The sequence below is a fragment of the Streptomyces sp. NPDC001985 genome, from assembly GCF_040296845.1.
GTDB lineage: Bacteria > Actinomycetota > Actinomycetes > Streptomycetales > Streptomycetaceae > Streptomyces.
On sequence record NZ_JBEOYB010000004.1, the window covers coordinates 1 to 57,671 of the forward strand.

The following is a 57,671-nucleotide window of genomic DNA, read 5'->3' on the forward strand; positions in this document are numbered from 1 at the left end:
GTTCCGGGGCGGTGGCGCGGGGGCCGCGCTGCGCAGCACGAGTGCCGCGTTGGAGTGCTTCTGTCAGCCCGGCGCCGGAGTGGTGGCCAGAGGGAGGACGTACTGGGCCGCCAGGCGGGCCAGGTGGAGAGGGAGGGGGCGGGAGAGGGGCGGGTAGTCGTCGTGGAAGCGGAGTTGGTGGGTGAGGGTGGCCCATTCGGCGGGGCGGTCGGGTGGGGTGGATGTGCGGGCGGCGGCGGTCAGGGCCTCTTCCGACAGACAGCCCAGGACGGTGAGTTCCAGGTGCACGGGGTTCCAGGCGCTCTTGCCGGGGGCCGTGCGACCGGCGGTGGTGGGGAGGAGCTTCATCAGGCCCTTGGGGAGGGTCGCCGTGTGCGGGACGTCGGCCGTGCTGGCGAAGACCCGGTTCTCCGGCTCGGGCGGGCCCCAGACCCCTTGGGAGAAGCCCACCCTGCCGTTGCCGTCGTGGGCGTACCACTCCGGGACCTCGTCCCGGCCGCCACCGTCGCGGGTGAGGACAACACGCAGGTCGGAGCCGTAGACCGCGAGCCGCTGGGCGGGTGAGGCGCCGAAGCCGAGCATGTCCCTGACGAGAGCGCCGTTGCGGAGGCCGGGCCAGCACTGGCGGAGGTTCTCCGTGTTCAGCAGGAGCAGGGTCGGCCGGTCGCGGAGCTGGAAGAGCAGGGTCCTGATCCGGCGCTCGGCCTCCTGCTGCCACCGGGCCTCCGTCGTGGGTCCGGTCTCCGGGGTCGCGGTGGCGGCCAGAGAGAGCAGCAGCTCCGGGTAGGGCACCCAGGCGGACCGGTCGGGGTCCCAGCCGCAGAGGGAACCCGGGCCGTCCTCGGGGCGGAGACGCACCGCGACCAGGCGGCGCACGGGACAGCGTGTGGGTCCCCTCCGTGTGTGGCGGACCATCCAGAGGGCCGCGTACTGGAGGTCCCCCGGGATTCCCGCGCCGACCCGGTGCGGGGGCGGATCGACGGCCCCGAGCTGGCGGAAGGCGTCCAGCCAGGTCCAGCGGGCCCGGTGCGAAAGGGTGTCATCGGCGTCCTGGGGGAGGTTGAGGAACTGGCTGAGCCGTCCCCGGCGGGCGCAGGCGATGCGCAGGGCGTGCTTGGGGTCGGAGTCCGGGACGGCCTTGAAGCGGTCCCTGCCGCCGATCTCGACGATCGCGAGCGCCCGGGACGCCGCCCCCGGCGGCTCCAGTGCCTCACCGGCCAGCGCGCAGCGGCCGGCGACGGCCTCGGCGAGCCGGACGGCCCGGGTGCGGGCCCGGTCGCCCGGGATCTCCAGCGGGGCGGCGAGGGCTCCCGCGGGGCGGGTGCGGACGCGGAGGTCGATGCCGTCGGCCGCCCACCGCCAGGAGTCCCCGGCCGCTCCGGCGGTCCTGCGGCCCGGCGGCAGCCCGGTCAGGACGGGCAGCGCGGCGAGCAGTTCGTCGCGGGTCTCCGGCGTCTGCCAGAGGAGGTCGATCTCCAGGGGCCGGCCGGCGAGGGCACCGGCCAGCGCCTCGCGCCGGGTGTCCGCCCGGCGGGCCTCCCGGACGGTGCCGTCCTCGGCGCCGGTGGTCCGGGGCAGCAGCGAGGGGGTGTTGCGCCGGGTGACCCGGGTCAGGTCGGGGACGCGGCGCAGCATCGGCCGCAGCCCCTCCTCGACCCAGTCGTCCAGCTCGGCCCGCTCCTTGGGCATCAGTCCGGGGCCGACGCCGTGCGGTCCGAGGGCCGTGCTGTGGACGATTCCGGCGGAGATCCCCTGGAGACCGTGGATCCACTTCTCCGGCGCCGTGAGCAGTTCCTCCGGTTCCGGGTAGTGCCGGACGATGTCCAGGTCGGGCAGGAGAAGGGCGGGGCTGTGGCGCCGCCAGGCGACCCGTCCCCGGCTCCGGTCGAAGCCGATGGTGTTCCCGATCAGCCGGTGGCCGCGGTCGGGGCCGTCCGGCCAGGGCAGCGGCGCGTCCAGCAGCACGGTGGCCCCGCGCAGGTCCCGGTGGCGGGTCTCCAGGCGGGTGGCCCAGCGGCGGACGCTGGTCGAGACATGGACGTGGAAGCGGTCGGCGAACGGCACCGTGTGGACCGTGACGGTCACGAGGGCCGAGTAGTACCAGGTGCGCTTCCGGTGCTCGTACCGCTGGGGCGGCCAGGAGACCAGCTCGGCTCCCTGGTCGCCGGACACGACCCGGAAGGCGAGTTCGCCGCCCCGGGCGCGGAAGGGGCGAGCGGCGAGCCGGAAGGCGATCCACTCGGGCAGCAGGCTGAAGAGCCGGCGCGCCGGCTCGGCCGTGCCGCCGGCCGAGATCAGGGTCTCGGTGATGTCGACGGGCTCGGCCTCCCAGCGCGGCAGCCGCCCCAGGGCCGGGTCGAGGCCGTCGAGCAGACGGCCCTCCGCGCCCAGCGTCCCCTCCCCGGCCTCCCCGGCGACCACCGGCGCCGCCACGGCCTGCTCCGCCGTCCCGGTCCAGGCGGTGTCGCCGTCCTCGTCGTCGCGCGACAGACCGGCCGCCCAGACCCCGATCAGGGGCGCGACCACCTCTCGCGGCACCGGTTCACGCCCGTACAGCCAGGGCAGCCGGGGGTCGGTGCCGAGGTCGCGGGCGGTGGCGATCACCCCGGGGGCCATGGCCCGCAGCAGGGAGTTGAGCCGGCGGACCGGCAGTCGCGTGGGGTGGCCGCCCCGGCCCGCGCGGGTGCGGGCGCGGAGTTCGGCCAGTTCGCCCTGGAGTTCCTCGCCGAGCCGCATCACATACGGGGACTCGATCCAGGGACCGTGCGCGGGGTCGGTCTCATAGGCTGCCGTACGGATCATTCGGTACACGGGTTTCCTTCCGTCGCCGGGGTGGGGAGGGAGGTGGGGGTGGGGGCCGCCGGGTGCAGACAGCGGTGGAGCATCCGCCAGAGCGGCTCGTAGAGGGCGCGGGTGATGAACCGGTCGTGGCCCGACACGGTGGACTCGTCGCCGAAGTACGGTCCGAGCACGTCGAGCACGCTGTGCAGAAGACTGGACTCGGGGGTGTCGGGCCGGGGCGGTACGGCGGTCGCGTGGGGCGCGAAGGCGGAGTCCACGAAGACCACCCGGGCCGGCACGCCGCCGCGCACCAGGCGGCCGATGACCTGCCACATCAGGACCAGCATGTCCCAGGTGACCTGCTCGCGATCCTCCCCGAGACGGCTCCACGCCATGCTCCGCTGGAGCACCTGGTACCAGCGGGTGCGGGCCCTTCGGCGGACCTCCTCGGCACCGTCGTCCACGGTGGCGCCGGCGCGGACCCAGGCCGCGAACTCGCCGCTGTCGACGGCCCGCACGATCCAGTCGTTGATGGCGTTGACGGCGAGCGAGAGGTCGTCCGGGTGCGGGTTGGGCCGGGCGAGGAAGTAGACCGTGCCGATGGCCGCCCGGGCGTCGTCGTTGAGGATGTTGTGGCCGCGTTCAACGGCGAGCAGCGGCGCCACCAGGATGTCGGCCCGGCAGTCCTTGAGGTGCTCCACATCTCCTCGGCGCAGGGTGCGGGCCCGGTGCCCGTCGCCGTCCTCGTCCTCCCCCGCGCCGCCGGCGGCCTCGTCGGTGTACTCGGCGGACTCGATGGACTCGTCGTCCGAGATCAGCCGCAGAACCCTGCCCCGCCAGCGCTGGTTGAGGTTGTGCAGGGTGTCCGCCACCACCCGTGCCTCCTGGTAGCTGCCGACGAGCAGCAGGATCTGGTCGCGGCCCTCGGGGAGGGCGAGCAGCTCCCGCTCCAGGGGGCCGCCGCCCGGCGCATCGTCCTCGCTCGCCCCCAGCCGGGCCGCGATGCGCCGCAGCTTCTCGGGCCGGTCGTCGGGGTCGGTGCCGGAAAGCCGGAGCGCCGTACCGTCCTCGGTGAGGAACTCGAAGCGCATCTCGCTCTCCCGGGCGATGCGCTCGGTCACCTCCGGCGGCGGTTCGATGATCGCCCCCACCGGTACCGGGATGTGGTACTTGCTGGACCGGCCGGCCCAGCTGCTTCCGGACATCAGCAGGAGATGGGCGCCGGGCCGGCCGTCCACGGTCACCAGGTCGGGCAGCGCCCGCAGCAGCTCCCGGCCGACGCCGCTGCACCGGAAGAACGTCAGCTCCCCGCTGCGGACACCGCCCTCGTCCGGGCCGCCCCGGACGTGGAACTGGAAGCCGAGGACATTGCCCATCGGCGCCTCGGGCACCATCGGCCCGTAGTCGAGCGCACGGCGGTACATGGTGTTGTAGCCGAGGTTGAGGGCCGCCTCGACCCTCGGCCACATCGCGTTGATCAGCGCGAGCTTCGGTTCGAGGGCGGAGAGCAGCAGGGTGAACTCGAAGTGCTTGACGATTTCCGTGTGCCAGTCACCGGGTTTCTGCGGGGGTGAGGGCTCCCGCTTCGGCCGCCCGCCCTTCCGCTGCCGGAGCGCCCGCCGCTGTTCCCATGCGGCGCGTTCACGCGCGTACGCCTCCTCCTTGGCGGCCAGCAGCGGCCCGAGGTCGAAGACCTCGTCCAGCACCGAGGCCAGGCGTACGCGGGTGTTCGCCGGGGTGCCGGTGTGGAGCACCTCGTTGAGCAGTCCGGTCAGCTCGGTGAAGTCCTCCCCGCTCGCTCGGGAGCGGTCGCCGAAGGGGTTGTCCCGGAAGGCGTCGAGCCTGTTCCCGAGGGCTTCGCGCGGGGCCCTGTGCGGGTGGTCGGCGGGGGCGTCGTCGGGGAGCGGATAGCGCTCGTCGAGCAGTCCGAGCTGGAGCGTCCAGGCGCTGAAGCAGCCGGTCCTGACCCAGGTGCGCAGGGGGTGGTCGGCGACCAGCATGGCGTACAGCCGGTCGGTGGCCGCCCCGGCGGTGTTCAGCGCGGCGGTGAAGGTCTCGACATCCCGGTCGGAGAGCTGAATCCGGCCACCCACGGACAGCTCGCGGGTCTTGTGTCCGCTCAGGGTGTCGATGAAGCCGTCCTTGTCGTCACCGCCGGCGAGCAGAACGGCGGGGGCGAAGGTCTGGTCGAGCTGCATCTGGACGCGGTCCGCCTCGTCGACGATGACCAGGTCGCTGCGGCGGCAAGCGAGTTCCAGACAGCGGATGCTCTCGCCGTTCTGCGGGCGCGGCGGCCGGGCGTCGATGAGGGCGGGGAAGGTGGCGACCCAGATGTCCGCGGCCACCAGCGCGCGGGCGGTGTGGTGGCGCGGGCAGACGGACCAGTACGGGCAGCTCATCCGCTCCCGTTGCCACTCGGGCGCGCCGGGCCCTCGGCCGGGGCCGGACGGGGGCCGCAGCCGGGTGCAGGGTGCCTCGCCGAAGGAGAGTGGTTCCTGACCGGGCCCGCCGCGGCTCAGGGTGTTCAGTACGCAGGAGGTGCCCAGATGGGCGAAGGCGGGGTCGTCGTGGGCGAGCAGCCGGTGCTCGCCCCGGCCGGCCAGCCGGCGGTGGAGCCGCTGGGCGTGCCGTTCCCGGCCGGAGGCGCCGATGACCGGTGCCGCCGCGCCGTCGGTGTAGACGTTGTACAGCTCCACCAGCCTGAGGACATCGACGACGTCGGCCACCACGACGGTGACGCGTTTCGCGCGGACGGTGGCGAGATGGACGGTGATGATGTCGCGCAGGGTGCTCTTGCCCGCGCCGACGATGCCGAGCAGATGCTGGATGCGGTCGACGGTGAGGGTGTCGGAGGGCTCGAAGCCGTCCGCCGTCCTGGTCGTGAGGGTGAGTTCGGCGAGCCTCGCGGCCCAGTGGCGGCATCGCCGCGAGTCCCCGGCGTCCCGGGCGTCCATCCGCTCCGCCGTCCGCCGCAGTTCGGTGAGGCTGAAGGTCAGGGGCTCTCCCTTGCCGGGCGGCAGCGCGTCCAGGTCGTGCGCGATCAGCGGTACGGCGGGGACCGGCGGCAGTTCGACGGTGGCCAGGGTGCGGCTGACCGGGAAGGCGTGCGGTCCCGGCCCGGCCACCCGCGGCCGTGCTCCGGCGAGCGGCGGGGCCAGCCGGAGCAGGTCGTCGTAGTCGTCCAGGCGTCCGGGGGCGACGGACACGGCGCACCGCTCGGCCGGTCTGCTCTGGTCGGGTACGTCGAAGGCGCGGAGCGAGCGGTCGAAGCGCTGGTACCGCTCCAGGGCCTCGTGCCAGGCCCGCCGGCGGCGCAGGGTCCACAGGGAGTGGCGGGCGACGCGGAGCACGGTGTCGGTGTCCGGGGGCAGTGGGACTCCCCGGGCGGCGGCGAACGGGTATCCGCTGAAGAGCACCCACGCGTGGGCCGCCGGGCTCCCGGGCATCAGGCGGTGCTGGAGGTGGAGGCCGATCTCGACCTGGCAGAGGGGTTCGAACGCGGATCGTCGCGCGGCCGGCCCGGTGGCCGGCGGTGCGTATGACGACAGTTCGGTCAGGACGTCGTGCAGCCGACGGGTGAGGCTACGCATGGTCCGTCTCCGTTCCGCTCGGAGGGTTCGGGGCATCGGGGCAGTCAGGGGCGTCCGGGGTGACGCGGAGGGTGCGGGCCCGGCGCACCAGGTCCTCGGGGGTGGTCAGCACCGCCCGGACGGGGGTGTCGCGCAGTGCCGCGGTGAAGGCGGCGCGGTAGCCGTCCCGCTCGGCCCTCGGGCCGGGGGTGACGACCAGCACGGGGCCGTCGAGGGCCTCCGGGGAGGCGGCGACCCGGGCGGCCAGCAGCGCGGGCTCGCGCCGGTCGTCGGCCCGCAGAAAGCAGACGCGGGGCCCGGCGCCGGTGACGCGGTACATGCCCAGTCCGGCCGGGATCAGCTCGTGCCCGGCTCCGGCGCGGTCGAGTGCGGCCAGCGCGGCGTGTTCGGTGGGGCCGGGCAGGGCGAGGAAGACGCGCAGGGAGCGCCGGAGCAGAAGGGTGTGGCCGGGGTCCCGGACCAGCCGGAAGGGGACATCGGGCGGGCAGTCCTCGCTCTCGCACCAGCGGCCAGGGCGGTGGCCGGTGGAGGGGTCCGGCGCACCCCGGACGGCCGAGGGGTCCGGCCCGCCCCGGGCGGCCGAGGCTCTCGGCTTCTCCCGAGCGGCCAGGGCCGGGAGTCCGCAGGTGCCGCACAGGGCGAGTGTCCGGCGGTGGAGCAGTGCCTCCGGGACGGCCTCGTACAGGTGTCTGACCCGGTTCCATACGGCGGTGCTCCAGGGCTCGCGTCCGGCGAACCGGTCGCGCTGTCCGATCGCGGGCCGGTTCGCCAGGAACCGGCGGCACCGCTCGTACGCGTCGACAGAGCCGCAGGCCGCCGCCAGCTCCGCCAGCAGACGGACCGCTTCCTGCTCCACCCGGCCCTCCGGTCCGGAGGAGGCGACTTCCAGGCAGGTTCTGGTGGGCATGTGCCCCACCGGGTCGATCAGGGTGGCCCCGGGAGAGACCAGGGCGGCCGGTACCCGGAACAGCGGGCCGCCCGCCGGGTGTTCCCGGCACCAGGACAGCAGCTCCGGCAGGCTGCGCGGCGGGGTCCGGCCCCGGTCCAGACAGTGGAGCACCGCCCGGTCCAGGGCGCGCTGGGCTTCGCGCGGGTAGGGCAGGGAGAAGGAGCGGAGCCCGTCCTGTGCCGCCAGGGCGGCGACGACGCGCGCCAGTTCGGCGAAGAGAGCGGTGCCGTCCCCGTGGCTCTTCGGGTCCGGTGTCACGGCCCGGTCCACCGGGTCACCGGCCGTCCGGGCCGTCCCGGGCCTCCCGGCGCTCCGGGCGCTCCGGGCGCTCACGCGGCGTCCCGCTCGGCCCGGCCCGCCGAGCACCAGCGCGCCACCTCGCACCGCGTGCAGGCGGGCCCGGGCGCGGCGGGAAAGACATCGTCCCGGTGCCACTCGGCGACCAGGGTGCCGAGCACGTCCTCGGCGGCGGCCCGGACAGCGGGCGCGAACGGGTCGACGGTCTCCAGATCGGCACCGCCGGGGCGGAGGACCTCCAGTTCGATCCGGGCGCGCGCGGGCGAGCCGCCCAGGTCTCCCCGGGCCATCAGCAGCACGGCCAGGGCCAGTTGCGGATACTCGTACAGCGCCTCGCGCCACCTGGGGTGGTCGCTCGTCGACGTCTTGGTCTCGCGCCACACCCATGAGTCGCCGTCCCGGTAGAGGAGGTCGGGTGCGGCGATCACCACCACGTCGGCGGTGGTGTCGTGACGCACCACGCGCGGTTCGGCGCGGACATCGCTTCTGCTCCGTACGCACCGCAGGGGGCACACCGCCGCGTGACGGCGGAGCAGCAGGGCGCCGAGTGCGCGTTCCTCGTCCGGCAGGGTGAACGGCTCGGGCACCCAGCGCGCGGGCACCTCCGCCGTACAGGGCCGGAGGGGCCCCCGGGCGTGGCGTTCCGCGAGGTACGCGTGCAGGGCCCGGCCGCGCTCGACGGCCGGGCCGCGCTCGACCGCGTCCTCGGTCGGCAGCCGCAGCCGCCGCAGATGGTCGCGGGCCGGGCAGACGCGGTAGTTGCGCCCGTTGGTGACCGACCAGGTGCGCCGGGTCCTTCCGGGTGTGCCGACGCCCAGCAGGCCGGGCGCCTCGCGCAGGGCGGGGCAGACGGAGAGGTACGCGCAGCCCGCGCAGGCGGGTCCCGGCCGGTACTCCCGCTGGTCCAGCAGGGTGGCCAGCGCCGGGGCCCCGTGGGCCCGGTACCGTTCGACGGCTTCCGTCCGCGTGCCGTCGAAGAGGGTGCGGACGCGCCCGTCGAGCAGCGCGAACTCGACGACGCGCACCCGCTCGGGCCTCGGCCCCGGGGCGCCTTCGGCGAGCACCAGCGCCGCCGCGGCGATCTGCCCCGGGGGCGGTTCGCCGCCGCTGAGCCGGTGCACCGGGAGGCGCAGCTCCCGCAGCGTCCCGTCCGCCGACCGCAGACAGCGCCCCCAGACGGTGATGCGGTACTCGCGCGCTCCCCGGCGGTCGGCGGCCGGCCGCTGGTGCCGGTAGACCCAGCGCGCGGGGACCTCGGTCATCGGCTCGGCGGGGTCGGGCGGGAACGCCGAGCGGTACGCGGCCAGGGCGTGCGCGGTCCACTGCCGCAGACCGTCGTGGGCCGGTGCCGGCCGCCGCCGGGCGCCGGATGGCGTGTCACCGTCGTCGAGGGTGGTCATGAAGGGGCCGAGGGCGAAGTGCTCCAGCACTTCCCGGCCCCGGGTAACGGGCCGCTCGGGGCGGTAGGCCCTGGCCTTCAGCGCGTCGGCCGCGGGGCAGCGGTACTCGCCGCCCTTGAACATTCCCGAAGGCACGGTGATGACATCGGATGTGCGGTACAAACCGTCCGGGGGAACCCAGGTTTCTGCCGTGCTCATCTTGCGCACACCCTTTCTCGTATCGGGGAGTTGGTCATGGGACGGATCAGGGAGATCGTTCTGAATCGCTATGAGGTGCTGGAGGAGGTGGGCAGCGGAGGGCAGGGGGATCTGTACGCGGGGTTCGACCGGGAGACCGGGGAGAAGGTCGCCATCAAATTCCAGAAGCCGAGGGCTTTTGAATCGGAAAGCTGGTACCGGGAGATCGGCAAGGATTTCGTCCAGGAGGCGACGTGGGGGGACCGGCTGTCAGGAGTCCGGGGCATTCCGCGGATTCTCGATCACGGCCACCACGGGAATCGGTACTGCATCGTCATGGAATTCGCTGAGGGAAGGCTGCTGGACGATGTCATCGCCGATGCCAGGCCGCTCAAGCATCTCCCCAGCGTCGCCTCGGTGATCGGTCAGCTCTGCGAGATCCTGTCCGGGGTGCACCGGAGGGGGCTGGTCCACCGCGATGTGAAGCCGGAGAATGTGATCCTGGGGCCCGACGGACAGGTCTGGCTGCTCGACCTGGGACTCGCTGTCGGCGCCGGCGTCCGCGTCGAGTACGCCGGTGGCACGATCGGCTACGCGCCGCCCGAGCAGCTCGACGCGTCCGATCGGGGCCTCACCGCCCGCTCGGACGTCTTCGCGCTCGGCTGTCTGCTGCTGGAGATGACCATCATGCGGTTGCCGTACGCGGGCCGGGAGCGGCCCGAACCGGGCTGCCCGGTGCTGCCCGCCGAGGACATCGAGCTGATCCCGGGGGAGTTCCGGTCACTCGCGCTGCGGATGGTGGACACCGTCGCGGAAAACCGCCCGACCGTGTCCGAGGTGCGCGACGAACTGCGCCCGTTTCTGCCCGTACCGGGCTCACCGCCCCCGGCCAAGCCGCTCACACCCGACCCCACCGAGTACTACCGCTGTCCTCCGCCGGCCGTCTGAGCAGCGGGGAAACCCCGGGTCAGCGGAGCCCGTCCAGCCGGTCGAGGACGTTCCGCACCCCCTCGCCCCCCAGCCGCTCCAGCAGGACGACGACCCGCTCCAGCGCCCGTACCGCGTCGGGCGCGCGGCCGGCGCTCACCAGGATGTCGGCACAGCGCTCCAGGGCGGTGGCCTCATGGGACCAGTTGCCCAGTTCGCGGTAGAGGTCAACGGCACGCTCGTACATGGTGAGGGCCCGGTCCCGCTCCGACCGGGAGAGATGGATCTTTCCCAGAGTGGTCAGCACATTGGCCAGGCCGTTGCGGTCCGTCGTGGCCTCGAAGAGCCAGCGGGCCTCCGTGCACTGGCGCAGGGCGTCGTCGTACTCGCCGCGGTCGTGGTGCAGGGTGCCGATGCCGTTGAGCGCGCCCGCCTCGCCCACCCTGTTCCCGAGGGTTCGGAAGAGGTCCAGGGCCCGCCGATGGCACTCCGCCGCGCCCTCGGGGTCCGCCAGCCGGCGGAGTGTGAGCGCGAGGGCGTGGAGTGAGCGCGCGAGGCTCAGCCGGCCGGGGTCGCTGTCGTCCTGCTCGCCCAGCAGTACGGCCGTCCGGAGGCTGTCCGCCGCTTCCGCGTACTTCTTCTGCTTCTCCCGGCTGCCGGCCAGCATCCTGTGGAACATGGCCCAGTCGCTGGGGGCGGTGATGTCCCGGCAGTTCTCCACTCGCGTCAGATTGTGCTCCACGGCGATGTAGAGCCCCCTCCTCCACTGATAGGTGATCAGAACCATGGAGAGCAGCCAGGCATAGCGGCTGTACCCCTTCTGGATGGCCAGTTCGATTCCTCCCGTCACCGTTTCGTACTCGGCGTCGAGGAGTCTCATCGCTTCCTTGTCGTTCTGCGGCGGATACACCTCCATATCGGCCGAGACCGGGGGAACGGGCAGCACCCGGTTGGAGTCGATCACCCGGTCGCATGCCCAGGTGTGCTGGAGCTGGTACTCGAACACCCGGCTGAGAGTCTTCTCCCGCAGCGCGGGAAGGGGTCGGTCGATATGGCTGTCCATATGGTGGCGGGCCAGCACACGGACCAGGTCGTGCAAGTGGTAGCGGTCATCTCTGAGTTCCACCAGATTCGCCCCGGAGAGTTCCTCCAGTGCCCGGTCCACATCGCCGCCCGCGCCCGCACGGCCCAGGTCGACGGCGGCGGACCAGTCGATGCTGGGCCCGGGATGGACGGCCAGTTGCCACAGCAGGCACTTGGCCGCCGGCGACCGCACCCCCACGGAGCAGTGCAGGGCGGCCATGACCGAGAGCTGGTCGTCGGGCAGGTCCATGGCCCGGAGCCGGTTGCGTTCCTCGCGCATCTGGACGACGAGCGCGCGGATGGCGGCTGAAGGGCGCCTGGTGATCCGCCGTGCGATCACGGACAGCGCCAGCGGCAGCCGGCCGCAGAGTCCCACCAGCTCGGCGACGGAGTCCCTGTTCGCCTCGGCGCTCTCCGGTGTCAGCGCGTCGTTGAGCAGCGCCGCGGCGTCCTCTCCGTCCAGCGGGTCGATCTGTGTCAAGCACACCCCCTCACTGGCGTGGAGACCGTCCAGACTGCTCCGGCTGGTGATGATCACTGCGCAGCTGCCGTCCCCGGGAAGGAGCGGTCGCACCTGCTCGGCGTCGGCAGCGTCGTCCAGGAGAATCAGCACGGACCGGTTGGCGAGGTGGGTGCGCAGTGCCGCGGCCTTGTTCTCCGGGCCGGTCGCCCTGGTCTTCACCTCCAGGGCGGCCAGGAAGCCGTCCAGGATCTGATCCGGTGACGCGGGTTCGATGTCGAGACCGGCGAATCCCCTGAGGTCCGCGTGGAGGGCACCGTCGGTGAACTCCGACGCGACCTCCGCCGCCAGATGACGCGCGAGCGCGCTCTTTCCCACTCCGGGCATTCCGCTGAGAACCACCAGCGCCATGACGCCGTCGGCCCGCTTCTTCACCAGGGTCTCGCGGAGTCCGGCGAGCAGGCTCTCCCGGCCGAGGATGGAGCGGCCGGCGGCGGGGAGCTGGCGCGGGACCGCCCGCTCGGACCGGTCGGACCCTCCTCTGCTGACGGATGCCCGCTTGACCAGCCTCTTGATCTCCTCTTCCAGTTCACGGTCCCCCGGCGGGCCGGACCGGTCCCGCATCCCGGTGTACAGCCGGAACCGGGACCTCTGGGAGAGCTCCGGTCGCGCGAGCAGATGGAACCGGAAGACCGGCCAGTCCTCGGGGCACTGGGCGAGGAGCCCCTCGGTCCGGTTCCGGAGCCAGTCCAGCTCGTCGGAGCGGTGCGCGGCGGCCAGATGCCTGAGGAGGGCCTCGCGCCATTCGATGCGCAGTTCGGTCCTCCGGTCGTCGAAGCCGGGGCCCGGCAGCCCGTGGAGCGGTTCCTCGCAGCCCCATTCGTCCATGGCCCGGGAGAGCCAGCCGAACCGCTCCTGCCACGACAGACCGGGTGCGCCGGACCGGCGGCCAAATTCGCGAAAGCGGAGATAGTCCGTGCTCTCCCAAGGAAGATTAATCGAATATGCGCTCGACTTGCCGCGTTCCAGGGGCACTTCGAGCTTCTTGCGCAGTGCCGTCATCAGACTGGGGAGCCGGTCATCGGGCACCCTCTCGTCCGGCCAGACACAGGTCTCGATCTCCGTGCGGCCGGCCCGGCATCCGGGCGAGGTGATCAGCGCGGCGAACAGTGCGGCCAGCTTGGTCCTGCCCTGCACAACCCGCCGACCACCGACTTCGACCCTGACCGGGCCGAGCACATGCGCCTCCATGGCTTTCCCCCTCGCACGACCCGGCGGCAACGGCTGCCCTCCGGGGTGGCACCACCAGATGAGTACGCACGACGCCGCCTCCTCACACCGATCGCTCCACACGACTCATAACAACCTCATATTCGCCTCAGATTGTGCGCTGCGGCCGTTCGGCGGACTCGGGCACGATGCCGTCACTCGCCCAGCAAGCCACTCGGCACGAGGGGCGACGGGGGGGCGAATTCCGTTTCCCCACCCGCTTCCGAACCGAAGGAGACAGCCGATGAACAACCGGCACCGCAACCGCCGACGGGCCAGGATGAAGCGCTCGGGATCGATCCCGCCGCACCGGCCGCACCCCGCCAAGCCCCAGCAGCCGAGCCCGGAGGTTCCGCCGGCCGTCACCGAGGAGAACCCGCCGACCGAGCAGGCGTAACCGCGCCGCCTCCCGTCCGCTGAGGTCTCAGGGTGCCCGCCGCCGGCGGGCACCCGTTCCTCTCCCCGCCCATGTCCCCATCGGCGGCAGGGCGCTCCACCACACACCTCTCGTCGCGAGAGAGCGCGGGAGGGCGCCGCAGACCACAGATGAACAAATCTGAGACGCATGAGGCTGAAGACCGATATGTCCAGCCGTCACCGGCGTCCGAAGCCACCCCCGAGCACCTCTGCGTACATCCGGACCCATGGCACCGCGGTGCCCAAGGAGAACAGTTCATGACATTGTTCGATACCAGCGGAGTTTTCACCACGATCAAGAAGCACTTCGACGACCCGCACACCGTCGAAGGCGTGGAGTTGCGCGTCACCCACGAGCGGCGCACCCTGCCGTTCTCGCCCGCCGAGGCCCGCGAAACCCTGTACGGACCCACGGCGGACCCGGCGCTGAAGGCCGCCCTCTGGCAGGAGGTGATCCGCGCGGCCAAGGCGGAGCGGGAGCCGCGGGGGCCGTGGCGGCTGCTGCTGATCTGGCTCGCCCTGCCCCGGCTGAACAGCGCGGCGTACCGGGTCTGCACCCGGCTGCGGGCCAGTCGGCCGGACATCGAGGCGGAGATGGTGCTCGCGCTGCTGGAGACGCTGGAGAAGGTGGCACCCGACGCGTCCGACGCGGCTGACGTGCTGGTCAGGGCGGCGCGCAACCGAGCCTGGCGCTACGCCCGCACGACGCGGCATCCGATCCCCGTCGGGCATATCGAGAGGATCGCGCAGAACCACGACCACCCGGGAGCAGGCGACCCCGGCGACACGGACCCGGAGCCGGACCCCGGGCCGTGGGACTGGGAGGTGGAGGTCACCCACGCGCAGGGCCCGGACGGCGGGGACAGCGCCGACGGACTCCGTGCCCCGCTGCGGTTCTCCGTATCGGCGACGCAGCTGGAGGGAGAGCGGCTCGGGTCGCTCGCCGGGCGGCTCGATCTCCGGACCGTCGTCAGCAAGTCCCGGCGGACCCGGAAGCGGCGCCGTATCGGCACCCTCTCCGTCCGGCCCGGCGGGCGGCGCCGGTGAGCCCACCGCGCGGGGCCCTCACCTTCACCGAGGTGTTCGAGCTGCCGGTGACGGTGGATCTGCGCACCTCGGCCCGGGCGCTGGGGATCAGCGTCAGTACCGCGTACCGGCTGGTGCGCCAGGGTGCCTTCCCCTGTCCGGTGCTCCGGCTCAGGGGCTGCTACCGGGTTCCGACCACGCCGCTGCTGCGGGTGCTCGGGATCGAGGAGCGGCCGGTGTACGCCGCCGATGTGGAGGCGGGCATGGATGCCGCCGAGGACGGCCACGGGGCCTGACACCCGCTGGAGCGGGCCCGCGACCGAACAGCGCCTGCCCGGCTCACCGCCGGGCAGGCGCCCGGGTGCCGCGGGGGGTTCACCCGACTGCGCGGATGAGGGATGACCTTGGGGGCGCACCCTCTAGGGTGTTCGGCATGTCTGAGCCTGAGCTGATCCGGATCGTCTCCCGCTCCTCCCCCATGGCCCTCGCGCAAGTCGAGCGCGTACGGGCCGAGTTGACGCGGCACCGGCCCGGGGTGCGGACCGAGGTGGTGCCGGTGACGACCTCCGGGGACCGGTGGATGGGGGATCTCGCCCGGCTGGGCGGGAAGGGGGCGTTCACCAAGGAGGTGGACGCGGCGCTGCTGGCCGGGGAGGCGGATCTGGCGGTGCACTGTGTGAAGGACGTGCCGGCCGACCGGCCGCTGCCGGCGGGGACGGTGTTCGCGGCGTTCCTGGAGCGCGACGACATCAGGGACGCGCTGGTGCACCCCGGCGGGCTGGGGCTCGACGCCCTGCCGCAGGGGACCCGGATCGGGACGTCCTCCGTGCGCAGGGTGGCGCAGCTGGCCGTGTCGCATCCGCATCTGGAGTGTGTGCCGATGCGCGGGAACGCCAACCGGAGGCTGGAGAAGCTGGCGGACGGGGAGGCGGACGCGCTGCTGCTCGCGGTGTCGGGGCTGGCGCGGATCGAGCGGCTGGACGTGGTCAGCGAGGTGCTGTCGGTGGAGACGATGTGCCCGCCGATCGGGGCCGGGATTCTCGCGCTCCAGTGCCGGGAGGACGACACCGCGACCATCGAGGCGGTGAGCGGGCTCGGCGATCCGGCGGTGCACCGGGAGGCGACGGCGGAGCGGATGTTCCTCCATGTGCTCCAGGGGCACTGCAATTCGCCGATCGCGGGGTTCGCGCGCGCCGAGCGGAGCGGGGAGCTGTCGCTGCGGGCGAAGGTGTTCACACCGGACGGGAAGCGGGTGCTCAACGCGCACGAGTGGGCGGGCCCGCTCGACCCGGCGACGCTGGGGACCTCGGTCGCCGTGGCACTGTTGCGCCAGGGTGCGCGGGAGCTGATCGACCGGATCGCCCACTGACGGCCCCGGTTCTGGGCGAGGATGCGCGCGAGGGAACAGGCGGACGGGGAGGAGGGCGCCCGGTGACCGGCGACGGCCGCGTGGGACCACCCCGCTCGGGCAGCGGACGCGGCACGCTCCGGGCGTTCCTGGACTGCCACCGCGCGACCCTCGCCATGAAGTGCGCGGGGCTCACCGACGAGGAGTTGCCGCGCCGCGTCGAGCGCACGGCCGAGCCCCTGGACGTGACCGGGTACCAGCGGCGATGGGGCGAGGAGGTGTCGCTGCGGATGGTGGTGGCGCATGTGCTCCTGGAGCACGGGCGCCACAACGGGCACGCCGGCCTGCCGCGTGAGGGAATCGACGGTGTGGTGGGCGCCTGAGCCGCCGCCATATCGCCCTTTATGCACTAGTGCATAAATTCATTGCAGCTAATGCAGAAAAGCGTTAGCGTCGGTGGCATGCCCGCGACGTCACCCGTGCCCATCACCCTCACCGGGCGGCACATCCGCCTCGAACCGCTCGCCCCGGCGCACCTCCCCGACCTCTTCGCCGCCGGCGGCGGGGACGACGAGGTCTGGCGCTGGCTGGGCGGGCCCACCCCGCGCACCGAGGACGAGCTGGGCGGGAAGCTGCGCGAGCTGCTCGGCGAGGCCGAGCGGGGGGAGTGCGTGCCCTTCGCCGTCGTTCTGCTGCGGACCGGCCGGGCGATCGGCTGGACCGTCTATCTGGACATCGACGCCGGGAACGAGCGGCTGGAGATCGGCTCGACCTGGTACGGCAGGGAGCACTGGCGCACCGCGGTCAACTCCGAGGCCAAGCTGCTCCTGCTCACCCACGCCTTCGAGGATCTGGGGATGGGCCGGGTGCAGTTGAAGACCGACCACCTCAATGAGCGCTCCCAGGCCGCCATCGCCCGTCTCGGCGCCCGGCGCGAAGGGGTGCTGCGCCGCCATCGGATGCGGCCCGACGGGAGCTGGCGGGACTCGGTCCACTTCTCGATCCTCGGCGACGAGTGGGCGGCCGTGAAGGAGCGTCTCCGTGCCGAACACTGACTCCGCGATCACCGTCGAACGGCTGACGTACTTCCCCGTGAAGGGATGCGCCGGTACGGACGTGGTCTCCGCCGCCCTCGTGGAGACGGGACTGCTGCACGACCGCACCTTCATGATCGTGGACGCCGTCGATGGCTCCTTCCGCAGTCAGCGGACGCTGCCCGCCATGGCCGCCGTCCGGCCGGAGATCCTCGACGGCGGGGCCCGGCTGCGGCTGGCGGCCGATGGCGTCGAGACCCTGGTGGTCGAGGTCGACCCCGAGGCCGGGCGCCGGGCGGTGAGCATGTTCGGGAAGCCGATCGGCGAGGGCGCGGACCAGGGCGACACCGTGGCCGAGTGGTTCTCCGAGGTGCTCGGCGCCGCGTCCCGGCTGGTGCGGGCGGTGCCGGGGTACGACCGGGACGGCTGGGGCGAGACCCCGGGGAAGGTCGCCTTCGCCGACGCGCACGCCCTGCTGATCGTCTCCCGGGCCTCGCTGGACGGTCTGAACGCGCGGATCGAGGCCCACGGGGGCCGGCCCGTGCCGATGGACCGCTTCCGGCCGAACATCGTCCTCGGCGGCTGCGCCGAGCCCCACACCGAGGACGGGATGCGCGGACTGGAGGCCGGGAGCGTCCGCCTCGCCTACGCGGTACGGGCGACGCGCTGTGCGGTCCCGATGGTCGACCAGACCACCGGGGTGCGGGCGGGGCCCGAGCCGATCCGTACGCTCGCCGGCTACCGGCGCGAGCCCGAGTACGACAACAAGGTCAGCTTCGGGGTGAAGGCCGCCGTGGCGCGGCCGGGCACCCTGACCGTCGGCGACAGGGTCCGGGTGACCCGCTGGGCGCCCCCGCCCCCCGCCCCGGCGGGCAGCGCACCGGGCGGGGCGGCGGGCGGGGTGGACCAACGGCCCTAGGGAGTTTCTTTCGGATCGGGCCGGATCGGTGAGCGGGGTCCGGTGCCGTGGATCGCGAGGCGGAGGAGGGAGCCCACGCGGAGCACCGGCGACCGGCGACAGCGCGGCGGGGCGCGGCACCGGGGCTCGCGAGCCCGGCACGGTCCGAAAGAGACGACCCAGCGGGTCAGCGGCCGTAGCGGATCAGCGCGCGCACCATGCGGCAGGTGGTGTCGGACGGCGGGTGGATGCCGATCAGGTCCGCCGTCGTCCGTATCCGTGCGTTGTCGGCGGTGGCCGGGGGGTGGACACCCCCGTCGAGCAGGGCGATGGCCAGGCGCATCGCCTTGAGCCTGCGGTTGTGGTTCACATACCACTCGCGCGGGCGGCCGGCCGGGAGCGGGTGCTTCCGGAGCGGTGGGGCGGCGGACGCGGTGGGTGCGGTGGGTGCTGCTGATGTGGTCGGGTGAGCGGTGTCGGTCGGCTTCGTCATGACTCTGGCTGCGGCCATCGGCAAACCTCCAGGCGCGGTGGCGGGACCATCCCGAACTGCTCTCCATTCTAGGTCCCGGCACTGACAATCGCCCCTGGCCAGGCAGGGTTTGGAGGGTCCGCGCGAGAGAGCGTCCGGGTATCGTCGCGGGATGGAGATCTGGATCAACCCCGCCTGTTCCAAGTGCCGCGGCGCCCTCGCCCTGCTCGACGCGGAAGGCGCCGCGTACACCGTGCGGCGCTATCTGGAGGACGTGCCGGACGAGGACGAGATCCGCGCGGTGCTGGAGCGGCTCGGACTGGAGCCCTGGGACATCACCCGCACCCGGGAGCCCGGGGCACAGCGGCTCGGACTGGCGGAGTGGGCCCGGGAGGAGAGCGCGCGGGGGCGGTGGATCGAGGCGCTGGCCCGGCACCCCGAACTGATCCAGCGGCCCATCATCACGGCGGAGGACGGCACCGCGGTGGTGGCGCGCACGGACGAGGCGGTGCGGGACGCGCTGGGGCGCCGCCGGGGAAAAGGGGAGGCCGGGGAGACGGTGCGCGCATAGGGTGGCGGCGCCCGGTGACGCAGGACCGGACCCGACCCTCGGAGGAGCCTCCGGCATGAGCCCCGCATCCCAGTCCCTCGACGTTCCCGCCGCCTTCGCCGCGTCGTACGGCGTCGGCGATCCGGCCGCCCGCGCCTGGGTCGCCGCGCTGCCCAAGCTGGCCGCGGACCTCCTGGACCGCTGGGACCTGCGGCCCGACGGCCTGCCCGGGCACGGCATGGCCTCACTCGTCCTGCCGGTGAGACGGGCGGATGGAACGGACGCGGTGGTGAAGTTCCAGCGGGTCACCGAGGAGACCGCCGGGGTGCCCGCCGGGCTGCGCGCCTGGGGCGGCCAGGGGGTGCTGGAGCTGTACGACCACGATCCGGCCACCGGCACCATGCTGCTGGAGCGGCTGGACGCCGCCCGCCCGCTGTCGTCCGTCGCCGACACCGACGACACCGCCGCGATGGGGATTCTCGCCGGGGTGATGGCGCGGCTGGTGGCGGTGGAGGCGCCCGAGGGGCTGCGGCGGCTGGACGATGTCGCCGCCGCCATGCTGGAGGAGGTGCCGAGGGCGCTTCCGGCGGTGCGCGACCCGGACGAGCGGCGGCTGCTGCGCAGATGCGCCGACACCGTGGCGGAGCTGATCGGCGACGAGCCGGGGAACCGGCTGCTCCACTGGGACCTGCACTACGACAACGTCCTCGCCGGGCAGCGGGAGCCCTGGCTGGCCATCGACCCCGAACCACTCGCCGGTGACCCCGCCTTCGAGCTGTGGCCGGCGCTGGACACCCGCTGGGAGGAGGTGGTGGTGCCGACGGGGGATGTCACCCGTGCGGTGCTGCGCCGCTTCGACCTGCTGACCGAGGTGCTGGGGTTGGACCGGGGGCGGGCGGTGGGGTGGACGATGGGGAGGGTGCTGCAGAACGCGTTGTGGGAAGTGGAGGATGGGGGGGTGGGGGTGGAGGGGGCGCAGGTGGCGGTGGTGAGTGCGCTGCTGACCCGCGAGCCCGCCCCACCGGTGCGCTGACCCGGCGCACCGGTGGGTCTCCTCCGGCGTGTGGGCAGCGCCCCTCGGCGTTCGGCGTTCGGCGTTCGGGCCGCGCTACCCGAACCCCGTCGGCGGGCCGAGGCACGAAATCCAGCCCCGCTGGGGGCAGCTCTGGGGGAGTTCGAGGAGCACCACCCCAACCCTCCGGCGATTGAGGCAGCACCACCTCAGCCCCGCTGGGGGCACCTCCCAGAGGCAGCTCTGGGGGAGTTTGAGGCAGCACCACTCCAGCCCCTCCGGCGATTGAGCCGCACCACCTCAGCCCCTCCGGCGATTGAGGCAGCACCACCCCAGCCCCTCCGGCGTTTGAGGAGCGGGGGTTCGGGGGCTGGCCCCCGACCGTGGCCTGCAGGATGCGGGGTCCTGTGGCACAGGGTCCGTCCTCAATCGCCGGACGGGCTGGGTGTGCCGGACGGGCTGGGGGTGCCGGACCCGCTGGGTTTGCTCGGGACACCCCCGGTGCGGCGTCCGTCCTCAAACGCCGGACGGGCTGGGGTGTGCCGGACGGCCTGGGATTGCCGGACCCGCTGGGATTGCTCGGGCCACCCCCGGTGCGGCGTCCGTCCTCAAACGCCGGACGGGCTGGGTGTGCCGGACGGGCTGGGATTGCCGGACAGGCGGGACGGGCCGGACCTGCCAGGTTTGCTCGGGACACCCCCGGTGCGGGGTCCGTCCTCGAACTCCTCCAGAGTTGCCTCTGGGAGGTGCCCCCAGACCGGCTGGAGGGGCGGAGCCGGGTTCGCTAGCGGGGGTGCGGGATTGCGAGCGCGCGCGGGGGGGGTGCGGGTCGGACAGGGGGTGTGAGGTCAGGGGAGTTGTGATTCGGCCTCCGCGAGGATCTCCGTCAGCCTCACCCCGAAGCGGGCATCACACGCATTCGGCTCCCCACTCCTGATCGCCTGGCGCAGCTCATCCACCGCCTGCCGCAGCGCGTTCACCGCGTCCGACCCCTTCGGCAGCACCGCCCTCCCCCGCTCCCCCGCGAACTCGACGCTCACGCCGGCCGCCCTCCGGGGGGCGCCCAGGCCGATCGTCGCCGTGCTCGATCCGCCGGAGGCGTGCTGGAGCACCAAGTGCACGGTGCCGGTGTCCCGCGCCCCGGGGATCGCCCTCACCTCCGTCACCTCCCCGAGGAAGGGGATCAGCACCGACAGCACATGCGGTCCGACATCCCACAGCCCGCCCTTCTCGCGGCGCCACGGCGACGGCGGGTACCGGACGTCCTCGCCGGGGGTGTTCCGCGAGCCGAGCCACACCGCGGAGGCGGTGAACCACCCGCCCGCCGCCGACTGCTCCGCGATCCAGATCGCGGTGTCCGGGTCGAATCGCGGTGTGCAGAAGACCACGGAAGCCACCCCGGCGCGTACCGCCGCCTCGGCCGTCTCCCGGGCGGCGGCCACGCTGGTGGCCACCGGCTTGTCGAGGATCAGATGGCGGCCGGCCTCGGCGGCCCGCGCGGCCAGCGGGGCCTGGACGTCGGGCGGCAGCGCGAAGGCCGCGGCCTCGCACTCCGCGAGGAGCGCGTCGATTCCCTCGTCCCCGGAGTACGCCTCCGTGCCGTGCGCGCGGGCGAGCGCGGCGGCGGCCTCCGGCCTTCTGGCCCAGACCCCGGCGAAGTCCACCCCGCCGTGCGCGGCGAGGGCCGGCGCATGGGCGTGTTCCGCCCACGGACCGGCGCCGAAGAGACCACAACGTAGGTTCCGCACGGGATTGTCCATGCGTACCAGTGTGACCGGCGCCACCGCCCCACCGGGGCGGAATCCGGTGAGTACCCGGCATACGGGGCTCCGGGGCCCGCGTAACACGGGGTTCACAATAGGGCAACGGCCGGGAAATGGGACATTGCGAAGCTGCACCGCAGAGAGCACCACCGCACCACCCGCACCACCCGCACCGGCCCGCCGCACCCGCAAAGGACGACCCCGTGACCTTCAAGGCCGAGTACATCTGGATCGACGGCACCATGCCGACGGCCAAGCTGCGTTCCAAGACGAAGATCCTCGGCGACGGCGCCGAGCTGCCGCTCTGGGGCTTCGACGGGTCCAGCACCAACCAGGCCAAGGGCCACGCGTCCGACTGCGTACTGAAGCCGGTCTTCTCCTGTCCCGACCCGATCCGGGGCGGCGGCGATCTGCTGGTGCTCTGCGAGGTCCTCAACACGGACATGACCCCGCACGAGTCGAACACCCGGGCCGAGCTGGTGGAGCTGGCCGAGCGGTTCACCGCGCAGGAGCCGGTCTTCGGCATCGAGCAGGAGTACACCTTCTTCGAGGGCGACCGTCCGCTCGGTTTCCCCGTCGGCGGCTTCCCCGCCCCCCAGGGCGGCTACTACTGCGGAGTCGGTGTGGACGAGATCCACGGCCGTGACGTGGTGGAGGCGCACCTCGACAACTGCCTCAAGGCCGGGATCGGGATCTCCGGCATCAACGCCGAGGTCATGCCGGGCCAGTGGGAGTTCCAGGTCGGCCCGCTCGGACCGGTCGAGGTCGCGGACCAGCTGTGGATCGCGCGCTGGCTGCTCTACCGCACCGCCGAGGACTTCGGGGTCGCGGCGACGCTCGACCCCAAGCCGGTGAAGGGCGACTGGAACGGCGCGGGCGCGCACACCAACTTCTCCACGAAGGTGATGCGGGAGGGCCCCGAGGGGTACGCCGCCATCATCACCGCGTGTGAGTCGCTGGGCGAGGGCTCCAAGCCGCTGGACCACGTCAAGAACTACGGTGCGGGCATCGACGACCGTCTCACCGGACTGCACGAGACCGCGCCGTGGAACGAGTACAGCTACGGGGTCTCCGACCGGGGCGCATCGGTGCGCATCCCCTGGCAGGTGGAGAAGGACGGCACGGGTTACCTGGAGGACCGGCGGCCCAACGCCAACGTCGACCCGTACGTGGTGACCCGGCTGATGGTGGACACCTGCTGCACGGCGCTGGAGAAGGCCGGGCAGGTCTGAGCCGTGCCGTTCCGTCAAGACCGTGGGGGCGCCCGCCGATTCGGCGGGCGCCCCCACGGGTGTGTCCGCTTCGGTGTCCGAGGAGTGGGACGGCTGTCCGGGGCGGGCACCGGTGGCCGAGGCTCTGCCGTGGTGCGCTCCCACCGCGCTGAGCGGGGAAGTTACCGGCCAGAGAGGGGATTTCCGGCCTGGCGGGTGGTACGGCACCGCCCGGGTGTGACGCGATCGGCGTCTCGAACCGTGAGAGAGGCCCTCGTTCACGCCGTGGACATCTGCTTCAATGAGCCCATGGCCAGCTTGGAGAAACCCGCGACAGGTCGCAGTGACCTGGAGCCCTTCTGGCCCTCCCGGCAGCACCACGACTTCGACCGGGAGTGTTGCCGCGCGATGAACGCGCAGGCCCTCTAAAGCCGTCCTTCGGCCTTCGGCCCGCGCGCACGACGTACGTCCGTCCTACCGACTCGACGACTCGACGACTCCATCGCGCGAAAGAGAGCTGACCGCTCATGGCGAACTCCCGCCCCCTCTCCGCCCTGTCCGCCGCGGTCAACGGAAGCGCCGCCTCAGCGGCCTCCGCCGCGACCGCCGCTGTCCACGCGGGAGCGCTGAACCCCGCCCGCCACCGGTTGCGCGCCATAGACCGGGACGAGGTGGTGCCCCCGGGCAGCCTCGTCGACGTGGCGGAGTTCCTGCCGCCGGGCGCCACCTGGCTGCCCGTGCCCCAGCACAGTGTCCCCGGGCTGCCCGGCCGGCCGCCGATGGTCGGCTATCTCGTCCTCGTACCGGCCGACCAGCATCCGCCCGCGGCACTCACCCCCGTCCGTGTCCCCGACGAGCCGGAGGAACCGGTGGAGCCGGCCGGGCCGGTGCGCATCGACGCGGCGGAGCGGGTCGCGTGGGTGGGCGGTACGGCGCTCGATCTGACCTATCTCGAATTCGAGCTGCTGGCGCATCTGGTGGCGCATCCGCACCGGGTGCACACCCGCGACCAGCTGGTGACGACGGTGTGGGGGTACGGGCATGTGGGCGACGGGCGCACCGTCGACGTCCATGTCGCCCGGCTGCGCCGCAAGCTCGGCGCCGAGCACCGCCGTACGATCCAGACCGTGCGGCGGGTCGGCTACAAGTACACACCGTGAGCGACGGCCCGGCCCCGGCACACGCGCCGGGGCCGGGCCGCGCCCCCTCACCCCTGGTCAGGCCCGGGCGCGGGCCTTCGCCACGGCTCCCAGCGCCAGGTCGAACGCCAGGAACACCAGCAGGGTGACGCCGAGCAGCGGCACGAACCAGCCGACGAACACGGTGGCCGCGGTGAGCGGCAGCAGCGCGGTCGCCGGGACGCGCCGCCAGGCGCCGCGCGGCACCGGCCTTCCGCCGGCGAACAGCCGCGCCTTGGTGGGCCTGCGCAGCCACCACATCCGGTAGCCCCAGAGGATCAGCGCGATGAGCGCGAGCGCCAGGGCCGCCAGCGCGAGCTGGTTGGGCAGCCCGAACAGGACGCCCATGTGCGCGTCGATGCCGAACCGGGTGAGCTGGGCGAGTACGGGGTGGTCGGAGAAGCGCAGTTGGTCGATGACCGTGCCGTCCGCCGGGTCGACGGCGGCGGAGTCGAGCTGGACGGGGAAGGTGGTGTCGGTCTCCTTGACCACATAGCCGGTGCCCTCGGAGGGGAGGGTGACAGCCAGCTTCCCGGAATCGATTCCGGCGGTACGGGCGGACTCCAGCGCCTTGTCGATGCCGACGTCCGCCCCCTGGCGGGCCGCTCCCCCGCCGCCGCCGTGGCCCTCGTGCCCCTCGTGGCCCCCGCCGGAGGCGGAGCCTCCGTCGAGGGTGGCCGACACGGCGGGGGTGGCGCCGCCGAGCTGGTCCTGGACGGCTCCGATGTTCTCGCCCGCGTAGCGGGACCAGGTCAGTCCGGTGGCGGAGAGCAGGACGAGACCGGTCACCGCCCACAGGCCGACGGAGCCGTGCCAGGTGAGGGTGCGCCGGCGGCCCCGGGCACCGCGCTCCGGGACGAGCAGGGCGCGCTTGCCGGCGCGCCTGCGGCCGAGCCAGAGCAGCAGGCCGCCGAGGGCGACGACCCAGAGCCAGCTCGCGGCGAGTTCGCTGTAGTTGCGGCCGATCTCGCCGAGGTGGAGATCACGGTGCAGCTCGTCGAGCCAGGTGCGCAGGGGGAGGGCGCCGGAGCTGCCGTAGGAGGGCAGCTCACCGCGTATCTCGGCGGTGTACGGATTGACGAAGACGGCGAGTGACCTGCCCTCCTCGACACCGGGGGCGCTCATCAGCACCCGGGTGGTGGACTCGCCGTCGGGCGCGGGCCAGACGGCGGTCACCGTGCCGTCGGGGCGGGCCTCCCGGGCGGCGTCGACCTGGGCGGAGAGGGGGAGGGCGCGGTCGCCCTCGGGGACGGTCAGCTCATGGCGGTAGACGATCTTCTCGGCCTGGAAGGAGAGGGCGTAGAGAAGGCCGCTGAGGGCGGCGACCAGCAGGAGCGGGCCGACCAGCAGACCGGCGTAGAAGTGGATGCGGAGGGCGAGTGGCCGCAGGGCGCTCCAGGTGGAGGAGGGGGCGCCGGGCGTCGCGGCGGTCTCCTGCTCCGTCTCGGTGCGGCCCTCGGTACGACCCTCGGTGGGGGCGTCGATGGACATGGCGGTCCTAGGGAGTTGTGAGTGACATGGGGAACCGGCCCCAGGTCAGACAGCAGCTCCGGGGGCCGTGGCGCGGGGTGCGAGGGGCGCGGGCGGGCCACGGCGCACGAGCGAGTCGGCGAGGAGAAGGCTGCGGCGCCGGGCGCGGGCGGGGCGGCGGCGCACGGGCCGGGGGGCGGGGTCGGGCAGCGGCCGTACGACGGCGAGGAGCAGCCGCAACGGGGTGAAGGCGAGGGCGGCGACGGCGCGCGCGAGCCGGAGGAAGGCGGCTTCGCCCCGGGCCAGCCAGACCGCGCACACGGCGGCGGAGAGGAGGTGCGCGGCGACCATGGCGACGGGCGAGGGCCCGAGAAGACCGAGGTCGGGGGTGGGGTCGGGGGTGTGGTGGTGCGCGGGCTCGGGTGCGCCGTGGAGCTGGGCGCGCGCGAAGTAGAGGTGGAGGGCGCCCTGCACGGCGAGCAGCCCCAGCCCGATGGTGAGGGCGCCGCGCCGGCGCGCGGCGGCGAGCCAGGCGAGGGCGGAGATGAGGGGGAAGGCGGGGAGGAGGGGGGTGAGGGGGATGTCGTGGCCGGAGACGAGGGTGTGGCCGAGGGTGGCAAGGGAGATGCAGATCGCCGCGAAGAGGAGGGCGCGGAGGGCGCGGAGGGGGGAGCGGGCGTCTGTCATGGTGGGGATATGGTGCCACCGGGGTGGAGGTTTTGGGCCATGGGGGCGGTTATTTTCTCGCCGCCGGGATGGCCTTGGGGTGGTGGGGCGCGCCTTCCGGGTGGCGGTCGGGAGGCATTGGCGTGTGCGGCGCGGGAGGGCGGGGTCTGTGCGACAACTCCAGCCTGTCTGGGGCGCCTCCCGGGGCCAGCTCCGGGGGAGCTTGAGGACGGACCCTGTGCCACAGGTGACCCGAGCAGCTCCAGCCCGTCCGGCGATTGAGGACGGACCCCGCACCGCAGGTGACCCGCACAAACCCAGCCCGTCCGGCGATTGAGGACAGACCCTGGTCCACAGGTGACCCGCACAAACCCAGCCCGTCCGGCGATTGAGGACGGACCCTGTGCCACAGGACCCCGCATCCCGCGGGCCACGGTCGGGGGCCAGCCCCCGAACCCCCGCGCCTCAAACGCCGGCGAGGCTGGATTTCGTGCCTCGGCTCCCCGGCGAGGCAGGGGGTCGTGCCTGGCTTTGTGCCTCGGCTCCCCCGCAGAGGTGGATTTCGTGCCTCGGCTCCCCGGCGAGGCAGGGGGTCGTGCCTGGCTTTGTGCCTCGGCTCCCCCGCAGAGGTGGATGCCGTGCCTCGGGACCTCCGCGAGACTGGGTGATGCGGCTCAGCTCCCCGGCCACGCTGAGGGGTGTGCCTCAGCCACCCCCGCCGGGCTGAGGAAACCCCGGCCCCGTCCGGAGGCACCCCCCGGAGGGAGCGAGTCAGCACGGGAGGTTCTTCCCGTAGCAGAAAGACGTGGTGGCAGCAGGGGGGCACGGGGCAGGGTGGGGGGATGAGGCTATTGGTGTTGGGCGGGAGCGAGTTCGCGGGGCGGGCCCTGGTGGCCGGCGGGGTGGGGCGGGGGTGGGAGGTGAGTGTGTTCAACCGGGGGCGGCGCCCGGCGCCCCCCGGGGTGCGGGCGCTCGTCGGCGACCGGGAGCGGCCCGGGGGTCTCGAAGCGCTCCGGGGCGGGGAGTGGGACCTCGTGGTGGACACCTGGGCCTCCGACCCCCGCGCGGTGCGCGACTCCGCGCGGCTGCTCGCCGGACGCGCCGGGCGGTACGCCTATGTGTCGAGCTGCTCCGTCTACGCCTGGCCGCCCGCCACCGGGTTCGACGAGAGCGCCCCGGTCGTGGACGCCTCCCCCGACGCGTCCGGCGTCCCCTACGCGGAGGCCAAGCGCGGCGGCGAGATCGCCGCCGTCGAGGCCTTCGGCGAGCACCGCTCCCTGCTGGTGCGGGCCGGGCTGCTGCTCGGCCCGCACGAGAACGTGGACCGGCTGCCGTGGTGGCTGCGGCGCGTCGCCCGGGGCGGCCCGGTCCTCGCCCCCGGCCCCCGGGACAACCCGCTCCAGTACATCGACGTACGCGATCTCGCCGAGTGGACCCTGTCGGCGGCGCAGGCCGGGCTCAGCGGCCCGTACAACCTCGTCGGCGAGGCCGGGCGGACGACGATGGAGGAGGTGCTGACGGCCTGCGCGCGGGTCACCGGCTCGGTCGCCGAGCTGCGCTGGACCCCGCCGGAGGCGATCATCGCTGCGGGCATCGAGCCCTGGACGCACCTCCCCCTCTGGGTCCCCCGCACCGAGGCCGCCGAACTGCACAACGCGCTCTACGGGCTGAGCGTCGCCAAGGCGTCCGGCGCCGGGCTGCGGTGCCGGCCGCTCGCGGAGACCGTGGCCGACACGTGGGCGTGGATGCGGGACGCCGGGGAGTCGGGGGAGCGCCCGGTGCGGGCGGCGGCGGGGCTGGCACCGGAGCTGGAGGCCCGGGTACTGGGCCTGGCCGGGGACCGCCCGGCCCCCGGCGCGGCCGGTCCCGTGGGGCCCTAGGACAAGGCCGGAGGGTGGTGTCGGCTACACCCCCGGTCCGGTGGCGGGGCCCAGTGCCCCCGCCCCGTGTCCGGGACAGACTGGTGGCCGGACCGCACACTCCCGGGGGGACGGCCATGAACGCGACGAGGATCGGGGCGGCGGTGGTGGCCGCCGTCCAGGGGCTGGCGCTGACCCTGCTGGCACTGGCCGGATCGGTCACGCTCTTCGTGTCGGCGGTGGTCTCCATCGCCCTGATCCCCATCGGCGTCGGGGTCTTCACCACCCCGGCGGTCCTGCATCTGGTGCGGCTGCACAGCGCCCGGCGCCGGCTGCTGGCGGCCACCTGGGCGGGGCGGCGGATTCCGGCCGCGCACCGCCCCTTCCCCCGCGATCTGCGCGGCGGGGTCACCGGCCAGGTCGAGCGCTGCTCCCTGATGCTGAAGGACCCGGCCACCTGGCGCGATCTCCAGTGGCTGCTGGTGGACATGACCGCCGGGGCGGTCGTCGCCGCGCCGGCCCCCGGGCTGATCCTGCACGGTCTCTTCGGGCTGCTGGTCGCCGCCGGGCTGTGGATACCGCTGGCCGACGCCTCGGACGGCCCGTACTGGTACGCCTTCGTCCCGGTCCAGGGCTGGGGCACCGGCGGTCTCGCGGCGCTGCTCGCGCTCGCCCTGATCGTCCTCGCGGTCAAGGCCAACCCGGCCCTGGTCCGTATCCACTTCCAGCTCACGGCGGCGGTCCTCCAGCCCGACCGGGAGGGCGAGCTGGAGCAGCGGATCGACCGGCTCACCGAGACCCGGCACGACGCCCTGGACACCTCGGCGGCCGAGCTGCGCCGGATCGAGCGCGACCTCCACGACGGGGCGCAGGCCCGGCTGGTGGCGATGGGCATGAACCTGGGCACGGTGGAGGCGCTGATCGAGAAGGACCCGGCGCGGGCGAAGCTGCTGCTCGCGCGGGCCCGGGCGGACTCCGCCGAGGCGCTGACCGAACTGCGCGACCTGGTCCGGGGCATCCATCCGCCGGTGCTGGCCGAGCGGGGTCTCGGGGACGCGGTGAAGGCGCTGGCTCTGCGGCTGCCGGTCCGGACCGAGGTGGATGTGGAGCTGACGGGGCGCACCGAGGCGGCGGTGGAGTCGGCGGCGTACTTCGCGGTGAGCGAGACCCTGGCCAACGCCGTCAAGCACGCGGGCGCGGAACGGATCTGGGTGGACATCTCCCACGCGGAGGGCGCGCTGCGGATCGCGGTCACCGACGACGGCGGGGGCGGCGCGGTGATCGGCCCGGAGGCGCGGGCGGGGGCGCCGGAGGGGTCCGGGACGGGTCTGAGCGGGATCGAGCGCAGGCTCGGTACATTCGACGGCGTCCTGGCCGTCAGCTCGCCCGCCGGCGGCCCCACCATGGTCACCATGGAGATCCCTTGCGCGTTGTTCTAGCCGAAGACCTCTTTCTCCTCCGTGACGGCCTGGTGCGGATGCTGGAGGCGTACGGCTTCGAGATCCTGGCCGCGGTGGAGTCCGGGCCCGAGCTGGCGAAGGCGCTCGCGGAGCTGGAGCCGGACGTGGCCGTGGTGGATGTGCGGCTGCCGCCGTCCCACACCGACGAGGGCCTCCAGTGCGCGCTGGCCGCCCGGCGGGCCCGGCCGGGGCTGCCGGTGCTGGTCCTCTCGCAGCACGTGGAGCAGTTGTACGCGCGTGAGCTGCTGGCCGACGGCCACGGCGGGGTCGGCTATCTGCTCAAGGACCGGGTCTTCGACGCCGACCAGTTCGTCGACGCGGTGCGGCGGGTGGCGGGCGGGGGCACGGCGATGGACCCGCAGGTGATCTCGCAGTTGCTCTCCCGGCGCTCGCAGGACAGGCCGATGGGCGGGCTGACCCCGCGCGAGCTGGAGGTCATGGGGCTGATGGCGCAGGGGCGGTCCAACGCGGCGATAGCCGAGCGGCTGACGGTGACCGAGCGGGCGGTGGCCAAGCACACCTCCAACATCTTCGCCAAGCTGGGGCTTCCGGTGTCGGACGACGACAACCGCCGGGTGCTGGCGGTGCTCGCCTATCTGGACCACGGCTGAGCCCCGGGGCGGGCAGGGCCGCCCCGCCCCTGGCGCGAAACGATCCGGCCGATTACCGCCCTCCCGGGCCGGGGACCGTCCGGCGCCGTGCTCCCGGGGGCCCGGAGGCGTCCCGCACGTGCTCCCGCGCGTGGTGGCTCGGCGACGGGCTGCCCATCGGACGGGTGCCGGGCTCCCCGGCCGTGTTGATCCGCTCCCCCGTCCCCGGCCGGGTCCCGGGGCCCGCCGCCACGCCGATCGCGCGGCGTCGGCGGAGGGACATCCGGGGGCGGGGGCCGAACCACAACTGCCGGTGCCGCAGGGGCCGTACGCCGAGTGCCGGGCCCCGCGCCCGTCCGCATCCGGCCACCGTGTCCCCGCTCCCCCGTTCCCGGAGGGCGGACGCCCGGTAACCTGCGCCACGCATGCACCGAGTGTGACGCGGGCAACACGGAGGCGCTGATGGACGAGTTGTCGAGACGCGGGGTCCTGGGCACCGTGGGGGTGATCGGCGCGGGCGCGGCCCTCGCGGGCGCGGCGCCGGGTGCCGCCGCGCTCCCCTCCGTGCCCTCCGTGCCCTCCGCGCCCGTGACACCCGGCGCGGCCTCGGACATCACCCCGGCGCGCGCCGCGCTGCGGCGGCTGCTGCCGGACCACGAGGAGCAGTTCGAGCTGTCCGCGCTCAGCGGCGCCGAGCGCTTCCGGGTGACCGGCACCGCCGGGCGGATCGTGGTCGCGGGCACCTCGCCCGCCGTCCAGCTCACCGGTGTGCACTGGTACCTCAAGTACACCTGCCGGGCCCATATCTCCTGGTCCGGCAGCCGGCTGGAGCTGCCGGACACCCTGCCCGCGCCGCGCCGGACGCTCACCCGCTCGGCGACCGTGCCGCACCGGTTCGCGTACAACGACACCCACGACGGCTACACCGGGCCGTACGCCGACTGGGCGCGCTGGGAGCGGCTGCTCGACGTGCTCGCCCTGCACGGCTGCAACGAGGTGCTGGTGACCCCCGGGCAGGAGGCCGTCTACCACCGGCTGCTGCTCGACTTCGGCTACACCGACACCGAGGCCCGCACCTGGCTGCCCGCCCCCTCGCACCAGCCGTGGTGGCTGCTCCAGAACATGAGCGAGTACGGCGGCCCGGTCTCCCCCGCCCTGCTGGAGGCCCGCACCGAACTCGGTCGGCGGATCGTGGCGCGGATGCGGGAGCTGGGCATGCGGCCGGTGCTGCCGGGGTACTTCGGCACGGTCCCGGACGGCTTCGCCGCCCGCAACCCCGGCGCCCGGACCATCCCCCAGGGAAGCTGGAACGGGCTCCCCCGCCCCGACTGGCTCGATCCGCGCACCAGGGTCTTCGCCGAGGCCGCCGCCGCCTTCTACCGGCACCAGGAGGAACTCTTCGGCGCGACCGATTTCTTCAAGATGGATCTGCTGCACGAGGGCGGCAACGCCGGTGACGTGCCGGTCCCGGACGCCGCGCGCGCGGTCGAGACCGCGCTGCGGACCGCCCGCCCGGACGCGACCTGGGTGATCCTGGGCTGGCAGGCCAACCCCCGCCCCGCGCTGCTGGCGGCCATCGACACCAGCCGGGTGCTGATCGTCGACGGGCTCTCGGACCTGGACACGGTCACCGACCGGGAGACCGAGTGGGGCGGGGCTCCGTACGCCTTCGGCACCATCCCCAACTTCGGCGGGCGCACCACCATCGGGGCGAACACCGACCGGTGGACGGCGAAGTTCACGGCCTGGCGGGACAAGCCGGGGAGCGCGCTGGCCGGCACGGCCTACATGCCGGAGGCCGCCGAGCGGGACCCGGCGGCGCTGGAACTCTTCAGCGAGCTGGCGTGGCGCGAGGAGCGGATCGACCGGGAGGCGTGGTTCGCCGAGTACACCCGGTTCCGGTACGGCGGCGACGATCCGCAGGCGCGGTCGGCGTTCGCCGCGCTGGCGGCCACCGCGTACCGGCTGACCAGCACGGACGGACGGCCCTTCGACTCGCTGTTCCTGCGGCGGCCGAATCTGACCTCGGCGATCGCGACGGCCTTCGACCCGGCCGTGTTCGACCGGGCGCTCGCCGGGCTGCTGAGGGTGCGCCCGGGGCTGCGGGACTCGGACGCGTACCGTCACGATCTCACCGACATCACCCGGCAGGCGCTGGCGAACCGGTCGCGCACCCTGCAACTGGTGCTGCGGGCCGCGTACAGCGCCGGGGACGTGACCACCTTCCGGGGGGTGACGGCGCTCTGGCTGAAGCTGATGCGGCTGGCCGACACGGTCGCCGGCTGCCACCGGGCGTTTCTGCTGGGGCCCTGGCTGGAGGAGGCCAAGCGGCTGGCGACCAGCCCGGCGGAGGCGGTCGAGCTGGAGCGGACCGCGCGGGTGCTGGTGACGACCTGGGGTGACCGGGCGGCGGCCGGGCAGCTCAGCAACTACGCCAACCGGGACTGGAACGGGCTGATCAGCGATGTCCATGTGCCGCAGTGGGAGGCGTTCCTGACCGAGGCGGGGGCGGCGCTCGCGGAGGGCCGGGCGCCGAAGCCGTTCGACTGGTACCCGGACGAGGAGACCTGGACCAGGGACCGCAGGGCGTATCCGGTCCGGCCCACGGGCGACGCGCACAAGGTCGCGTCCCGGGTGTACGAGACCCTGGTGACCGCGCCCTACCAGGGGCACACCGCCGTGTCGGTGGAGCCCGGCGCCTTCTCCCCGGGCAGTTCGGGGACGGTGACGGCCGCCTTCCGCAACCTCAGCGGGCTGCGCGCCACCGGCCGGGTCGATCTGGCCCTCGCCGGCGCGGAGCTGGCTCCCGTGCCCGAGGGGCCGACGAGTCTGCCGTCCGTGCCCGCCGGTTCGTCCGGGTCGGTCTCCTGGCGGGTGACCGCCCCGGCCGAGCCGCTCACCGAGCCGCTGCGCTCGCTGCCGTACGAACTCGGGGTGCGGTACGGGCCGAGCGGCGGGAGCCGGGTATCGGTCACCCAGCGCGGCGCGCTGCACATGGCCGCGCCGCTGGCGGCCGGCTGGTCCGTCTTCACCAACAACGCGGCGGTCTTCGGGCAGCTCGGCGAGCGGTTCGCGGTGAACGGCGGGGGCAGTGATCTGTGGCGCGGTACGGCGCACTTCGGCACGGCGTACCGGGCGCGGGCGCTGACTGCGGGGACGCGGGTGGTGGTGCGGGTGGACGCGCAGGAGAACACGGGGTCGTGGGCGCGGGCCGGGATCGTGGCCCGCGACGAGCTGGCGGCGCAGGGCGCGCGGGGCTTCGTGAATCTGGCGGTGACCCCGGGGCAGGGGGTGGCCCTGTCGTACGACTCGAACGGCGACGGCACCCTGGACACCTACCGGCGGGTGACGGGGGTGCGGGCTCCGGTGCTGCTGCGGCTGACCCGGGAGCCGGGGGTGTCGTACACGGGGGAGTTCTCGGTGGACGGGGGGGAGAGCTGGCGGACGGTGGGGACGGTGGGGGTGCCGGGGGCGGGGGCGGTGCAGGATGTGGGGATGTTCATGACGGCCATAAACGGGGGGAGCGGGGTGCGGGGGACGGTCCGCTTCAGCGAGTGGGAGGTGAGCCCGGGGTGACCCCCGGCTCACGGCTGCGGCCCGCCCACTGCGGCTTTTCGCGCCCCGGGTTCGCGGCGTGCGGGGTCCTGTGGCGCGGGGTCCGTCCTCAAACTCCCCCAGAGCTGCCTCTGGGAGGTGCCCCCAGACGGGCTGAGTTTGCTCGGGCCACCCGGGGCGCGGGGTCCGTCCCCAACGCCGGACGGGCTGAGATGGCTCGGGCCACCCGGGGCGCGGGGTCCCTCCCCAACGCCGGACGGGCTGAGATGGCTCGGGCCACCCGGGGCGCGGGGTCCCTCCCCAACGCCGGACGGGCTGAGTGGACCCAGCCCCCCGGCGACTGAGCAGCACCACCCCAGCCCCTCCGGCGATTGAGGAGCGGGGGCTCGGGGGCCGGCCGCCGAGCCGGGGCCGCGCCATGCGGGGGGTGGCGGGTAGAACTGGTGCGCGGGGCGCAGTCGGTAGGGTGTCGGTATGACGACCGGGGTACGCCGCAGGATGGGCGTCGAGGAGCGCAGACAGCAGCTGATCGGTGTGGCACTGGAACTCTTCAGCGCCCGCTCCCCCGACGAGGTCTCGATAGACGAGATAGCCGCCGCGGCGGGCATCTCCCGCCCCCTCGTCTACCACTACTTCCCGGGCAAGCAGAGCCTCTACGAGGCAGCCCTGCGCCGCGCCGCCGACGAACTGGCCGCCCGTTTCGTGGAACCCCGGGAAGGCCCCCTCGGGCTCCGGCTGCTGCGGGTGATGCGGCGGTTCTTCGACTTCGTGGACCATCACGGCCCCGGGTTCTCCGCGCTGATGCGCGGCGGCCCGGCCGTCGGGTCGACGACGACCAACGCGATGATCGACGAGGTCCGGCAGGCCGCCTACGACCAGATCATGGCGCATCTGGGCATCGACACCCCGCCGGCCCGGCTCGCTCTGGTGGTGCGCTCCTGGGTGTCGCTGGCCGAGTCGACGGCGCTGCTCTGGCTGGACGGGCGGGAGATCCCGCGCGCCGAGCTGGAGCTGAAGCTCGTGCACGACTTCGCGGCGCTCTGCGCGGTCAGTGCCGCCTATGACGACGCCATGGCGGCGGTGGTGGTGCGGATTCTGGAGCAGGAGCCGCTGGAGGGGCCGTTCGGGGAGCTGGTGGACCGGCTGATGGCCATCGCGCCCGCCGTGCTGCCGGGGCCGCGCACCCCCTGACCGTACACAGAGCGCAGAACACAGAACACAGGCCGAGGGCCCCGGGAGCGGACTCCCGGGGCCCTCGGCCTCGTCCACCGGACTGTTCACCCCCGCCGGAAGACGGCCACCGTCCGGCCCGGCACCGAGAAGGTCCCGGTGGCGCGGTCGTACGAGGCGGTCTTCACCGTGGGGTCCGCGCCCGCGGCCTGGACCGGGTGCAGGGTGTGGTCCGAGGAGCCGCCGAGGCGCTGGGCCCGCCGCTCGGGGGTCGCGTTGAAGACCACCACCAGCTCACCGGCGCGCAGGGTGATCACCCCGGGTGTCTCGTCCGGTCCGGAGAGCGGGAAGGAGAGCGCCGACCGCACCTGCTCCGCCGTCGCGAGGCCGAACACCGGCTCCGTGGCGCGGATCTTCAGCAGATCCCGGTAGGCGGCGGAGGCGCCGCTGATCTGTTCGCACCCCGGGGTCAGGGAGGCGGCGGTGAGCAGCGGTTTCGCGTACCGCCACTTGTCCTGGTTGTCGGGCGCGGGCGGCAGCCCCCGGCCGAAGCCGTTGCCGTCGCGGCAGTCCCAGTGGATCGCGTTGAACCAGTCGCCGCTGTCGTAGGAGTTGCGGTCGAGCGATTTGGAGCGCAGCAGGTCCGTTCCGGCCTGGGAGAGCGCCGGGCCCTGGGAGAGCGCGGCCGTCGCCATGGCCAGGACCTGCATACGGGCCCGGTCGGCGGCGGAGGTGTCCCGGGGGAGCTTGAAGGCGAGGGCGTCGTAGAGGGTCTCGTTGTCGTGGGCGTCGGCGTAGGCGAGCGCGTCGCCGGGGGCGTCCGCGTAGCCGGCGGGCGCGCCGTTGTAGTCGACGTCGGAGCCCTTGACGGTGCGGCCCCGGGTGTCGGTGAAGGTGTAGGAGGCGAGGTTGCCGGTGAGCCCGACCTTGATCAGGTCCTGGTAGTGGAGCAGCCGGGCGCGCTGCTCGTCGCGGCTGCCGTTCCCGGCCGCCGGGTTGGGGTCGGTGTAGAGACCGGAGGCGAAGCCCTGGACACCGGGGTCGGCGTCGAAGGGGCCGCCGCCGCGCACGGCGTCGCGGGCGCGGTCGGAGAAGGTGGCGATACCGGTGCCGGCCATGTGCTTCTGGGTGGCCTGGACGAAGCGGGCGTCGTCGGCGATCTCGCCGAAGTTCCAGCCCTCCCCGTAGAGGACGATCTTCTTTCCGTCGACGCCGTCCCGGGCGGGGGTGAGCGCGTCGAGGGCCTCGCGGACGGCGAGCATGTTCGCCTTGGGGTGGTGGCCCATCAGATCGAAGCGGAACCCGTCGACCTTGTACTCCTTGGCCCAGGTGACGACGGAGTCCACCACCAGCTTGCCCATCATGGCGTTCTCGGGGGCGGTGTTGGCGCAGCAGGTGGAGGTGGCGACGGAGCCGTCGGCGAGGAGCCGCTGGTAGTAGCCGGGGACGATCCGGTCGAGCACCGACTTCTCGGACTGGCCGCCGGCGACGGTGTGGTTGTAGACCACGTCCATGACCGTGCGCAGTCCGATGCCGTTGAGCGCGGCGACCATCTCACGGAACTCGACGGTGCGCCGGGTGCCCTCGGGGTCGGAGGCGTAGGAGCCCTCGGGCACGGTGTAGTGCAGCGGGTCGTACCCCCAGTTGTAGGCGTCCTTCGCGGCGGACCGGGCGACGCACGCCTGCTGCTCCGGGGAGTCCGGCGCGAGGATCTTGAGGTCGCAGCCGGGGGTCTGCTGGGCCGCCTTCCGCTCGGGGATGGTGCCGATGTCGAAGGCGGGCAGCAGATGGAGGTAGGAGGTGCCGCTGTCGGCGAGCTCGCGCAGATGCCGCATCCCGGCCGAGTCGCGCTCGGTGAACGCCCGGTACTGGCCGGGGTTGCGCGCCGTGCGGTCCGCGATGGAGAAGTCGCGGATGTGCAGCTCCTGGATCCGGGCGTCGCGCAGGGGCACGGCGGCCGGTTTCCGCAGCGTCCGCCAGCCCTTGGGGGCGAGCTTCGGGTCGGTGAGGTCGACGGCGAGGCTGCGGGCGGAGTCGGTGGTGAGCGCGGTGGAGTAGGGGTCGGTGACCTGGTTGGTGACGGTCCTCCCGACGCTGGGTGCCCAGACGGTGACCTGGTAGCGGTACGGCTTCCCGGTCCAGCTCCGGGGTCCGGCCGCCGACCAGACGCCGCTGCGGTCGTCACGGCGCATCGGGACCGTCCGCCCGTCGAGTTCGAGGGAGACGGTACGGGCGGTGGGCGCCCAGACGGAGAGGGTGACGCCGTTGCGGCCGAAGACGGGTCCGAGCGCGGCCCCGGTGGCCTTCGCCGCGTACAGATCGTCGAGGACCCCGGCGGTCTGCACGCCGGTCGCGGCGAGCAGCGCCCCGTTGGCGGCCCGCTGGGTGGCGATGAGCTGTCCGCGCAGGGAGTGGCGGACCCGGTCCCGGTCGCGCGGGTCGACGGTGAAGGCGGGGTACTCCCTCAGATGCGGGAACTTGGCCTTCTGCGCCCCGGTGAGCGAGGCCGGTCCGAGCCGCAGCCAGCGGCCCTCGTCGCTGAGCGCCCCGTCCTTGACGGTGATCGGCTCCCCGGTCCCGTACACCAGCTGCTGGCTGGTGGCCTCGGTCGCCTTCACCTTCCAGACGACGGTGTTCCGGTCGATCCACTGGGCCTCGGCCCTGCCGAGGTCGAGCGAGGGCACCGCGCCGGCCTGCGGCAGCAGGTACCCCGGCCGGCCGGCGAGCAGCCAGACCTCGTTGGTGTGGGTGGCGAGATCGAGTGACTGGTCGGAGGGGAGGTCCTTCTCGTCGCCCTTGTGGACGATGTAGCCGAGCGATGTGGCGCCGGGGGCGAGCGGGACCTCGAAGGTCACTCCGTACGCGTCCCTGCGGACCGGCTCCAGGGGCCTGGACCAGTCGGTGGGCTCGGCGGCGCCGGTCCAGGTGTGGAGCCCCCAGCCGTCGTAGTCGCCGTCGGGGCGGTGGTAGTGCAGCACCGCCTTGCCCTTGTCCTGGGGCGGATAAACGCCGTCGGGCGCGCGGTCGGACTGGCCGTCCCGGCCCTGGGTGATCCACACCTGGCCGGTGCGGGAGAGGTCGATGGTGCGCGGGGGCCCGTCCTGGGTGCCGTCCTTCTCGACGGTGTACGGGACGGTGGCGGCGCCGTCGGGGACCTCGACCCAGGCGAAGGCGCCGTGGGCGTCGCGTCCGGTGAAGGCCGCCGTGGTGTTCCCGCTCCGCAGCCGCCAGCCGTCGTAGTCGCCGCCGGGCCGCTGGTAGTGGACGACGGCCCACTCGCGCTCGACGGCCACCGGCTTCCGGGGCGGCGGTGCCTGGCCCGCGGTGGAGGACGCGAGGGCGCTCGCGGTGCGCCCGGCGGCGTCCACCACGACCGCCTTGTACCGCAGGGGTGTACCGGCCCGGACCTTCTCGTCGAGGTGCTGGGTGACCCGGTGGGGCGCGTGGTCGGAGGAGCCGAGGGTGCGCCAGGGGCCGTCGCCGGTCCGGGCGGCGAAGACGACCCGGCCCAGCTCCCCCGCGTCGGCGTCGGCGCTGATCTCGACGGTGCCGGTGGCCCCGGCGGCCGGTGCCCTCAGGCTGATCACCGGCTCGGCGGTGGGCAGCGGCTGCGGCCGGTCGGCCCGCAGCACGGTGGAGGAGAGCGGCGGGACGGTGACGGAGAGCCGTCCGGCGGAGTCGGTGCGGGGGCGGGCGTCGCCGCCGTGGAGGGTGCGGAAGGCGGTGTCCGGGGTACCGGTGGTGAGGGGTACGGTCCGGGGCGCGGTGCCGCTGTTGACGGCGACGACGTACTCGTACCGCCGCTCGGCGTCGATCCGGGAGAAGGCGTACAGCGGGCCCTCGGCGTACCGCTGGCGCTGGACGCCGTCGCGCAGCGCCGGGTGGGCCCGGGTCAGCCGGGAGAGCGCGGCGATGGAGCGGTAGAGCGGGTGGCCGCCGTCGTAGGCGTCGGTGGCGTGGGTGCGGTCGGTGCCGAGCTGGTCGTCGTCGAGGTAGTCGGGTGTTCTGGAGGCGAAGAGGCTCTGGCGGGCGTCCTTGTCGCCGCCGGCGCCGGTGAAGCCCTGTTCGTCGCCGTAGTAGACGACCGGGTTCCCCCGGGTGAGGAACATCAGCTCGTTGGCGAGCCGGGCCCGCCGCAGCAGCTCGGTGTCGTCGGCGCCCGGGTTGTCCTGCCGGAGGAAGGTTCCGAAGCGGCCCATGTCGTGGTTGCCGAGGAAGGTCACCTGCTCATAGGCGTTGGCCTTGTCGGTGGTGTAGCGGTAGTCCTGGCCGAGGACCCCGGCGAGCCGTTCGGCGGGGGCGCCCCGGGAGGCCACGGCGCGGATCGCGTCCTGGAGCGGGAAGTCCAGGGTGGAGTCGAGCCGGCCCCGGGTGACATAGGGCGCGGTGGTCGCGGGGTCGGCGGAGAAGACCTCCCCGAACATGAAGAAGTCGTCCCGGCCCTGCCGGGCGGCGTACGCGTCGAGCGCGGTGGCCCACTGGGTCCAGAACTCCATATCGACGTGTTTCACGGTGTCGATGCGGAAGCCGTCGATGTCGAAGTCGCGGACCCACTTCTGGTAGATCTTCTCCATCCCGCGCACGACCTCGGGACGCTCGGTCCACAGATCGTCCAGGCCGGAGAAGTCGCCGTACTCGGCGCTCTCCCCGGCGAAGGTGGAGTCCCCCCGGTTGTGGTACATCTCCGGGTCGTTGAGCCACTCCGGGACCTTCTTCCCGTCGCGCGGCCTCGGCGTGTACGGGAAGGAGTCGCCGTCCACCGGGCGGATGCCGGCGCGGTCGTCGAAGGGCCGGCCGCCCCGGTCGAGATAGGGGTGGGAGCCCTTGGGCTTGTAGCCGTAGGTCTTCTCGGCGTGGTCGACGGTGTCGGCGGTGTGGTTGGTGATGACGTCGAAGAAGACCTTCATGCCCTTGGCGTGGGCCTGGTCGATCAGCCTCTCCAGGTCCTCGTTGGTCCCGAAGTGCGGATCGACCCGGGTGAAGTCGGTGATCCAGTAGCCGTGGTAGCCGGCCGACGCGTCCTTGCCCTCGCCCTGGACGGGCCGGTTCTTGAAGAGGGGGGCGAGCCAGAGCGATGTGGTGCCCAGGCCCTTGATGTAGTCGAGCTTCGCGGTGAGCCCCTTGAGGTCGCCGCCCTGGTAGAAGCCCTTGTCCGCCGGGTCGTGGCCGGTGGTGAGCCGGGAGCCGGTGAGGCCGCCCCGGTCGTTGCGGGGGTCGCCGTTGGCGAACCGGTCGGGCAGGACGAAGTAGAACTGCTCCCGGGTGAGGTCGTGCCGGGCGGGCTCGGCGGCGAGGGCCGCGTCCGAGGGCGGCGGGGGTGGCTTCCCCGCCGGGGCGGAGGCGGCGGGGCCGGCGGGGCCCGCGAGGGCGGGCGCGCCGGGCAGCAGCGTGGCGCAGAGGGCGGCGGTCAGGGCGACCGCCACCGGTCCGGGGCGTATCAAGGTGTCTCCAGGGGGTGCCGTGCGGAGGGCGGGAACAGGGGGCCTCAGGCGCAGTTCCGCGCGCCGGTGTGGAGGGCGAGGGCGGTGCCCGGGGCGAGGGTGGCGGTGAGACGGCCGGAGCCGTCGACGGTCACCGTGCGCCGGGACTGCACATCGCAGTAGCTCCCCGGCGCCAGCGCGGTCTGGAAGGTCCGGGTCAGCGGACGGGTCTCGTGGTTGAGGGCGGTGTACGCCCGGCTGCCGCGCCCAAAGGCGATCTGGTCGCCGCCGTTGTCCCACCAGTCGGTGACCGGCTGTCCGTGCGCGGTGTTCCGGAAGGCGACCATGGCGGCGATCTCGGGCCAGGCGTGCTGGCACTTCCAGCCGTCGGTCCAGCAGGCCCCGACCCGCCCGCCGCCGGGCGGGCCCGCGTCCTTGTCGCTCCACTCGTAGCCGGAGTGGACATCGGGCGCGCCGTACGGCCAGGCCAGCATGAAGACGTTGGCGAGGGTGTAGGCGGAGCCGTCCTTGTAACTGAGGGTGTCGCCGACGCGCTCGGTGTCGTGGTTGTCGACGAAGACCCCGGTCCGCGCGGAGGGGAGATAGCCCCAGCCCTCGCCGTAGTTCCTGAGGTACGCGAGGTTCTCGGAGGTGAAAACCCGCTTGAGGTCACGGGCGTACCGGAACTCCTGGACATCGCCGTTGCCGAGGTAGTCGCCCGGCGCGACGGCCTCGCCTTCGCCGTGGATGACTTCCTGTTTCCAGTACACACCGGGGTCGCTCAGCCGGGATCTGACGGCGGCGAGATCGGCGGCGGGCATGTGCTTGGCGGCGTCGATCCGGAAGCCGTCGACACCGAGGGAGAGCAGATCGTCGAGATAGCCGGCTATGCGTCCGCGCACGTACTCCTCGCCGGTGTCCAGGTCGGCGAGGCCGACCAGCTCGCAGTGCTGCACATGCCAGCGGTCGCGGTAGTTGACGATCGGGGAGCGGCAGTCGTCGAGGTCGGCGCCGGAGTAGACGCCGGGGTAGTCGTACTTGCGGTACGGGGTGCCGCCGGTGCCGGTGCCGTCGCCCGCGGCCATGTGGTTGATCACGGCGTCGACGACGACCTTCACCCCGGCCGTGTGGCAGGTGTTCACCATCGAGGCGAAGGCGGCCCGGTCGCCGAGCCGGCCGGCGATGCGGTAGCTGACGGGCTGGTACGAGGTCCACCACTGGTCGCCCCTGATGTGCTCCTGGGGCGGGGAGACCTGGACGTATCCATAGCCGTCGGGGCCGAGCCGCTCGGCGCAGGCGCGGGCGACGGAGGCGAAGTTCCACTCGAAGAGGACGGCGGTGACGTCCTTGGGGCCGGGGGGCGCGGCCCGTGCCGCGCCGGCGGGTGCGGTGAGGGCGAGCGCGGCGCCCGCGACCAGGGCGAGCCCGGCGGCGAGGGCTCTGCCCGCCCTGCCCCGGCCCCCGCCTCCTCCCCGGCCCCCGGCCCTCCCCCTGACTCCGGCTCCTGCTCCGGCTCTGGCTCCGGACTCCGCTCCGGCTTCTGCTCCGGCTTCTGCTCCGGCTCTGGCTCTGGCTCTGGCGGCCATATCTCCTCCTGCACAGCGCTGTGCGCACCTGGGGGAAGCGGGGGTCCTGCCGTCACTGACGCGGCTGCCCGGAAAGGGTCTTGAGGTTCTCTGCAAACTTGCTGATGAATCCTGCCGGTTCTTGCAGCAACCGCGCCGACCTGCCTGGCAGCAGACCGTAGGAGCAGCACTGACCGGAGGTCAACCCCCTGGACACCGCTGCGACATCCGCAGGACACAGGGAGGTCACAACATCGAAATCTTGCCGTTTTCTTTCTGCAAGGTCTTTCGCAAAGTCTTGCAAGACTGTTAACTTCACGCCGCAGCAGCAGCCCGGCCCGAGGACAGGCAGGGCCTGACCTCAATGAGGAGATCATGATGCGCAAGGGCATAACGGTCGCCGCCATCGCCGGTGTACTGGCTCTCACCGCCACCGCCTGCGGCGGCGGCGAGGGCGGCGGCGACAGCAGCGGCAAGCAGGCGGCCGAGGACCCGAAGAGCGTCTCCGGTTCCATCACCTGGTGGGACACGTCCAACGAGGCCGAGGGCCCGACGTACGACAAACTCGTCGCCGCGTTCCAGGCCGAGTACCCGAAGATCAAGGTGAACCGGACCTCGGTCTCGTTCGACCAGGCGGAGCAGAAGTTCAAGACCGCCGCCCAGTCCGGCAAGGGCGCGCCGGATGTCATCCGTACCGATGTCGGCTGGTCCGCCGGGTTCGCCAACCTCGGCTATCTCCAGCCGCTCGACGGCACCCCGGCGCTCGACGGCGTCGAGGACTTCCTCCCCGGGCCGCTCTCCACCGCCAAGTGGAAGGACGAGACGGTCGGCGTCCCGCAGGTCACGGACACCCTGGGGCTGCTCTACAACAAGAAGCTCTTCAAGGAGGCGGGGATCGGGAAGCCCCCGGCCACCTGGGACGAGTTCATCGCCACCGCGAAGACCATCAAGAAGAAGACCGGGGTCACCGGCACCCAGCTCAACCCCGAGGGCTACTTCTCGCTGCCGTTCCTCTACGGCGAGGGCGCGGACATGCTGGATGTCGACGGCAAGAAGATCACCGTCAACTCCGCCGCGGGCGTCAGGGCGATGGAGACCGCTCTCGAACTGGCCGACCCCGCGGTCGCCCTGAAGCCCGTCACCACCGACGGCTACGTCGCGGCCCAGACGTCCTTCAAGGACGGCAAGGTCGCCATGATCCTCAACGGCCCGTGGTCGGTCTCCGACAGCTACGCCGGCGACGCCTTCAAGGACAAGGACAACCTGGGCATCGCCAATGTCCCGGGCGGCGCGGGCGGCAAGGCCGCGGCCCCCATCGGCGGCCACAACTACTCGGTGTACCGGGGCTCCGGGAACAAGGACGCCTCCTACCTCTTCGTGAAGTTCATGTCCTCGGCGAAGAGCCAGGAGCTGACCGCCAAGGAGATCAACACGCTCCCGACGCGGAAGTCGGCGTACACCGCCGAGGTCACCGCGGACCCGGCGAAGAAGGCGTTCCAGCAGGCGCTGTCGATCGCGAGGTCCCGGCCGGTCATCCCCGGTGTCGGTGATCTCTTCGTCGCCTTCGACCAGCACTACGTGAAGATCCTGCGCGGCGACGTCTCCCCGAAGGACGGGCTGGACGCGCTGGCGAAGGAGTGGAACGGCAAGCTCCTGAAGGACTGGACGACCGGCTGAGGCCACCCCGGTCCGGCCGGCGGCGCCCCCCGCGCCGCCGGCCGGACCGAACCTCCTTCTTCCGCAGGCCAGACGCACATCGGAGAAAGATGAGCACCCTCATAGTCAGGACCAGAAGGTCCTTCGCCACCCACTGGTACGCGTGGGCCATGGTCCTGCCCGTGGTGGTCGTCCTCGCCGTGCTCGTCGGCTATCCGCTGGGCCGTGGCGTCTATCTCTCCTTCACCGACGCCAACGAGGCCAATATCGGCCGGACGATCGGTGACTTCACGGTCCCGGCGACCTATGAGTTCGTCGGCCTGGAGAACTACTGGAACATCCTCTCCGGCCAGGAGGGCTCGTTCTATCCGCGGCTGATGTGGACCGTCGTCTGGACCGCGAGCTGTGTCTTCCTGCACTACACGATCGGGCTCGGACTCGCGCTGCTGCTCAACCGGCGGCTGCGCGGGCGCTCGCTCTACCGGGTGCTGCTGATCCTGCCCTGGGCGGTCCCGGCGTTCGTGGCCGCGTTCGCCTGGAAGCTGATGTACAACGCCAACAACGGCGTCCTCAACGAACTGCTGGCCAAGGTCGGGATGGGCCCGGTCGACTGGCTCGGCGACCCCTTCGTCCAGAAGCTCTCGGTCATCGCCGTCAACACCTGGCTGGGTGTGCCGTTCATGATGGTGGCGATCCTCGGCGGGCTCCAGTCCATCCCGCGCGAGCTGCACGAGGCCGCCGAGATGGACGGCGCTTCGCCCTGGCAGCGGTTCCGGAATGTGACGGTGCCCGGTCTGCGGCCGGTCAGCTCCACCATCGTGCTGCTGGGCACCATCTGGACCTTCAACATGTTCCCGATCATCTTCCTGGTGATCGGACAGGCCGGCGGCACCGAGAGCGAGATCCTCGTGACCTACGCCTACCGCCTCGCCTTCCAGGGAGTGCGGGACTACGCGGGCTCCGCCTCCTACGGAATCGTGATTCTCTCGCTGCTCCTGGTCTTCTCCGTCTTCTACCGGAGCATGCTCAAGCGCCAGGAGGCCGCCAAGTGACCACCGTGGACAAGGCCCCGGCCCCGCACCCGGCCGAGCGGGCCCCGGCCCGGAGCCGCGCCGGGGCCGTGCCCCGGACCCGCGGCAGGGAGGAGCGCTCCCGGGGAGCCTCCATCGCCCTGCACGCGACCCTCGTCACGGCCACCCTGATCGCGCTCTTCCCGATCGTCTTCATCTTCCTGGTGTCGATCCGGGGCGAGCGCGGCTGGACGCGCCCCATGGAGCTGTCGGGCTTCACACTCGCCAACTACAGCCATGTGCTGGGCGAGACGGAGTTCCTCACCTGGATGCTGAACTCGGTGGTCATCGCCGCCGGCACCATGCTGGTGGGGGTGCTGATCTCGGCGAGCGCCGGTTACGCGATCTCCCGGATGCGCTTCCCCGGGCACAAGTCCCTGATGTGGACGTTCCTGGTCTGCCAGATGTTCCCGGTGGCGGTGCTGATCGTGCCGCTCTACAACATCCTCGGCGCGCTGGGACTGCTGGACAGCTACGGCGGCCTCATCATCACCTACTGCTCGGTGTCGGTGCCGTTCTGCGCCTGGATGCTGAAGGGGTACTTCGACACCATCCCGACCGAGATCGACGAGTCGGGCCGGGTCGACGGGCTCACCCCCTTCGGCACCTTCTGGCGGCTGATCGTGCCGCTGGCGCGGCCGGGTCTGGCGGTGACCGCGTTCTACACCTTCCTCACCGCGTGGGGCGAGGTGGCCTTCGCGACCCAGTTCATGAGCAGCGAGACCAAGTACACGCTCGCCGTGGGCCTCCAGACCTTCGTCGGCCCGCACCGCGCCGAGTGGGGTCTGATGACCGCGTCCTCGGTGCTGATCATGGTCCCGGCGGGGCTGCTCTTCTTCTTCGCGCAGAAACACCTCGTCGCCGGTCTCACGGCGGGCGGCACCAAGGGCTGAGCCCGGCGCGGTCCCGCGCGCCGCGCCCGGAAGGTGCGGCGGGGGCGCGTCGACCGTGCGCGTACCGGGCAAAGATCCCAGTCTGCGGGATCTGCGGGAGAAAGTCCCCATACCCGCTGGCACCACCATGTATTTGACGACTTGCAAGGGAACGTACATGACCCAGGAGCTCGCTCCCACCCTCCGTGACCAGTCCGCCGCCCACCCGGCGGGCTGGTGGCGGGACGCCGTCATCTACCAGGTGTACGTACGCTCCTTCGCGGACAGCGACGGCGACGGCATCGGTGATCTGCGGGGCGTGCGGGAGCGGCTCCCGCACCTCGCGGACCTGGGCGTGGACGCGGTCTGGCTGACCCCCTTCTACGCGTCCCCGCAGGCCGACGGCGGCTACGACGTGGCCGACTACCGGGCCGTCGACCCGCTGTTCGGCACCCTGCCGGACGCGGAGGAGCTGATCGCGGAGGCCCATCGGCTGGGGCTGCGGATCATTGTCGACATCGTGCCCAACCACACCTCCGACCAGCACGCCTGGTTCCGTTCCGCGCTCGCGGGCGGGCCGGAGCGCGAGCTGTACCACTTCCGTCCGGGCCGGGGCACGGGCGGCGAGCTGCCGCCGAACGACTGGGAGTCCGTCTTCGGCGGCCCGGCGTGGACCCGCACCGGCGCCGGGGACTGGTATCTGCACCTCTTCGCCCCCGAGCAGCCCGACCTCAACTGGGACCGGCCCGAGGTGCGCGAGGAGTTCGAGTCGATCCTGCGGTTCTGGCTCGACCTGGGGGTCGACGGATTCCGGATCGATGTCGCCCACGGCATGGTCAAGGCCGAGGGGCTGCCCGACATCGGGCTGAGCGAGCAGGCGAAGCTGATCGGCGCGCAGGTGCTGCCCTTCTTCGACCAGGACGGCGTCCACGAGATCCACCGCTCCTGGCGCACCCTGCTCGACGGGTACGAAGGCGAGCGCATCGGCGTCGCCGAGGCGTGGGCCCCGACCTCCGAGCGGCTGGCCCTGTACGTCCGCCCCGACGAGCTGCACCAGGCGTTCAACTTCCAGTTCCTCACCAGCGACTGGGACGCGGCGGCGATGCGCCGGGTCATCGACGAGTCGCTGGCGGCGACGGCCTCCGTGGGGGCGCCCACGACCTGGGTGCTCTCCAACCACGATGTCGTCCGCCACACCACGCGGTACGGCGGCGGGGCGCGGGGGCTGCGCCGGGCGCGGGCGGCGGCGCTGCTCACCCTGGCGCTCCCCGGCTCGGCCTATGTCTACCAGGGCGAGGAGCTGGGCCTGCCGGAGGTGACGGAGCTGCCGGCGGCGGCCCGCCAGGACCCGGCGTTCTTCCGGGGCGACGGCCAGGACGGGCTGCGGGACGGCTGCCGGGTGCCGCTGCCGTGGTCGGGCGCCAAGGCGCCGTACGGCTTCGGCCCCGGCGGGAGCTGGCTGCCGCAGCCCGCCGAGTGGGCGGCCCTCACGGTGGAGGCCCAGAGCGGCGACCCGCGCTCCACGCTGGAGCTGTACCGCTCGGCCCTCGCGCTCCGCAAGGAGCTGCCGGGCCTCGGCGACGGCGCGATGGAGTGGCTGGCGGCCCCGGACGGGGTGCTGGCCTTCGCCCGCGCCGGTCTGGTCTGCACCCTGAACACTCTGGGTGAGGCGGCCGAGATGCCGGCCCCGGGGCGTCCGCTGCTCTCCTCGGCGCCGCTGGAGTCCACCGGCGCGCGTGTCCGCGTCCCGGGCGAGACCTGCGTCTGGTGGGCAGTCTGAGATGCGCCCGGTACAGTCCACACCTGTGACCGCACCCGCACGACTGGCAGACATAGCGGCCCAGGCGGGTGTCAGCGAAGCGACGGTGAGCCGTGTCCTGAACGGGAAGCCCGGCGTCGCGGCGACCACCCGGCAGGCCGTGCTGGCCGCACTCGACGTCCTCGGCTACGAGCGCCCGGTGCGGCTGCGCCAGCGCAGCGCGGGCCTGGTGGGACTGATCACACCGGAGCTGGAGAACCCGATCTTCCCGGCGCTGGCGCAGGTGATCGGGCAGGCGCTGACCCGCCAGGGCTACACCCCCGTGCTCGCCACCCAGACCCCCGGCGGGTCCACCGAGGACGAGCTGACCGAGATGCTGGTGGACCGGGGGGTGGCGGGGATCATCTTCGTCTCCGGTCTGCACGCGGACACCACCGCCGATATGCAGCGCTATGAGCAGCTCCGCGCCCAGGGAGTGCCGTACGTCCTGGTCGACGGCTTCTCCCCGAAGGTGCGGGCGCCCTTCATCTCCCCCGACGACCGGGCGGCGATGAAGCTGGCGGTGACCCATCTGGTGTCCCTGGGGCACACCCGGATCGGTCTGGCGCTGGGCCCGCGCCGCTTCGTCCCCGTGCTGCGGAAGATCGAGGGCTTCGTCCAGGTGGTCGGCGACCAGCTCGGCCTGGCCCCGGCGGTGGTCGAGGCGGAGCTGATCCAGCACTCCCTGTACACCCTGGAGGGCGGCCAGGCGGCGGCGTCCGCGCTGATGGACCGGGGCTGTACGGCGGTGGTGTGCGCCAGCGACATGATGGCGCTGGGGGCGATCCGGGCGGCGCGCCAGCGCGGTCTGGAGGTCCCCGACGACATCTCGGTGGTCGGCTTCGACGACTCCCCGCTGATCGCCTTCACCGACCCGCCGCTGACGACCGTCCGCAAGCCGGTACCGGCGATGGGCCAGGCCGCGGTACGCACGCTGCTGGAGGAGATCCAGGGCAATCTGGCCCCTACGGGTTCGGACGGGGCCGCCGCCCCGACGTACGGCGAGTTCGTCTTCATGCCCGAGCTGGTGGTCCGGGGCTCCACGGCCTCGGGCCCCGGCGCGGGCGGACGGGCCTGAGCCCCGACGCGAGGAGGGGCCGGGGTCGTCCTTGAGGGGGAGCGGGTGCGGCGAGGACGGGACCGAGGGATGATCAGTGGGTGGGCGAGCATCTGGCAGACTTTCGTCCCATGGGTGAAACGACCGTGAAAACTATGGAAGGCCGGACGGCCACCACCCCCTCACCCATGGTGGACGAGGACGCCGGGGACCGGGCGGGCACCGCGCCGCCGGGGCGGCTCGCGCGCCTGAGGGCGCTGCGCTCGCCGCGCCGCCCGCGGATATGGTTCGAGATCCTGCTGATCGCGATCAGCTACTGGACGTACTCGCTGATCCGGAACGCGGTGCCGGAGCAGAAGGCCCAGGCGCTGCGGAACGCGGACTGGATCTGGGATTTCGAGAAGTCGATCGGCCTGGCCTTCGAGGAATCGGTGAATCACGCCGTGAACTCGGTGACATGGCTGGTCGTCTCGATGAACTACTACTACGCCACGCTGCACTTCATCGTGACGATCGGTGTGCTGGTGTGGCTCTACCGCTGGCACCCGGGCCGCTACGCGGCGGGACGTCTGGTGCTCTTCGCCACCACAGGCGTGGCCCTGGTCGGTTACTATCTGTATCCGCTCGCACCGCCTCGGTTGATGAACGGGCAGAACTTCATCGACACGGTGCTGGTCCACGAGACCTGGGGTTCGATGGCCTCGGGCGACCTCAAGAACATGTCGAACCAGTACGCGGCGATGCCGTCGATGCACATCGGCTGGTCCCTCTGGTGCGGTCTGATCATCTTCGCGGTGGCGGCGACGCCCTGGGCGAAGGTGCTGGGCCTGCTCTACCCGGCGGCGACCCTGGTGGTGATCGTGGCGACGGCGAACCACTTCTGGCTGGACGCGGTGGGCGGGATCATCTGTCTGGCCTTCGGCTTCGCGGTCTCGTACGCCTGGTACGCGGCGCTGCCGCACCAGCTCCCGAGGCTCCCGGAGCGCGAGACGGGCCGGCGGGGCCTGCGCCCGGCGGAGGCGTAACCGCTCCCCCGCTCCTGTGTGCCATCGGGGCCCCGCCGGATCGCCGGCGGGGCCCCGGGTTCTCCCTAGAGGAGCGGCGCGGGCCGCTTGAGGTCCTTGCTCGCGGTGTTGCCGCAGAACTCGGCCTCGACGGCCCCGCCCATGACGGGGAAGTTCACATTGGTCGTCAGCGTGTGACGGCCGTCGGCGGTGGTGACCGCCTCGGTCCCGGAGCCGATGGTGCCGCCGCTGTGGCTCCACAGCTCCTTGCCGCAGCTGTTGGGCACGGTGTAGATGCCCAGGCCGTAGCCGGCGTAGAAGTCGTCACCGGGGACGGGGATGGTGGTCTTCATCGCCTTGAGCTGCTTCTCCGGCATCAGTTTGCCCCGCATCAGCGAGCTGAAGAAGCGGTTCAGATCCCCGGTGGTGGAGATCATGTCCCCGGCGGCCCACCCCCAGGACATGTTGTTCGCGGTGACGTCATGGATGGTGGTGGCCGCCGGGTCGCGGCTCAGCGTGGAGTAGTCGCGGGAGCTGGGGCCCGGCATGTGCGGGTTGTTCCCGGGGAGGGTGGTGGCGCGCAGCCCCAGGGGCTTGATGATGCGCTGGCGCACCTGGTCCTCGTAGCTGTCGCCGCTGATCTTCTCGATGATCAGCCCGGCGAGGATGTATCCGGTGTTGGAGTACGCGTGCCGTTCCCCGGGCGCGAAGTCGGGCTTGTGCGCGAGGGCGACCCGCACCAGATCGCGGGGCGCGTGGGTGTCGTAGCGGTGCTTGAGGAAGCCGGGCCCGGTGAGGTTGCGCTGCTGGAACGCGGGGTCGCTGGTGTAGTTGAAGAGCCCGCTGGTGTGGTTGAGCAGCTGCCGTACGGTGATCTTCCGCCCGTCGTTGCCGTTGCCCCGCACCAGGCCGGGGAGGTGCTGGTGCACCGAGTCGTCGAGGTCGAGCCTGCCCTCGGCCTCCATCTGGAGCAGCACGGTGGACACGAAGGTCTTGGTGACGCTGCCGATCCTGAACCGGTCGTCCTTCCCGCGCGCCTTGCCCTTCCTCACATCCCCGAGCCCGGCGGTCCCCTGCCAGACCCCGTTCCTGTCGACCGCGCCGGCGGTGACCCCGGGCAGTCCGTCCTTGACCAGTGCCTCGATGGCCTTCTGTGTCGCCTCGTGCCCCTTCGACCCGTTCGGGGTGTCGGCGGCCTGCGCGGGCACCGTGAACGCGGCGGCGGCGACCGCCGCCGCGACGAGTCCGGCGATGCCCGTGCGGGTTATTCGGGACGTGGTCATGGGGTGCTCCTCATGGGTGGTCTCGAAGCCGCCGCGCTGTGGTTCGCGCGGTGCGGCGGGGGGTTCCGGTGAACCGGAGTCACCCGGGATGACCGAGGAGGGGGGTGGGGGAGTTGAGAGGGCGGCGGGCGTTGGCCGGAAGTAGTTGGTGCATGCACGAGTGCTCGGGCCGCGCGGGCGTACGGCGCAAGGCGCGCGCCCTGGCCTGCGGCTGAGCGCCGCTCTGGCGGAAAGGGGCTCCCCCGGGAGACCGGCTTCCGGCGTCTACCGGGACCGAGGGGACGTGTGCGTCAAGAAGCCCTCGGTGGACATAATCCAATGGTTTCGGACAGTTCATCCGGAGAACGGGTGATGGTGTCTGACATGGGAAGGATGCGCCTGTCCCGGAGGATCAGAGGATTAGAGGAGCAGGCATGAATCCCGGCATGAAGCGGCGCGCCATGAGGCATCTCCCGACGGCGGCGGCCACCGCGTTTCTCCTGGCGGCGGCCTCCACGGCGACGGCGACGGCGGCCCCGGCCGACCGCCCGTCCCCCTCCCCCCGGAGCCCCCAGGCATGGGTCAACCAGAACTCCGGCAAGTGCCTGGAGATCCACGGCAGCGGTACGGGGGACGGCGTGGGCGCCTTCCAGTGGTCGTGCGACGGCGGGGCCAACCAGCGCTGGCTGAACACCGTGGGCGGCACACCGACCGAGATGAGGAACCTCCACTCGGACAAGTGCATAGAGGTGCGCGGGGGCGGTCTGGGCAATGGGGTGGGTGTCGCCCAGCGCACATGCAGCGGGGTGAACTGGCAGAAGTGGCGGATCACCCCGAATGGGGACGGCACCTGGACCATCGTCAACCACAACTCCGGAAAGTGCCTGGAGATTTATGGTGGCGGGTTCGGGGACGGGGTGGGGGCGTTCCAGTGGGACTGCAACGGGAAGGGCCACCAGAAGTGGCGATAGGAGTGGTGGTGGTTCTCCGGGATGCGCGGAGAACCACCCCTTTTCGATTCAGCGAGGGTGAGGGAGGTGAGCTTCGGCTTCGGCTTCGGCTTCGGCGAATTCGAGGGAGGCGAGGACGGCCTCGTACTCCGGATCGACGAAGGCGAAGCTGTGCGCGCCGAAGTGCCCATCGAAGAGCGCACAGGCGTCGTTCGCGCCGGCCGCCTCGCCGTTGTCGGCGGGGCAGTCGGGGAGAAGCCCGACGGCTTCGGGGCTGCGGCCCTCGTCCCACCAGGTCCAGACCTCGCCCCGGCTCGCGTCGTCCAATTCGCGCACGAGGTCGAAATGCGGCCCGTCGGGGTGCTCTTCGAGCCCGCAGCGGAGCCGGGTCACCACTTCGAGCGGATGCCCCTGCTCGGCGGGGGTGATGTCCAGGGCCAGGACGAGCAGCCGCAGGGGAAGGGTGATGGTCGCCCCGCAGATCCGGCGCACGGGAGCCCGCTCCGTCACTTGACCGCCCCCCAGCGGCTCTGCGCGTTGGCCTCGGCGACGGCCGCGCTCATGGCGTCGGACTGGACGGCGGGGGTCAGGTCCTCGGGAAGGGCGTCCCATTCCCGTCCGCCATTGAGCGGCCGGAGCTGGATACGCCCGCCGACCCGGCCCATGACGCGGCCAATGCGCTTTCCGGCCGCGTCCCTGACAACGTCACCTGCGGTCGGTTCATAGGGAGTTCCCTTTGTCATGTCTTTCTGCACCTTTCTCCGGACACATGACTCTTTGTAGTTCTAGAGTCGCTCTGCGCGTGGTGGCGCGACAGGTGTGGCGCCATGACAGGCCGAGAGTCATGAGAGGCGGGTGCGCGCGTGACCGCTGAGACCGATGGACCGGACCCGACGAGGTCGTTGCTCGCTTTCTTCGGGTGCGAGTTGTGCCGGATTCGAACTGAGGTGGGGATGTCGCAGGGGAAATTGGCGAGGGCGGCGCATACGACGCAATCGATGATCAGCAAGATCGAGGCGGCGAAGCGGGTGCCGTCGGAGGAGCTGGCGACGGATCTTGATGCCGCGCTGGGGACCGGGGGGCACTTCGGGAGGCTGTACCCGCTGGTGATTCACCATGCGTACCCGTCGTGGTTTCTGCCGTACATCGAGTTGGAGCCGGATGCGACGTCTGTCCGCTCGTTCGAGAACCTCGTCATGCCTGGACTGCTGCAAACGGAGGAGTACGCACGAGCGATCGTGAGTACGGGCGACGCGGTGGACGCTGAGGACTTGGTCGCGGCTCGCATAAGTCGGCAGAGACTGTTCGAACGGGAGGTCCCGCCCAGGCTCTGGTTCATCATGGAGGAGTATGTGCTGCTCAGGCACGTCGGTGGGAGGGCGATCATGCAAGCCCAGCTTCAGCGCCTCCTGGAAGCGGGCAGGGAGTCCCGCACTGTGATTCAGGTGATCCCTCGGAGCGTTCCCGTTCATGCCGCCCTTGCCGGCGCCTTCCAAATCCTGGGCTTCGAGGAAGATCCGGACGTGCTCTATGTGGACGGCTTCTCCCAGGGCCGCATCGCTCTCGACGCGGCAGAGGTGGATGCGGCGGCCCGTGCCTATGATCTGCTCAGAGCCGTAGCCTTGTCTCCCGAGGCGTCAGCCGAGTTGATCGGCGCGCACCTGGAAGGACTGAAGCAATGATCCACGCGAGCGAGTTGCCCGTCGCATGGCACAAGAGCAGCTACAGCAGTAGCAATGGCGGCAACTGCGTCGAGGTCGGCGCGAGCACCCTGCCAGTCACTTGGCGCAAGAGCAGCTACAGCGCCAACAATGGCGGGAACTGCGTTGAGGTCGGCGCGAGCACCCTGCCGGTGACCTGGCGCAAGAGCAGCCACAGCACCAACGGTGGAAACTGCCTTGAGGTAGGCGAAGGCATCACCCATGTCGTCCCTCTCCGCGACAGCAAGGACCCGCACGGCCCGGCGCTCATGCTGGCGCCGTCCGCGTTCACGGCCTTCGTCACGGCGGTACGCGAGGGTGAGTTCACCTGAGGGTGGGGCCCGCTGTCGGGGGTACCTGTCCGGGAAGCACCGGAAGGTGTGCAATGCCCGATGCTCAGGAAGTAAAGAGAATCGGGGCCTGGCCTGCGTAAAACCGCAGGTGGCGAAGTGTGGTCCCCGCGCACGCGGGGGTGGTCCGCCGGGGAACAATCTCGCGGAGTCGCTCCGCGCGTGGTCCCCGCGCACGCGGGGGTGGTCCCCGGGGGACGTGCCCGCGCCCACTCCGGAGGCCGTGGTCCCCGCGCACGCGGGGGTGGTCCGCTCGGCTACCGGGGCGACGCAGCAGACGGAATGTGGTCCCCGCGCACGCGGGGGTGGTCCGCCGCAGTCCGTGGGGTTCCAGCTCACGGTTGAGTGGTCCCCGCGCACGCGGGGGTGGTCCCTTGTCCATGGCCTTTTCCAGCTTCTCCTGCTGGTGGTCCCCGCGCACGCGGGGGTGGTCCCACACGGCGTCTCCGACATCACCGTGCGCAAGGGTGGTCCCCGCGCATGCGGGGGTGGTCCCGCCAGCGTCATATCGACGCTGGTCAGAACCTTGTGGTCCCCGCGCATGCGGGGGTGGTCCCACCTTCTCCACCAGCCCTGACGCCGACGTCGAATGGTCCCCGCGCACGCGGGGGTGGTCCCGGCTACGCCAAGATGATCACCCTGGAGGCGATTGGTCCCCCGTGGAGAACGGCCCGCCAGTGGTGCTCGGCGTGGTCCCCGCGCACGCGGGGGTGGTCCCGTCCAGAAGCCGCTGCAAGGGGGTGCGGGGGGTGGTCCCCGCGGCTGCGGGGGTGGACCTCCACCACAGCCTTGGGCGGGTGGGTGGGAGGCGAAGGGCTCCCGGAACCCGGGGCTCAGGCACAAGGCCCCCCGGGCCAAGCCCCCCGCAGGGGGCTCAGCGGGTCAGCACCCGCAGGACCTCCGGCCACGCCTGTGCGCGGGCCTTCGCGTCCGCCGGGCGGCTCCCTCCCATGGAGATGAAGTCCTGGAGGTCCGCCGCCCACGAGAACGTGCTCCGGGGGGTGTGCGGGTACGAGTTCAGGGCGTGGCCCGCCCCGGGGTGGATCAGGGCGCGGTGCGGCTCCGCGGTACCCCGGCGGGCGGCGATCGACTCGGAGGACTTACGGGTGTCCCACAGCGTGTCCTTCCCCCCGGCTATCGCGAGGACCGTTCCGCGCACCTGGTCGTACGGGATCGGGAACCCCTCGGGGAAGGGCTTCCCGCCCCGCAGCCAGGCGGGCTTCGACATGTCGGGGAAGCCGGTCACGATCTGGTCCGTCGGTGCGAACACGACCGCGTCGCGGACGACGTCCGGGTAGTACTGGGCCAGCAACTGGGCCGGCTCCGTCCCCCGGGAGGCCCCGATGGCCACCACCCCGCCGGGCTTCGCCCCGGGCTGCCTCGCCACCAGGCGGGCCCCTTCGGCGAAGTACTCCAGGGGAATGTTCGCCAGCTCCTTCGGGAGGCCGTCGCAGCCGAAGTAGCAGAGGGAGAGCGTGGGGTGGCCGCGCGAGGCGAGGAGCGCGGCCTCGGGGCGCGTGTAGTCCCCGCCGCCCTCGGACCCGCCGAAGATCAGTACGGGGGCCCGCTTCGGGGTGCCCTGCGGCGGCTGGTAGAGCCGCCCGGCGACCTTGTCCTGCTTCAGCAGGAGCGCACGCGAGCCGACCCCCTCGGCCATCCGGACGCGGGTGATCTCGCGCCGGGCGGCGGGCCGGTCGTCCCCGGTGGCCGACAGCAGGACCGTGAAGTCCCTCTCCTGTTCCGGGAAGAGCTGCTCGAACGACCTTCTGGACTCGCCTCCGGGCGGCGCCTCCATGGACCAGAAGAGCCCCATCCCGTCGGCACCCGCGTACGTCCCCGAGAGCGGCTTCGCCCGGGTGAGGTCGACCACGCCCCGCCGGTCCGCCGTGAAGCGGGCCTCCCCCTTCCAGGTGCCCGCCCTGTCGTCCGCCTCGGCGGTGACGGTCACCCTCTCGCCCGCGTTCAGCCCGGTGATCCGTATCCGCACCGCTTCGTCCACGAGGGTGACGGGCCTGTCCACCTCGATGGCCGCGGCGGCGCGCTTCTGTTCCCCGGCTGAGCAGCCGGTGGCCAGCAGAGCCAGCGCGACCAGTCCCAGCAGCCCCTTGGCTCCCCTGAATCCCATGGCGGGATTCTGCGCCAGGGCGACCGGGCGAGGAAGGGACCATCACGTGATCACGCTGCTCAGGCCCGGTGCACGATCCTCCCCGCGGTCACCGTCAGCACCACCGGCGCGTCGCCGAGTTCGTCGGCGTCCGCCGCCACGGGGTCGATGGCGAGGGCGGTGAGGTCGGCGCGGTGGCCGGGGGTGATCCGGCCCGCGATGTGCTGTTCGCCCGCCGCGACGGCGGCGTGGGTGGTGAGGCCCTCCAGGGCCTCCTGGCCGGTGAGGCCGGGGCCGGCGGCGGCGCCCCGGGGGGTGCGGGCGGTGGCCAGGATCTGGCGGGCGTCGAAGTGCGCGATGGGCCAGTCGGAGCCGAGCGCCAGGACCGCGCCCGCGTCGCGGAGGTCGCGCAGACGCCAGGCGTGGGAGGCCCGTTCGGCGCCGAGCCGCTTCGACCACTCGTCGGTGTGGTCGGTCCGGGTGTACGCGGCGTGCGGGGGCTGCATCGAGGCGCTCACCCCGAGCCGGGCGAACCGGCCGAGCTGCCCGTCCGGGACGGTCTCGATGTGCTCGATCCGGTGGCGCGGCCCGGTGGGGCCGAGGGATTCCACGGTGTCCAGCACATGGCGTACCGCCGCGTCGCCGATCGCGTGGGTCGCCGTCGCGACCCCGGCGCGGTGCAGGACCCGTACCGCCGTGCTGTACGCGGCGGGGTCGGGCCAGAAGGCGTCCGTGCCCTCGCCGTGGCAGTCGGCGTGCTCCAGCCAGGCCGTGCCGCCCTCCACGGTGCCGTCCATGAAGAACTTCACCCCGCCGACCCGCCAGGTGCGGCCCCGCTCGCGCTGGAGCGCGACGAGTCCGCCCAGTTCGGCGGGGCCGGCGCCGGGCATGCACCAGGGGGCGAGGCGCAGGCGCAGCGGGAGTTCGCGCTTCTCCTCCACGGAGGTGAGCAGCCGGAGGGTGTCGCCGTCGAGGTCCATCACATGGGCGGAGGTGAGTCCGGTGGCGGCCATGGCGGTGAGGAGTTCGACGAGGCGGTCGCCGCGCTCGGCCTCGGGGGTGCCGGGGAGCAGGGGCGCGACCAGGTCCATGGCGGCGGACTCGACGAGGTGCCCGGTGGGGCGGCCGTCGCTGTCGCAGACGACGCTGGCCCGCTGGTCGAAGGCGCGCGGTCCTTCGATGCCGGCGAGGGTCAGGGCCCGTTCGCTGACGAGGGCGGAGTGGCCGTCGTACAGGCGGAGGTGGGCGGGGGCGCCGTCGACGGCGCCGGCGATGAGGGAGTGGTGGAGGGGGCGGCCCTCGAAGGCGTTGTGGTCGAGGCCGTGGCCGAGAATCCAGCCGTCGGCACGGGGGGCGGCACGGAGCGCGGCGTTCAGCTCCGCCAGGGTGGTGACGGCGGAGAGATCGGTGCCGGTGGCCAGCTCCAGGCCCCAGACGGGGTGGCTGTGGGCGTCGGTCCAGCCGGGGGTGAGATGGGCGCCGGCGAGGTCGGCGGTCTCGGTGCCGGGGCCGCGCCACTCCCGTACATCGCGCTCGTCGCCGACGGCGGCGATCAGCCCGTCCTTGACGGCGACGGCGGAGGCGTACGGGCGGCCGGGGTCCAGGGTGCGGACCCTGGCGCCGGTCAGGACGAGGTCGGCTGTGGGCACGGTTCACTCCATAAACCTAAAGGGTTTCGGTTTTGGCAATGTAACCTCCGGGGGACGCAGCGGGGAAGAGTCGGCGGGGAGAGAAACACCATGGGACGGCCGCGCACAGCACTGATCGACCGGCAGCGGATCACCACGGAGGCGCTGCGGCAGGTGGACGGGACGGGCGGGTTCAGCGTGCCGGAGATCGCGCGGCGGCTGGGGGTGCGGACGGGGTCGATCTACCACCATGTGGACGGGCGGGAGGGGATCGTCGAGCTGCTGCGGGAGCGGGTGTGCGAGGCGATCGACGCGTCGATGCTCGGGACGCTCCCCTGGGACGAGGCCCTGCCGGCCTGGGCCCGCTCCTACCGCGCGGCCTTCGCGGCGCACCCGAGGGTGATCCCGCTGCTGCTGGCGTCCCCGGTGCGGGCGCCGAGGGTGCTGGCGCAGTACGAGGCGGTGGTGGGGGTGCTGCTGGGGGCGGGGTTTCGGGTGGGAGAGGTGATGCGGGTGATTGTGGCGCTGGAGAACGTGGTGCTGGGGGCGGCGCTGGAGGGGGCGGGGCCGGAGGGGATGTGGGAGTTGGGGGAGGAGGGGGGGAGGGTGCCGGGGTTGGTGCG

The 57,671-nt window shown here is 72.7% G+C and carries 42 protein-coding genes, 1 pseudogene and 1 CRISPR repeat array (1 of these 44 running past the window's edge); of the genes and pseudogenes, 27 read left to right on the forward strand and 16 right to left on the reverse strand.

Going from position 1 to position 57,671, the window contains the following annotated elements:
• Positions 1 to 63 precede the first annotated feature (63 nt).
• From ABT122_RS02390 to ABT122_RS02405, 4 genes are all read right to left on the reverse strand, one after another.
• Complete coding sequence (locus ABT122_RS02390) at positions 64 to 2,802, reverse strand: pPIWI_RE module domain-containing protein (RefSeq protein WP_351544051.1); 2,739 nt, start codon at positions 2,800 to 2,802, stop codon at positions 64 to 66.
• Positions 2,799 to 6,371 carry a pPIWI_RE_Z domain-containing protein gene (locus tag ABT122_RS02395; protein WP_351544054.1) on the reverse strand — a complete coding sequence of 1,191 codons (3,573 nt, stop codon included), beginning with the start codon at positions 6,369 to 6,371 and terminating at the stop codon, positions 2,799 to 2,801. Before ABT122_RS02395 ends, ABT122_RS02390 begins: the two co-directional genes overlap by 4 nt.
• Positions 6,364 to 7,578, reverse strand: coding sequence for a pPIWI_RE_Y domain-containing protein (locus tag ABT122_RS02400; protein ID WP_351544057.1), 1,215 nt, complete (start codon positions 7,576 to 7,578; stop codon positions 6,364 to 6,366). Before ABT122_RS02400 ends, ABT122_RS02395 begins: the two co-directional genes overlap by 8 nt.
• A 71-nt stretch (positions 7,579 to 7,649) precedes the next feature.
• Entirely contained in the window at positions 7,650 to 9,215 is a 1,566-nt protein-coding gene (locus ABT122_RS02405) for a PD-(D/E)XK nuclease family protein (RefSeq protein ID WP_351544059.1), read from the reverse strand.
• A 36-nt stretch (positions 9,216 to 9,251) separates the two neighbouring features.
• Here ABT122_RS02405 and ABT122_RS02410 point away from each other — a divergent pair, with 36 nt between their 5' ends.
• Positions 9,252 to 10,142, forward strand: a complete 891-nt coding sequence (locus ABT122_RS02410; RefSeq protein ID WP_351544061.1) for a serine/threonine-protein kinase — start codon at positions 9,252 to 9,254, stop codon at positions 10,140 to 10,142.
• A gap of 19 nt (positions 10,143 to 10,161) precedes the next feature.
• Here ABT122_RS02410 and ABT122_RS02415 read toward each other — a convergent pair whose 3' ends face one another.
• Positions 10,162 to 12,915 carry an AfsR/SARP family transcriptional regulator gene (locus ABT122_RS02415; protein ID WP_351544064.1) on the reverse strand — a complete coding sequence of 918 codons (2,754 nt, stop codon included), beginning with the start codon at positions 12,913 to 12,915 and terminating at the stop codon, positions 10,162 to 10,164.
• 262 nt (positions 12,916 to 13,177) lie between these two features.
• On the opposite strand from ABT122_RS02415, the gene ABT122_RS02420 reads away from it, so the two are divergent.
• From ABT122_RS02420 to ABT122_RS02450, 7 genes are all read left to right on the forward strand, one after another.
• Positions 13,178 to 13,330 carry a hypothetical protein gene (locus ABT122_RS02420; RefSeq protein ID WP_351544067.1) on the forward strand — a complete coding sequence of 51 codons (153 nt, stop codon included), beginning with the start codon at positions 13,178 to 13,180 and terminating at the stop codon, positions 13,328 to 13,330.
• Between the two features lie 278 nt (positions 13,331 to 13,608).
• Positions 13,609 to 14,397, forward strand: a complete 789-nt coding sequence (locus ABT122_RS02425; RefSeq protein WP_351544070.1) for a hypothetical protein — start codon at positions 13,609 to 13,611, stop codon at positions 14,395 to 14,397.
• On the forward strand, positions 14,394 to 14,672 hold the full coding sequence (locus ABT122_RS02430; protein ID WP_351544073.1) for a helix-turn-helix transcriptional regulator: 279 nt from the start codon (positions 14,394 to 14,396) through the stop codon (positions 14,670 to 14,672). The genes ABT122_RS02425 and ABT122_RS02430 overlap by 4 nt, the downstream gene beginning before the upstream one ends.
• 137 nt (positions 14,673 to 14,809) lie before the next feature.
• Positions 14,810 to 15,745 (forward strand): hydroxymethylbilane synthase, encoded by a 936-nt coding sequence (hemC, locus tag ABT122_RS02435; protein WP_351544076.1) that lies wholly within the window; start codon positions 14,810 to 14,812, stop codon positions 15,743 to 15,745.
• Positions 15,746 to 15,807: 62 nt separating this feature from the next.
• Positions 15,808 to 16,107 (forward strand): mycothiol transferase, encoded by a 300-nt coding sequence (locus ABT122_RS02440; RefSeq protein WP_351544079.1) that lies wholly within the window; start codon positions 15,808 to 15,810, stop codon positions 16,105 to 16,107.
• A gap of 78 nt (positions 16,108 to 16,185) precedes the next feature.
• Positions 16,186 to 16,779, forward strand: a complete 594-nt coding sequence (locus tag ABT122_RS02445) for a GNAT family N-acetyltransferase (protein ID WP_351544082.1) — start codon at positions 16,186 to 16,188, stop codon at positions 16,777 to 16,779.
• Positions 16,766 to 17,677: an MOSC domain-containing protein gene (locus ABT122_RS02450; RefSeq protein ID WP_351544085.1), complete on the forward strand. Its 912-nt coding sequence runs from the start codon at positions 16,766 to 16,768 to the stop codon at positions 17,675 to 17,677. The genes ABT122_RS02445 and ABT122_RS02450 overlap by 14 nt, the downstream gene beginning before the upstream one ends.
• A 166-nt stretch (positions 17,678 to 17,843) precedes the next feature.
• Here ABT122_RS02450 and ABT122_RS02455 read toward each other — a convergent pair whose 3' ends face one another.
• Positions 17,844 to 18,167, reverse strand: coding sequence for a hypothetical protein (locus tag ABT122_RS02455; protein WP_351544088.1), 324 nt, complete (start codon positions 18,165 to 18,167; stop codon positions 17,844 to 17,846).
• Between the two features lie 133 nt (positions 18,168 to 18,300).
• Between ABT122_RS02455 and ABT122_RS02460 the strand changes: the two genes are divergently transcribed.
• Positions 18,301 to 18,699, forward strand: a complete 399-nt coding sequence (locus ABT122_RS02460; RefSeq protein WP_351544091.1) for an ArsC/Spx/MgsR family protein — start codon at positions 18,301 to 18,303, stop codon at positions 18,697 to 18,699.
• Positions 18,700 to 18,754: 55 nt separating this feature from the next.
• Positions 18,755 to 19,711, forward strand: coding sequence for an aminoglycoside phosphotransferase family protein (locus ABT122_RS02465; protein WP_351544093.1), 957 nt, complete (start codon positions 18,755 to 18,757; stop codon positions 19,709 to 19,711).
• Positions 19,712 to 20,538: 827 nt separating this feature from the next.
• On the opposite strand, the gene ABT122_RS02470 is transcribed toward ABT122_RS02465, so the two are convergent.
• On the reverse strand, positions 20,539 to 21,450 hold the full coding sequence (locus ABT122_RS02470; protein WP_351544096.1) for a Gfo/Idh/MocA family oxidoreductase: 912 nt from the start codon (positions 21,448 to 21,450) through the stop codon (positions 20,539 to 20,541).
• A 206-nt stretch (positions 21,451 to 21,656) separates the two neighbouring features.
• Here ABT122_RS02470 and glnII point away from each other — a divergent pair, with 206 nt between their 5' ends.
• Both glnII and ABT122_RS02480 read left to right on the forward strand, forming a co-directional pair.
• Positions 21,657 to 22,685 carry a glutamine synthetase gene (gene glnII / locus ABT122_RS02475; RefSeq protein WP_351544099.1) on the forward strand — a complete coding sequence of 343 codons (1,029 nt, stop codon included), beginning with the start codon at positions 21,657 to 21,659 and terminating at the stop codon, positions 22,683 to 22,685.
• A 506-nt stretch (positions 22,686 to 23,191) separates the two neighbouring features.
• Positions 23,192 to 23,824 carry a winged helix-turn-helix domain-containing protein gene (locus ABT122_RS02480; protein ID WP_351544102.1) on the forward strand — a complete coding sequence of 211 codons (633 nt, stop codon included), beginning with the start codon at positions 23,192 to 23,194 and terminating at the stop codon, positions 23,822 to 23,824.
• Positions 23,825 to 23,881: 57 nt separating this feature from the next.
• Here ABT122_RS02480 and ABT122_RS02485 read toward each other — a convergent pair whose 3' ends face one another.
• A complete protein-coding gene (locus ABT122_RS02485; RefSeq protein WP_351544104.1) occupies positions 23,882 to 25,333 on the reverse strand; it encodes a PepSY-associated TM helix domain-containing protein in 1,452 nt (483 codons plus the stop codon).
• A gap of 45 nt (positions 25,334 to 25,378) precedes the next feature.
• A complete protein-coding gene (locus tag ABT122_RS02490) occupies positions 25,379 to 25,999 on the reverse strand; it encodes a hypothetical protein (protein ID WP_351544107.1) in 621 nt (206 codons plus the stop codon).
• A gap of 821 nt (positions 26,000 to 26,820) precedes the next feature.
• Here ABT122_RS02490 and ABT122_RS02495 point away from each other — a divergent pair.
• The 5 genes from ABT122_RS02495 to ABT122_RS02515 all read left to right on the forward strand — a co-directional run bounded on the left by ABT122_RS02495 (position 26,821) and on the right by ABT122_RS02515 (position 34,633).
• Positions 26,821 to 27,858, forward strand: coding sequence for an NAD-dependent epimerase/dehydratase family protein (locus ABT122_RS02495; protein ID WP_351544110.1), 1,038 nt, complete (start codon positions 26,821 to 26,823; stop codon positions 27,856 to 27,858).
• A 116-nt stretch (positions 27,859 to 27,974) separates the two neighbouring features.
• The gene (locus ABT122_RS02500) at positions 27,975 to 29,276 is read left to right on the forward strand and encodes a sensor histidine kinase (RefSeq protein ID WP_351544113.1); all 1,302 of its coding nucleotides are present in this window, start codon (positions 27,975 to 27,977) and stop codon (positions 29,274 to 29,276) included.
• Positions 29,261 to 29,908 (forward strand): response regulator transcription factor, encoded by a 648-nt coding sequence (locus ABT122_RS02505; protein ID WP_351544116.1) that lies wholly within the window; start codon positions 29,261 to 29,263, stop codon positions 29,906 to 29,908. Before ABT122_RS02500 ends, ABT122_RS02505 begins: the two co-directional genes overlap by 16 nt.
• Positions 29,909 to 30,349: 441 nt before the next feature.
• Positions 30,350 to 33,463 (forward strand): alpha-N-acetylglucosaminidase, encoded by a 3,114-nt coding sequence (locus ABT122_RS02510; RefSeq protein WP_351544119.1) that lies wholly within the window; start codon positions 30,350 to 30,352, stop codon positions 33,461 to 33,463.
• A gap of 453 nt (positions 33,464 to 33,916) precedes the next feature.
• Positions 33,917 to 34,633, forward strand: a complete 717-nt coding sequence (locus ABT122_RS02515; protein WP_351544122.1) for a TetR/AcrR family transcriptional regulator — start codon at positions 33,917 to 33,919, stop codon at positions 34,631 to 34,633.
• 86 nt (positions 34,634 to 34,719) lie between these two features.
• Here ABT122_RS02515 and pulA read toward each other — a convergent pair whose 3' ends face one another.
• Together pulA and ABT122_RS02525 are read right to left on the reverse strand one after the other, a co-directional pair.
• Positions 34,720 to 40,053 (reverse strand): pullulanase-type alpha-1,6-glucosidase, encoded by a 5,334-nt coding sequence (gene pulA / locus ABT122_RS02520; protein WP_502976084.1) that lies wholly within the window; start codon positions 40,051 to 40,053, stop codon positions 34,720 to 34,722.
• Positions 40,054 to 40,103: 50 nt separating this feature from the next.
• Positions 40,104 to 41,450, reverse strand: a pseudogene (locus tag ABT122_RS02525) (alpha-amylase); the annotation flags it as partial.
• Between the two features lie 525 nt (positions 41,451 to 41,975).
• Here ABT122_RS02525 and ABT122_RS02530 point away from each other — a divergent pair.
• From ABT122_RS02530 to ABT122_RS02555, 6 genes are all read left to right on the forward strand, one after another.
• A complete protein-coding gene (locus tag ABT122_RS02530; protein ID WP_351544127.1) occupies positions 41,976 to 43,274 on the forward strand; it encodes an extracellular solute-binding protein in 1,299 nt (432 codons plus the stop codon).
• 89 nt (positions 43,275 to 43,363) lie between these two features.
• Positions 43,364 to 44,305, forward strand: coding sequence for a carbohydrate ABC transporter permease (locus ABT122_RS02535; RefSeq protein WP_351544130.1), 942 nt, complete (start codon positions 43,364 to 43,366; stop codon positions 44,303 to 44,305).
• Positions 44,306 to 44,310: 5 nt separating this feature from the next.
• Entirely contained in the window at positions 44,311 to 45,216 is a 906-nt protein-coding gene (locus ABT122_RS02540) for a sugar ABC transporter permease (protein ID WP_451068063.1), read from the forward strand.
• 157 nt (positions 45,217 to 45,373) lie between these two features.
• Complete coding sequence (locus ABT122_RS02545) at positions 45,374 to 46,975, forward strand: glycoside hydrolase family 13 protein (RefSeq protein ID WP_351544132.1); 1,602 nt, start codon at positions 45,374 to 45,376, stop codon at positions 46,973 to 46,975.
• A gap of 1 nt (position 46,976) precedes the next feature.
• Complete coding sequence (locus ABT122_RS02550; protein WP_351544134.1) at positions 46,977 to 48,071, forward strand: LacI family DNA-binding transcriptional regulator; 1,095 nt, start codon at positions 46,977 to 46,979, stop codon at positions 48,069 to 48,071.
• Between the two features lie 110 nt (positions 48,072 to 48,181).
• Entirely contained in the window at positions 48,182 to 49,075 is an 894-nt protein-coding gene (locus ABT122_RS02555) for a phosphatase PAP2 family protein (RefSeq protein ID WP_351544438.1), read from the forward strand.
• 65 nt (positions 49,076 to 49,140) lie between these two features.
• Here the strand turns inward: ABT122_RS02555 and ABT122_RS02560 are convergent, their stop codons facing one another.
• Positions 49,141 to 50,337: a serine hydrolase domain-containing protein gene (locus tag ABT122_RS02560; protein WP_351544137.1), complete on the reverse strand. Its 1,197-nt coding sequence runs from the start codon at positions 50,335 to 50,337 to the stop codon at positions 49,141 to 49,143.
• A 413-nt stretch (positions 50,338 to 50,750) separates the two neighbouring features.
• Between ABT122_RS02560 and ABT122_RS02565 the strand changes: the two genes are divergently transcribed.
• Entirely contained in the window at positions 50,751 to 51,287 is a 537-nt protein-coding gene (locus tag ABT122_RS02565) for an RICIN domain-containing protein (RefSeq protein WP_351544140.1), read from the forward strand.
• Between the two features lie 48 nt (positions 51,288 to 51,335).
• Here ABT122_RS02565 and ABT122_RS02570 read toward each other — a convergent pair whose 3' ends face one another.
• Both ABT122_RS02570 and ABT122_RS02575 read right to left on the reverse strand, forming a co-directional pair.
• Positions 51,336 to 51,776, reverse strand: a complete 441-nt coding sequence (locus tag ABT122_RS02570) for a hypothetical protein (protein ID WP_351544143.1) — start codon at positions 51,774 to 51,776, stop codon at positions 51,336 to 51,338.
• Positions 51,773 to 52,009 (reverse strand): hypothetical protein, encoded by a 237-nt coding sequence (locus ABT122_RS02575; protein ID WP_351544146.1) that lies wholly within the window; start codon positions 52,007 to 52,009, stop codon positions 51,773 to 51,775. Before ABT122_RS02575 ends, ABT122_RS02570 begins: the two co-directional genes overlap by 4 nt.
• 120 nt (positions 52,010 to 52,129) lie before the next feature.
• On the opposite strand from ABT122_RS02575, the gene ABT122_RS02580 reads away from it, so the two are divergent.
• Complete coding sequence (locus tag ABT122_RS02580) at positions 52,130 to 52,948, forward strand: helix-turn-helix domain-containing protein (RefSeq protein ID WP_351544149.1); 819 nt, start codon at positions 52,130 to 52,132, stop codon at positions 52,946 to 52,948.
• Complete coding sequence (locus ABT122_RS02585; protein WP_351544152.1) at positions 52,945 to 53,298, forward strand: DUF397 domain-containing protein; 354 nt, start codon at positions 52,945 to 52,947, stop codon at positions 53,296 to 53,298. Before ABT122_RS02580 ends, ABT122_RS02585 begins: the two co-directional genes overlap by 4 nt.
• A gap of 119 nt (positions 53,299 to 53,417) precedes the next feature.
• Positions 53,418 to 53,934: direct repeats of the CRISPR family, unit length 28 nt; unit sequence GTGGTCCCCGCGCACGCGGGGGTGGTCC.
• 256 nt (positions 53,935 to 54,190) lie between these two features.
• Here ABT122_RS02585 and ABT122_RS02590 read toward each other — a convergent pair.
• Both ABT122_RS02590 and ABT122_RS02595 read right to left on the reverse strand, forming a co-directional pair.
• Complete coding sequence (locus ABT122_RS02590) at positions 54,191 to 55,441, reverse strand: acyl-CoA thioesterase/BAAT N-terminal domain-containing protein (protein WP_351544155.1); 1,251 nt, start codon at positions 55,439 to 55,441, stop codon at positions 54,191 to 54,193.
• A 59-nt stretch (positions 55,442 to 55,500) separates the two neighbouring features.
• On the reverse strand, positions 55,501 to 57,069 hold the full coding sequence (locus ABT122_RS02595; RefSeq protein ID WP_351544158.1) for an amidohydrolase: 1,569 nt from the start codon (positions 57,067 to 57,069) through the stop codon (positions 55,501 to 55,503).
• 90 nt (positions 57,070 to 57,159) lie between these two features.
• Between ABT122_RS02595 and ABT122_RS02600 the strand changes: the two genes are divergently transcribed.
• A protein-coding gene (locus tag ABT122_RS02600; RefSeq protein ID WP_351544160.1) for a TetR/AcrR family transcriptional regulator crosses the window boundary here: on the forward strand, positions 57,160 to 57,671 show its 5' portion. Its footprint extends 97 nt past the window's final position; 512 of the gene's 609 nt are visible here — the first part of the coding sequence; the start codon lies at positions 57,160 to 57,162; the stop codon falls past the right edge of the window.

Coding starts and splice junctions, on each gene's coding strand:
- ABT122_RS02565 (WP_351544140.1), top strand. CDS start 50,751: ATGAATCCCGGCATGAAGCGGCGCGCCATGAGGCATCTCCCGACGGCG.
- ABT122_RS02510 (WP_351544119.1), top strand. CDS start 30,350: ATGGACGAGTTGTCGAGACGCGGGGTCCTGGGCACCGTGGGGGTGATC.
- ABT122_RS02545 (WP_351544132.1), top strand. CDS start 45,374: ATGACCCAGGAGCTCGCTCCCACCCTCCGTGACCAGTCCGCCGCCCAC.
- hemC (WP_351544076.1), top strand. CDS start 14,810: ATGTCTGAGCCTGAGCTGATCCGGATCGTCTCCCGCTCCTCCCCCATG.
- ABT122_RS02490 (WP_351544107.1), bottom strand. CDS start 25,999: ATGACAGACGCCCGCTCCCCCCTCCGCGCCCTCCGCGCCCTCCTCTTC.
- ABT122_RS02550 (WP_351544134.1), top strand. CDS start 46,977: ATGCGCCCGGTACAGTCCACACCTGTGACCGCACCCGCACGACTGGCA.
- ABT122_RS02530 (WP_351544127.1), top strand. CDS start 41,976: ATGCGCAAGGGCATAACGGTCGCCGCCATCGCCGGTGTACTGGCTCTC.
- ABT122_RS02500 (WP_351544113.1), top strand. CDS start 27,975: ATGAACGCGACGAGGATCGGGGCGGCGGTGGTGGCCGCCGTCCAGGGG.
- ABT122_RS02590 (WP_351544155.1), bottom strand. CDS start 55,441: ATGGGATTCAGGGGAGCCAAGGGGCTGCTGGGACTGGTCGCGCTGGCT.
- ABT122_RS02425 (WP_351544070.1), top strand. CDS start 13,609: ATGACATTGTTCGATACCAGCGGAGTTTTCACCACGATCAAGAAGCAC.
- ABT122_RS02560 (WP_351544137.1), bottom strand. CDS start 50,337: ATGACCACGTCCCGAATAACCCGCACGGGCATCGCCGGACTCGTCGCG.
- ABT122_RS02555 (WP_351544438.1), top strand. CDS start 48,182: ATGGGTGAAACGACCGTGAAAACTATGGAAGGCCGGACGGCCACCACC.
- ABT122_RS02465 (WP_351544093.1), top strand. CDS start 18,755: ATGAGCCCCGCATCCCAGTCCCTCGACGTTCCCGCCGCCTTCGCCGCG.
- ABT122_RS02410 (WP_351544061.1), top strand. CDS start 9,252: ATGGGACGGATCAGGGAGATCGTTCTGAATCGCTATGAGGTGCTGGAG.
- ABT122_RS02455 (WP_351544088.1), bottom strand. CDS start 18,167: ATGGCCGCAGCCAGAGTCATGACGAAGCCGACCGACACCGCTCACCCG.
- ABT122_RS02415 (WP_351544064.1), bottom strand. CDS start 12,915: ATGGAGGCGCATGTGCTCGGCCCGGTCAGGGTCGAAGTCGGTGGTCGG.
- ABT122_RS02420 (WP_351544067.1), top strand. CDS start 13,178: ATGAACAACCGGCACCGCAACCGCCGACGGGCCAGGATGAAGCGCTCG.
- ABT122_RS02395 (WP_351544054.1), bottom strand. CDS start 6,371: ATGCGTAGCCTCACCCGTCGGCTGCACGACGTCCTGACCGAACTGTCG.
- ABT122_RS02485 (WP_351544104.1), bottom strand. CDS start 25,333: ATGTCCATCGACGCCCCCACCGAGGGTCGTACCGAGGGCCGCACCGAG.
- ABT122_RS02535 (WP_351544130.1), top strand. CDS start 43,364: ATGAGCACCCTCATAGTCAGGACCAGAAGGTCCTTCGCCACCCACTGG.
- ABT122_RS02575 (WP_351544146.1), bottom strand. CDS start 52,009: ATGACAAAGGGAACTCCCTATGAACCGACCGCAGGTGACGTTGTCAGG.
- ABT122_RS02480 (WP_351544102.1), top strand. CDS start 23,192: ATGGCGAACTCCCGCCCCCTCTCCGCCCTGTCCGCCGCGGTCAACGGA.
- ABT122_RS02445 (WP_351544082.1), top strand. CDS start 16,186: ATGCCCGCGACGTCACCCGTGCCCATCACCCTCACCGGGCGGCACATC.
- ABT122_RS02470 (WP_351544096.1), bottom strand. CDS start 21,450: ATGGACAATCCCGTGCGGAACCTACGTTGTGGTCTCTTCGGCGCCGGT.
- ABT122_RS02515 (WP_351544122.1), top strand. CDS start 33,917: ATGACGACCGGGGTACGCCGCAGGATGGGCGTCGAGGAGCGCAGACAG.
- ABT122_RS02585 (WP_351544152.1), top strand. CDS start 52,945: ATGATCCACGCGAGCGAGTTGCCCGTCGCATGGCACAAGAGCAGCTAC.
- ABT122_RS02495 (WP_351544110.1), top strand. CDS start 26,821: ATGAGGCTATTGGTGTTGGGCGGGAGCGAGTTCGCGGGGCGGGCCCTG.
- ABT122_RS02405 (WP_351544059.1), bottom strand. CDS start 9,215: ATGAGCACGGCAGAAACCTGGGTTCCCCCGGACGGTTTGTACCGCACA.
- ABT122_RS02460 (WP_351544091.1), top strand. CDS start 18,301: ATGGAGATCTGGATCAACCCCGCCTGTTCCAAGTGCCGCGGCGCCCTC.
- ABT122_RS02390 (WP_351544051.1), bottom strand. CDS start 2,802: ATGATCCGTACGGCAGCCTATGAGACCGACCCCGCGCACGGTCCCTGG.